This window comes from Pseudomonas sp. TE3786, assembly GCF_054057335.1.
Genome location: NZ_JBSRZF010000005.1, coordinates 115,344 through 170,840, shown reverse-complemented (window position 1 = coordinate 170,840; position 55,497 = coordinate 115,344). Strand labels below are relative to the sequence as shown.

General features: G+C 61.2%; 53 protein-coding genes, 1 other RNA gene and 1 pseudogene (2 of these 55 running past the window's edge). 9 read left to right on the top strand and 46 right to left on the bottom strand.

All coding sequences use genetic code 11. From position 1 onward, the window contains the following. The 35 genes from ACVW0Y_RS08250 to ACVW0Y_RS08080 form a co-directional block, all read right to left on the bottom strand. Positions 1-633: the 5' portion of a CheW domain-containing protein gene (locus tag ACVW0Y_RS08250; RefSeq protein ID WP_457437450.1), read on the bottom strand. 393 nt of this gene lie to the left of the window's left edge; only the first 633 of its 1,026 coding nucleotides appear in the window; the start codon lies at positions 631-633; its stop codon lies beyond the left edge, outside the window. An 88-nt stretch (positions 634-721) separates the two neighbouring features. After that, positions 722-1,510, bottom strand: a complete 789-nt coding sequence (locus ACVW0Y_RS08245) for a ParA family protein (RefSeq protein WP_457437448.1) — start codon at positions 1,508-1,510, stop codon at positions 722-724. Positions 1,511-1,560: 50 nt separating this feature from the next. Further along, positions 1,561-2,433 (bottom strand): flagellar motor protein MotD, encoded by an 873-nt coding sequence (gene motD, locus ACVW0Y_RS08240; RefSeq protein ID WP_457437447.1) that lies wholly within the window; start codon positions 2,431-2,433, stop codon positions 1,561-1,563. A 15-nt stretch (positions 2,434-2,448) separates the two neighbouring features. Next, positions 2,449-3,189, bottom strand: a complete 741-nt coding sequence (locus tag ACVW0Y_RS08235) for a flagellar motor protein (RefSeq protein ID WP_457437446.1) — start codon at positions 3,187-3,189, stop codon at positions 2,449-2,451. Next, the gene (locus ACVW0Y_RS08230) at positions 3,189-4,322 is read right to left on the bottom strand and encodes a protein-glutamate methylesterase/protein-glutamine glutaminase (RefSeq protein ID WP_457437445.1); all 1,134 of its coding nucleotides are present in this window, start codon (positions 4,320-4,322) and stop codon (positions 3,189-3,191) included. Before ACVW0Y_RS08230 ends, ACVW0Y_RS08235 begins: the two co-directional genes overlap by 1 nt. Positions 4,323-4,459: 137 nt before the next feature. Beyond that, positions 4,460-6,730 (bottom strand): chemotaxis protein CheA, encoded by a 2,271-nt coding sequence (locus tag ACVW0Y_RS08225; RefSeq protein ID WP_457437443.1) that lies wholly within the window; start codon positions 6,728-6,730, stop codon positions 4,460-4,462. An 11-nt stretch (positions 6,731-6,741) separates the two neighbouring features. Continuing rightward, the gene (locus tag ACVW0Y_RS08220) at positions 6,742-7,530 is read right to left on the bottom strand and encodes a protein phosphatase CheZ (protein WP_457437442.1); all 789 of its coding nucleotides are present in this window, start codon (positions 7,528-7,530) and stop codon (positions 6,742-6,744) included. Between the two features lie 19 nt (positions 7,531-7,549). Beyond that, positions 7,550-7,924, bottom strand: coding sequence for a chemotaxis response regulator CheY (locus tag ACVW0Y_RS08215; protein ID WP_172147048.1), 375 nt, complete (start codon positions 7,922-7,924; stop codon positions 7,550-7,552). A gap of 84 nt (positions 7,925-8,008) precedes the next feature. Further along, entirely contained in the window at positions 8,009-8,755 is a 747-nt protein-coding gene (gene fliA, locus ACVW0Y_RS08210) for an RNA polymerase sigma factor FliA (RefSeq protein WP_178086455.1), read from the bottom strand. After that, positions 8,752-9,591 (bottom strand): flagellar synthesis regulator FleN, encoded by an 840-nt coding sequence (gene fleN / locus ACVW0Y_RS08205; protein WP_178086456.1) that lies wholly within the window; start codon positions 9,589-9,591, stop codon positions 8,752-8,754. The genes fliA and fleN overlap by 4 nt, the downstream gene beginning before the upstream one ends. Positions 9,592-9,701: 110 nt before the next feature. Next, the gene (gene flhF / locus ACVW0Y_RS08200) at positions 9,702-11,039 is read right to left on the bottom strand and encodes a flagellar biosynthesis protein FlhF (RefSeq protein ID WP_457437441.1); all 1,338 of its coding nucleotides are present in this window, start codon (positions 11,037-11,039) and stop codon (positions 9,702-9,704) included. 15 nt (positions 11,040-11,054) lie between these two features. After that, entirely contained in the window at positions 11,055-13,178 is a 2,124-nt protein-coding gene (gene flhA / locus ACVW0Y_RS08195; protein WP_457437440.1) for a flagellar biosynthesis protein FlhA, read from the bottom strand. A gap of 228 nt (positions 13,179-13,406) precedes the next feature. Next, positions 13,407-14,543: a flagellar biosynthesis protein FlhB gene (gene flhB, locus ACVW0Y_RS08190; RefSeq protein ID WP_457437439.1), complete on the bottom strand. Its 1,137-nt coding sequence runs from the start codon at positions 14,541-14,543 to the stop codon at positions 13,407-13,409. Positions 14,544-14,546: 3 nt separating this feature from the next. Continuing rightward, positions 14,547-15,323: a flagellar biosynthetic protein FliR gene (fliR, locus tag ACVW0Y_RS08185; protein ID WP_457437438.1), complete on the bottom strand. Its 777-nt coding sequence runs from the start codon at positions 15,321-15,323 to the stop codon at positions 14,547-14,549. A gap of 3 nt (positions 15,324-15,326) precedes the next feature. Continuing rightward, positions 15,327-15,596, bottom strand: coding sequence for a flagellar biosynthesis protein FliQ (gene fliQ, locus ACVW0Y_RS08180; RefSeq protein ID WP_110618444.1), 270 nt, complete (start codon positions 15,594-15,596; stop codon positions 15,327-15,329). A 27-nt stretch (positions 15,597-15,623) separates the two neighbouring features. Continuing rightward, entirely contained in the window at positions 15,624-16,376 is a 753-nt protein-coding gene (fliP, locus tag ACVW0Y_RS08175) for a flagellar type III secretion system pore protein FliP (protein ID WP_457437437.1), read from the bottom strand. Beyond that, positions 16,376-16,825: a flagellar biosynthetic protein FliO gene (fliO, locus tag ACVW0Y_RS08170; RefSeq protein ID WP_457437436.1), complete on the bottom strand. Its 450-nt coding sequence runs from the start codon at positions 16,823-16,825 to the stop codon at positions 16,376-16,378. Before fliO ends, fliP begins: the two co-directional genes overlap by 1 nt. A gap of 3 nt (positions 16,826-16,828) precedes the next feature. Further along, entirely contained in the window at positions 16,829-17,290 is a 462-nt protein-coding gene (gene fliN / locus ACVW0Y_RS08165) for a flagellar motor switch protein FliN (protein ID WP_457437434.1), read from the bottom strand. 47 nt (positions 17,291-17,337) lie between these two features. After that, complete coding sequence (fliM, locus tag ACVW0Y_RS08160; RefSeq protein ID WP_108097037.1) at positions 17,338-18,303, bottom strand: flagellar motor switch protein FliM; 966 nt, start codon at positions 18,301-18,303, stop codon at positions 17,338-17,340. Between the two features lie 9 nt (positions 18,304-18,312). Continuing rightward, a complete protein-coding gene (gene fliL / locus ACVW0Y_RS08155; protein WP_457437432.1) occupies positions 18,313-18,867 on the bottom strand; it encodes a flagellar basal body-associated protein FliL in 555 nt (184 codons plus the stop codon). 337 nt (positions 18,868-19,204) lie between these two features. Further along, positions 19,205-20,512 (bottom strand): flagellar hook-length control protein FliK, encoded by a 1,308-nt coding sequence (locus tag ACVW0Y_RS08150; protein ID WP_457437430.1) that lies wholly within the window; start codon positions 20,510-20,512, stop codon positions 19,205-19,207. Positions 20,513-20,688: 176 nt separating this feature from the next. After that, positions 20,689-21,048, bottom strand: coding sequence for an Hpt domain-containing protein (locus ACVW0Y_RS08145; RefSeq protein WP_457437428.1), 360 nt, complete (start codon positions 21,046-21,048; stop codon positions 20,689-20,691). A 30-nt stretch (positions 21,049-21,078) separates the two neighbouring features. Then, on the bottom strand, positions 21,079-22,776 hold the full coding sequence (locus ACVW0Y_RS08140) for a SpoIIE family protein phosphatase (protein ID WP_457437426.1): 1,698 nt from the start codon (positions 22,774-22,776) through the stop codon (positions 21,079-21,081). 11 nt (positions 22,777-22,787) lie between these two features. Then, positions 22,788-23,093 (bottom strand): STAS domain-containing protein, encoded by a 306-nt coding sequence (locus tag ACVW0Y_RS08135; RefSeq protein WP_457437423.1) that lies wholly within the window; start codon positions 23,091-23,093, stop codon positions 22,788-22,790. Positions 23,094-23,192: 99 nt separating this feature from the next. Continuing rightward, on the bottom strand, positions 23,193-23,645 hold the full coding sequence (gene fliJ, locus ACVW0Y_RS08130) for a flagellar export protein FliJ (protein ID WP_457437421.1): 453 nt from the start codon (positions 23,643-23,645) through the stop codon (positions 23,193-23,195). Between the two features lie 25 nt (positions 23,646-23,670). Next, positions 23,671-25,029: a flagellar protein export ATPase FliI gene (gene fliI / locus ACVW0Y_RS08125; RefSeq protein ID WP_457437419.1), complete on the bottom strand. Its 1,359-nt coding sequence runs from the start codon at positions 25,027-25,029 to the stop codon at positions 23,671-23,673. Next, complete coding sequence (fliH, locus tag ACVW0Y_RS08120; RefSeq protein WP_457437417.1) at positions 25,019-25,819, bottom strand: flagellar assembly protein FliH; 801 nt, start codon at positions 25,817-25,819, stop codon at positions 25,019-25,021. Before fliH ends, fliI begins: the two co-directional genes overlap by 11 nt. Positions 25,820-25,827: 8 nt before the next feature. Then, positions 25,828-26,844, bottom strand: a complete 1,017-nt coding sequence (gene fliG / locus ACVW0Y_RS08115) for a flagellar motor switch protein FliG (protein WP_457437415.1) — start codon at positions 26,842-26,844, stop codon at positions 25,828-25,830. Continuing rightward, positions 26,837-28,630, bottom strand: coding sequence for a flagellar basal-body MS-ring/collar protein FliF (gene fliF / locus ACVW0Y_RS08110; protein ID WP_457437413.1), 1,794 nt, complete (start codon positions 28,628-28,630; stop codon positions 26,837-26,839). Before fliF ends, fliG begins: the two co-directional genes overlap by 8 nt. A 57-nt stretch (positions 28,631-28,687) precedes the next feature. Next, positions 28,688-29,017 (bottom strand): flagellar hook-basal body complex protein FliE, encoded by a 330-nt coding sequence (gene fliE / locus ACVW0Y_RS08105; protein WP_457437411.1) that lies wholly within the window; start codon positions 29,015-29,017, stop codon positions 28,688-28,690. Between the two features lie 234 nt (positions 29,018-29,251). Beyond that, positions 29,252-30,400, bottom strand: a complete 1,149-nt coding sequence (locus ACVW0Y_RS08100; protein ID WP_457437409.1) for an acyl-CoA dehydrogenase family protein — start codon at positions 30,398-30,400, stop codon at positions 29,252-29,254. Between the two features lie 146 nt (positions 30,401-30,546). Then, positions 30,547-31,146 carry a recombination mediator RecR gene (gene recR, locus ACVW0Y_RS08095; protein ID WP_457437407.1) on the bottom strand — a complete coding sequence of 200 codons (600 nt, stop codon included), beginning with the start codon at positions 31,144-31,146 and terminating at the stop codon, positions 30,547-30,549. A 124-nt stretch (positions 31,147-31,270) separates the two neighbouring features. Further along, the gene (locus ACVW0Y_RS08090; RefSeq protein ID WP_108097054.1) at positions 31,271-31,597 is read right to left on the bottom strand and encodes a YbaB/EbfC family nucleoid-associated protein; all 327 of its coding nucleotides are present in this window, start codon (positions 31,595-31,597) and stop codon (positions 31,271-31,273) included. A gap of 27 nt (positions 31,598-31,624) precedes the next feature. Continuing rightward, positions 31,625-33,739 carry a DNA polymerase III subunit gamma/tau gene (dnaX, locus tag ACVW0Y_RS08085; protein ID WP_457437404.1) on the bottom strand — a complete coding sequence of 705 codons (2,115 nt, stop codon included), beginning with the start codon at positions 33,737-33,739 and terminating at the stop codon, positions 31,625-31,627. A gap of 98 nt (positions 33,740-33,837) precedes the next feature. After that, positions 33,838-34,422, bottom strand: coding sequence for a WG repeat-containing protein (locus tag ACVW0Y_RS08080; RefSeq protein WP_457437402.1), 585 nt, complete (start codon positions 34,420-34,422; stop codon positions 33,838-33,840). A gap of 113 nt (positions 34,423-34,535) precedes the next feature. Between ACVW0Y_RS08080 and ACVW0Y_RS08075 the strand changes: the two genes are divergently transcribed. From ACVW0Y_RS08075 to chrA, 3 genes are all read left to right on the top strand, one after another. Next, a complete protein-coding gene (locus tag ACVW0Y_RS08075; protein WP_457437400.1) occupies positions 34,536-35,930 on the top strand; it encodes a DUF1254 domain-containing protein in 1,395 nt (464 codons plus the stop codon). Positions 35,931-36,051: 121 nt separating this feature from the next. After that, the gene (locus tag ACVW0Y_RS08070; RefSeq protein ID WP_457437398.1) at positions 36,052-37,335 is read left to right on the top strand and encodes an arsenic transporter; all 1,284 of its coding nucleotides are present in this window, start codon (positions 36,052-36,054) and stop codon (positions 37,333-37,335) included. A 19-nt stretch (positions 37,336-37,354) separates the two neighbouring features. Then, the gene (gene chrA / locus ACVW0Y_RS08065) at positions 37,355-38,695 is read left to right on the top strand and encodes a chromate efflux transporter (protein ID WP_457437396.1); all 1,341 of its coding nucleotides are present in this window, start codon (positions 37,355-37,357) and stop codon (positions 38,693-38,695) included. 6 nt (positions 38,696-38,701) lie between these two features. Here chrA and ACVW0Y_RS08060 read toward each other — a convergent pair whose 3' ends face one another. Further along, entirely contained in the window at positions 38,702-39,400 is a 699-nt protein-coding gene (locus ACVW0Y_RS08060; RefSeq protein WP_457437394.1) for an endonuclease, read from the bottom strand. Positions 39,401-39,648: 248 nt separating this feature from the next. On the opposite strand from ACVW0Y_RS08060, the gene ACVW0Y_RS08055 reads away from it, so the two are divergent. The 4 genes from ACVW0Y_RS08055 (at position 39,649) to ACVW0Y_RS08040 (ending at position 41,859) form a co-directional block, all read left to right on the top strand. Then, on the top strand, positions 39,649-39,960 hold the full coding sequence (locus ACVW0Y_RS08055) for a hypothetical protein (RefSeq protein ID WP_457437392.1): 312 nt from the start codon (positions 39,649-39,651) through the stop codon (positions 39,958-39,960). Then, entirely contained in the window at positions 39,953-40,705 is a 753-nt protein-coding gene (locus tag ACVW0Y_RS08050) for a hypothetical protein (RefSeq protein WP_457437390.1), read from the top strand. The genes ACVW0Y_RS08055 and ACVW0Y_RS08050 overlap by 8 nt, the downstream gene beginning before the upstream one ends. Before the next feature lie 147 nt (positions 40,706-40,852). Then, positions 40,853-41,044: a hypothetical protein gene (locus tag ACVW0Y_RS08045; protein ID WP_457437388.1), complete on the top strand. Its 192-nt coding sequence runs from the start codon at positions 40,853-40,855 to the stop codon at positions 41,042-41,044. A 539-nt stretch (positions 41,045-41,583) separates the two neighbouring features. Continuing rightward, entirely contained in the window at positions 41,584-41,859 is a 276-nt protein-coding gene (locus tag ACVW0Y_RS08040; RefSeq protein ID WP_457437386.1) for a DUF3077 domain-containing protein, read from the top strand. A gap of 54 nt (positions 41,860-41,913) precedes the next feature. On the opposite strand, the gene ACVW0Y_RS08035 is transcribed toward ACVW0Y_RS08040, so the two are convergent. Together ACVW0Y_RS08035 and ACVW0Y_RS08030 are read right to left on the bottom strand one after the other, a co-directional pair. Then, positions 41,914-42,567 (bottom strand): peroxiredoxin, encoded by a 654-nt coding sequence (locus tag ACVW0Y_RS08035; protein ID WP_457437384.1) that lies wholly within the window; start codon positions 42,565-42,567, stop codon positions 41,914-41,916. 216 nt (positions 42,568-42,783) lie between these two features. Next, a complete protein-coding gene (locus ACVW0Y_RS08030) occupies positions 42,784-42,984 on the bottom strand; it encodes a hypothetical protein (protein WP_457437382.1) in 201 nt (66 codons plus the stop codon). A 253-nt stretch (positions 42,985-43,237) separates the two neighbouring features. Here ACVW0Y_RS08030 and ACVW0Y_RS08025 point away from each other — a divergent pair, with 253 nt between their 5' ends. Then, complete coding sequence (locus tag ACVW0Y_RS08025) at positions 43,238-43,534, top strand: hypothetical protein (RefSeq protein ID WP_457437380.1); 297 nt, start codon at positions 43,238-43,240, stop codon at positions 43,532-43,534. 244 nt (positions 43,535-43,778) lie between these two features. Here ACVW0Y_RS08025 and ffs read toward each other — a convergent pair. From ffs to ACVW0Y_RS08005, 4 genes and pseudogenes are all read right to left on the bottom strand, one after another. Next, positions 43,779-43,875: signal recognition particle sRNA small type (ffs, locus tag ACVW0Y_RS08020), an RNA gene on the bottom strand. A 124-nt stretch (positions 43,876-43,999) separates the two neighbouring features. After that, entirely contained in the window at positions 44,000-45,424 is a 1,425-nt protein-coding gene (locus ACVW0Y_RS08015) for a PAN domain-containing protein (protein ID WP_457437378.1), read from the bottom strand. A 203-nt stretch (positions 45,425-45,627) separates the two neighbouring features. Beyond that, positions 45,628-46,332, bottom strand: a complete 705-nt coding sequence (locus ACVW0Y_RS08010; protein ID WP_457437586.1) for a methyl-accepting chemotaxis protein — start codon at positions 46,330-46,332, stop codon at positions 45,628-45,630. A 201-nt stretch (positions 46,333-46,533) separates the two neighbouring features. Continuing rightward, positions 46,534-47,262: pseudogene (locus ACVW0Y_RS08005) on the bottom strand (MCP four helix bundle domain-containing protein); the annotation flags it as partial. 246 nt (positions 47,263-47,508) lie between these two features. Between ACVW0Y_RS08005 and ACVW0Y_RS08000 the strand changes: the two are divergent. Further along, positions 47,509-47,787: an HU family DNA-binding protein gene (locus ACVW0Y_RS08000; protein ID WP_457437376.1), complete on the top strand. Its 279-nt coding sequence runs from the start codon at positions 47,509-47,511 to the stop codon at positions 47,785-47,787. Positions 47,788-47,906: 119 nt separating this feature from the next. On the opposite strand, the gene ligA is transcribed toward ACVW0Y_RS08000, so the two are convergent. The 4 genes from ligA to ACVW0Y_RS07980 form a co-directional block, all read right to left on the bottom strand. After that, positions 47,907-50,279, bottom strand: a complete 2,373-nt coding sequence (gene ligA, locus ACVW0Y_RS07995) for an NAD-dependent DNA ligase LigA (RefSeq protein ID WP_457437374.1) — start codon at positions 50,277-50,279, stop codon at positions 47,907-47,909. 102 nt (positions 50,280-50,381) lie between these two features. Beyond that, positions 50,382-51,209 carry a cell division protein ZipA gene (gene zipA / locus ACVW0Y_RS07990; protein WP_457437372.1) on the bottom strand — a complete coding sequence of 276 codons (828 nt, stop codon included), beginning with the start codon at positions 51,207-51,209 and terminating at the stop codon, positions 50,382-50,384. Between the two features lie 200 nt (positions 51,210-51,409). Further along, positions 51,410-54,907 carry a chromosome segregation protein SMC gene (gene smc / locus ACVW0Y_RS07985; protein ID WP_457437370.1) on the bottom strand — a complete coding sequence of 1,166 codons (3,498 nt, stop codon included), beginning with the start codon at positions 54,905-54,907 and terminating at the stop codon, positions 51,410-51,412. A 26-nt stretch (positions 54,908-54,933) separates the two neighbouring features. Next, positions 54,934-55,497: the 3' portion of a GntR family transcriptional regulator gene (locus ACVW0Y_RS07980; RefSeq protein WP_457437368.1), read on the bottom strand. 96 nt of this gene lie beyond the right edge of the window; only the last 564 of its 660 coding nucleotides appear in the window; its start codon lies beyond the right edge, outside the window; it ends in the stop codon at positions 54,934-54,936.

Sequence of the window (55,497 nt, the reverse complement as noted above, 5' to 3'; positions counted from 1 at the left end):
GCCCAGGCACACCAATGGCACGGCCAAGGTCAGACCGGCGACATCGAATAGCAAGCATTCGAACGGCTCTTCGCCCCAACTGGGCTGGCCATCGAGTTGCAAGGGAGGTGGCGTAGGTGCCATATCGGTATGGATTTGCTGCGCCACCAGCGACTCGACAACTGGCGGGGCGACCACAACCGGTTTTTCTGCCACCGGCTTCTCGGCCACCGGCGCTGGCGTCTCGACCAACAGTGTTGGCATCAACAGCGGCTTGGCCATTTCCAGGGTGGGCAGAACCAGGGTCGGGCGCTCGAGTTTTACCTCAGCCGGCCTGGCGGCAACGGGCGGCGCTTGCAGACGCGCATCGCGCACCTGCTCTTCGAGCACCGCAGCTTCAAATTCATCGAGGGAAATAGCATCGGATTCAACGCTCACCGGTGCCGGCTTGGCCACGGGTGCCGGGGCAACCTGCAACGGACGCACCAGCGCGGGGGCTGCCACAGGGGCAACAGGCGCGGCCACCACCGCCAGACTGACGGGCTCAGCCGGCAGCGTGTCGGCCAATTCGGCAGCCGCTTCCTGCAGCAGGCCGTCCAGATAGGACTGCAAAGCCAGCTGCGGGCGGGTAGCGGTTGCGGTAGGACGACTCATAGAGAAAATCCGAATGAATGAACTGATTCATATATCGGCAGCATCCGCTGCGGACTTGAGCCAGCCTTGATAGCAAAAATCGCCATGGCTATGCGACCTGCGCCGCCAGTTCGTTGCTGAGCAAATGCTTGAGCAGCGCCCGGTAAGCCAGTACGCCACGACTCTTGTCATCGAACTGCGAAGGCGTCTGCCCTGCCCGGCTGGCATCGCGCAGACGGGTGTCGACCGGAATATAAGCCGGCCACAGATGATCGGGATAAGCATTGCGCAGCGTGCGCAAGGTGCTCAGGGACGCCTGGGTGCGGCGATCGAACAGGGTCGGCACGATGGTGTAGGGCAGCGCCTGTTTGCGCGAACGGTTGATCATCGCCAGGGTGCTGACCATGCGTTCCAACCCCTTGACCGCGAGGAACTCGGTCTGCACTGGAATCGCCAACTGCTGGCTGGCGGCCAGGGCATTGACCATCAACACACCGAGCAAGGGCGGGCTGTCGATAATGGCGTGGTCGAAATCGTCCCACAGCTGCGCCAGGCTTTTTGCGATCACCAGGCCCAGGCCGCTCTGCCCTGGCGACTGGCGCTCGAGGGTAGCCAGCGCGGTGCTGGAAGGCATCAGAGAAATGGATGGATGGCTGGTGGGTAGCAGCAGTTGCCCGGGCAGACCTTGGGGCACATTGCCCTGGTGCTGGAACAAATCGAACGCGCTGTGTTCCAGGGAATCCGGGTCGTGCCCGAAATAGCTCGTCATGGAGCCATGTGGATCCAGATCGACCACCACCACACGCTTGCCGGCATCGGCCAACAGGCCCGCCAGTGCGATGCTTGTGGTGGTCTTGCCTACCCCACCTTTTTGATTGGCTACTGCCCAGACTCTCATGTTCGTTATCCTCCCGGCACCTCAAGGGCTTACCGAGAACAAGCGCCAACCTAAGGGGTTGGCGACGGGGAATTGACAGCACCGCCCGCAGGCGGCTGCACCGCGGGTGTTGGTGCAGGTTGTGTGCCAGCCCGCTCCAATGCGGCATCGGGCTGTGCATGGGCACTTCCTACACCACTAACACTGCGTCGCACATCCAGGTTGCGTGACACCACCAGTACTACCCGGCGATTGCGCGCTCTTCCCTCTGCCGTGGCGTTATTCGCGATCGGCTGAAACTCGCCATAACCCACCGCTGCCAGGCGCCCGGCGTTTACCCCATCCATGGCCATCATTCTTACAATGCTAGCTGCCCGCGCCGTAGACAGCTCCCAGTTCGTGGGAAACTGCGCGGTTTTGATCGGAAGATTATCTGTGAACCCTTCCACATGGATGGGATTCTCATAAGGTGCCAGAATTTTGGCAACCTTTTCGATAATGGTGAAGGCCATATCGTTGGGAATGGCATCGCCGCTGGGAAACAACAGGCTGGAGTTCAGCTCGATTTCGATCCACAGCTCGTTGCCGCGCACGGTCAACTGGTCACTCTTGATCAGGTCGCCAAAGGCCGACTTCACCGCCTCACTGATTTCCTGCAGGGCCTTGCTGGGATCTTCACCGGCCGGCGTGTCCTGATCCAGCGGGCGCTCCGGCTCGGTGGTCAGCGGGCGCTCCTCCCCCACGGGTATCGGTTTGATAGCCCTATCCGGCTGATTGAAGGCACCCACCAGGCTGTCGGAAAGAATCTTGTACTTGCCCTCGTTGATCGACGAGATCGAGTACATCACTACGAAAAAGGCAAACAGCAGAGTGATGAAGTCCGCGTAGGAAACCAGCCAACGTTCGTGATTTTCGTGTTCATCGTGATGCCGCCGACGGGCCATATTCAGCCAGAGCCTTTAGTCCATGAAGCCTTGCAACTTGAGCTCGATCGAACGCGGATTTTCCCCTTCGGCAATGGAGAGAATTCCTTCCAGGAGCATTTCCCGGTAGCGCGACTGGCGCAAGGCAATGGCTTTCAGCTTGTTGCCTACGGGCAACAGAAACAGGTTGGCGAACGCCACACCATAAATGGTGGCGACAAAAGCAACGGCAATACCGCTACCCAGCATGCTGGGGTCGGCGAGATTGCCCATCACATGAATCAGGCCCATCACCGCACCAATGATGCCGATGGTGGGCGAATAACCGCCCATGCTGTCGAACACCTTGGCGGCCTGGATATCGCGGCCCTCCTGGGTGTACAGATCGACTTCAAGAATGCTGCGGATGGCTTCAGGCTCGGCGCCATCCACCAGCAGCTGCAAACCTTTGCGCGCGTAGGGGTCGGCTTCGACATCCGCGACCGCTTCCAGGCCCAGCAGGCCTTCCTTGCGCGCGATCATGCTCCAGCCCACCACGCGGTTGATGCCGCCGGCCAAGTCGATGCGCGGCGGGAAAATGATCCAGCGCACGGTGGTCAGCGAGCGTTTGAACACTGTCATTGGCGTCTGCAGAAACGCCGCCCCAAGGGTGCCGCCGATCACAATCAGAAACGCCGGGCCATTGAGCAGCGCGCCTACGTGCCCGCCTTCCAGGTAGTTGCCACCGAGAATGGCAACGAACGCCAGGATCACCCCGATGAGGCTGAGTACATCCATCAGACACAGGCCTCCACCAGGTGTCGACCGATGTCATCAAGGCTGTAGACCGCGTCCGCCAGATTGGCTTTGACGATGGCCATGGGCATGCCGTAAATCACGCAGCTGGCTTCGTCCTGAGCCCACACCTGGCTGCCGCCCTGCTTGAGCAGACGCGCACCTTCACGGCCGTCGGCCCCCATGCCGGTGAGCACCACGGCCAACACTTTGTCGCCGTAGGCTTTGGAGGCGGAGCCGAAGGTGATGTCCACACAGGGGCGATAGTTCAGGCGTTCGTCACCCGGGAGGATTTTCACCGTGCCACGGCCGTCGACCATCATCTGCTTGCCACCCGGTGCCAGCAGGGCCAGACCAGGGCGCAACTGATCGCCGTCTTCGGCCTCCTTGACGCTGATGCGGCAGAGCTTGTCCAGACGCTCGGCAAAGGCCTTGGTAAAGGCCGCCGGCATATGCTGAATCAATACGATGGGCGCTGGAAAATTGGCCGGCAGCTGGGTCAGTACGCGCTGCAACGCCACCGGGCCGCCGGTGGAGGTGCCGATGGCCAACAGCTTGTATGCCTTGCGTTTCGGCGCGGCGCTGGAAGACGCCGCAGGTGCCGCAGCCGGTGCGGCGGTTGGCCGTGGCGCAGCCGGTGCGGGGCGTGCGGGCGTAGTGCTGGTGGTCGGCGCATGCGCCGGTGCAGGTGCCGCAGCAGGTGCTGTCGGGGCGCTGGAGAAACTGCTGTAGCGACGGTTACTGCGGGCGATGGTATGCACTTTCTCGCACAGCAGCTGTTTGACCTTCTCGGGATTGCGCGAGATGTCTTCGAAATTCTTCGGCAGGAAATCCACCGCACCGGCATCCAGCGCATCGAGCGTAACGCGCGCGCCTTCGTGGGTGAGCGAGGAGAACATCAGTACCGGAGTTGGGCAACGCTGCATGATATGACGCACGGCAGTGATGCCATCCATCATCGGCATTTCGTAGTCCATGGTGATCACGTCAGGCTTGAGGGCCAGGGCCTGATCGATCGCTTCACGACCATTGGTGGCAGTGCCGACGACCTGGATATTCGAGTCGGCGGAGAGAATCTCCGAGACACGCCGGCGGAAGAAGCCGGAATCGTCCACCACCAGAACCTTAACTGCCATAACCGCTCCTTTGAACCCGCCCGAGGCCCCACTGGGCCATCGCGCTTGGTGCTGCGCAGGCAGGCGAAGCGCTTATTTACTCCGAGTAAATGCCACGCTCCCTGCTGCCTTCACGCTTAGTCTCGAACACGCCGCAATCAGATACGGCGCGCGTAACGCTTGAGCATGCTCGGCACATCCAGGATCAGAGCGATACGCCCATCACCGGTGATGGTTGCCCCGGACATACCCGGCGTGCCCTGCAGCATTTTGCCCAGCGGCTTGATTACCACCTCTTCCTGGCCCACCAGTTGATCGACAACAAAGCCGATGCGCTGGGTGCCCACGGAAAGAATCACCACATGACCTTCGTGCTGCTCCTCGTACTTGGCACTGCTGACCAGCCAGCGCTTGAGGTAGAACAGCGGCAACGCCTTGTCCCGCACGATCACCACTTCCTGGCCGTCGACCACGTTGGTACGCGACAGATCGAGGTGGAAGATTTCGTTGACGTTGACCAGCGGGAAGGCGAACGCCTGATTGCCGAGCATCACCATCAGAGTTGGCATGATCGCCAGAGTCAGCGGCACCTTGATGACTATCTTGGTGCCCTGGCCCTTGGCCGAGTAGATATTGATGATGCCGTTGAGCTGGGAGATCTTGGTTTTCACCACGTCCATGCCGACACCGCGGCCGGACACATCGGATATCTCGGTTTTGGTCGAGAAGCCCGGGGCGAAAATCAGGTTGTAGCATTCCGCTTCGCTGAGGCGGTCGGCGGCGTCTTTGTCCAGCACGCCCTTCTCCACCGCTTTGGCGCGCAGCACGTCGGGATCCATGCCGTTGCCGTCGTCGGAGATCGACAACAGGATATGGTCACCCTCTTGCTGCGCCGACAACACGATTTTGCCGCCACGGCTCTTGCCGGCCGCTTCGCGTTTTTCCGGCGATTCGATGCCGTGGTCCACCGAGTTGCGCACCAAGTGCACCAACGGGTCGGCCAGCGCCTCCACCAGGTTCTTGTCGAGGTCGGTTTCTTCCCCAACCAGTTCCAGGTTGATCTCTTTCTTCAGGCTGCGCGCCAAGTCGCGAACCAAACGCGGGAAGCGGCCGAAGACTTTCTTGATCGGCTGCATGCGGGTTTTCATCACCGCAGTCTGCAGGTCGGCAGTCACCACATCGAGGTTGGAGACGGCCTTGGACATATTTTCGTCGCCGCTGTTGAGCCCCAGGCGCACCAGACGGTTACGCACCAGCACCAGTTCGCCGACCATGTTCATGATCTCGTCGAGGCGCGCGGTATCGACCCGAACAGTGGTCTCAGCTTCGGTGGCTGGCGAGGCTTTATCGGCAGCCGCAGCAGCCGGTGCCGGAGCAGCGGCGGCCGGTTTGGTCGCGGCCGGTTTTGCCGGCTCGGCTTTCGCGGCGGGCTTGGCAGCCGGTGCGGCAGGCTTGGCTGGTGCCGCAGCAGCCGGCACCGGTGCCTGGGCAGCCGGCTCGACGAACTTGCCTTGACCATGCAACTGGTCAAGCAAGGCTTCAAATTCGTCATCCGTGATGTTGTCGCCGCCGCCACTGGCAGCCGGCGTAGCGGCGGCTACCGGAGCTGGTGCAGCAGGCGCGGCAGCAGGCTCGACAAACTTGCCTTTGCCGTGCAACTGATCGAGCAGCGCTTCAAATTCGTCGTCGGTGATTTCGTCGCCACCACCGCCAGCCGCCGGTGCGGCGCTGGCAGGGGCCGGGGCCGGGCTAGCCGGTGTAGCCGGTGCGGCAGGCGCACTGGCGGCAGCGAACTGGCCTTTGCCATGCAACTGGTCGAGCAGCGATTCAAATTCGTCGTCGGTGATTTCATCACTGCTGGCCGCAGCGGCAGGCGCTTTGGGCTCGTCGTGCAGGGCATCGAGCAGTTGCTCGAATTCGCTGTCAGTGATGTCACCAGAAGCCGCCGCAGGGGCTGGCGCTTCGACTGCTTCGGGTTCAGGTTCAGGCTCGGCAGCGGCCGCCGATTCAGGCGCGACACCAGCAAGCTCTTCGGCGCTTTGCGGTTCGGCCAGGCGCGACAGCGCGGCCAACAGCTCCGGCGATGCCGGGGTTGGTGTCGCGCGTTCACGCACTTCGGAGAACATGCCGTTAACGGCATCCAGTGCTTCGAGCACAACGTCCATCAGCTCCGAGTCAACGCGCCGCTCACCCTTGCGCAGGATGTCGAACACGTTTTCGGCGATGTGGCAGCACTCCACCAGCTCATTGAGCTGGAGGAACCCGGCACCACCCTTGACGGTATGGAAACCGCGGAAAATCGCGTTGAGCAGGTTGGAGTCATCCGGGCGGCTTTCCAGCTCGACCAGTTGCTCCGATAGCTGCTCAAGAATTTCGCCGGCCTCTACCAGGAAGTCCTGGAGGATTTCTTCATCGGCGCCGAAGCTCATCTGTGTGCTCCCTAAAACCCAAGGCTGGATAGCAGATCGTCTACATCGTCTTGATTGGAGGCGACGTCTTCACGCTTATCGGCATGAATCTGCGGACCTTCACCATGAGAAGGCTCTTTTTCTTTTTCTTGTTCAGCACGTAGTACCGCATGGTCGTGCTCAATACCGGCAAAACGATCGACTTGACTGGCCATCAGCACCAGTTTCAGCAGGTTGCCTTCCACTTCGGTAACCAACTGGGTAACCCGCTTGATTACCTGACCGGTGAGGTCCTGGTAATCCTGCGCCAGCAGAATGTCGTTGAGGTGGCCGGACAACTTGGCGCTATCACGCTCGCTGTTAGCCAAGAACAACTCGATACGTTTTGCCAACTCGCGGAATGCCTCAGCGCCCAACTCGCGGCGCATAAAACGGCTCCAATCAGCGCTCAACGTGCCAGCTTCGGAATGCAGGTCATTCACCAGCGGCGCGCTCTGCTCCACCAGATCCATGGTGCGATTAGCCGCTTTCTCGGTCATGGTCACAACATAGTTCAGGCGTTCGGTGGCATCGGTGATCTGCGACACTTCCTTGGCATGAGGTACACGGGGGTCGAGCTGAAAGTTGACGATGGCGTTGTGCAGCTCACGCGTCAGTTTTCCCACCTCGTGATAAAGCCCGCGATCACGAACTTTATTGAGCTCGTGGATAAGCTGCACCGCGTCGCCAAAATTACCTTTTTCAAGGCTCTCAACGAGCTCGCGGGCATTGGATTTTAAGGACGACTCAAGGTCGCCCATGGGTAGATCGTCGTGCGCCATAATGCCCCCACGGCTGGTATCAGCCGTTAACACGCTCGAAGATTTTTTCGATCTTCTCTTTCAGGACCTGGGCTGTGAACGGCTTGACTACATAGCCATTCACCCCGGCTTGCGCCGCTTCAATAATCTGGTCGCGCTTGGCTTCGGCGGTAACCATCAGCACCGGCAGGTGCTTGAGACGATCATCGGCACGCACCGCGCGGAGCAGGTCGATACCGGTCATACCCGGCATGTTCCAGTCAGTCACGAGAAAGTCGAAGCTGCCGCTATGCAGCATGGGTAGAGCAGTAGTCCCGTCATCTGCCTCAGCGGTGTTGGTGAATCCCAAGTCGCGCAAGAGGTTCTTGATGATCCGTCGCATCGTTGAGAAGTCGTCAACGATGAGGATTTTCATGTTTTTGTCCAAGTCGACCTCCGTACAGTCCTAAACGCACCCAGCACCTGGATGCGCGTTGAATCGAGAAACTGGCAGTACCGCTCAGCTAGCGCGCCACTCGCTCAAGCGTGCACGCAAACGAGCGGCACACTGGCTATGCAACTGGCTGACCCGCGATTCGCTGACCCCCAGCACTTCACCAATTTCCTTGAGATTCAGTTCTTCGTCGTAATACAGCGACAACACCAACTGTTCGCGCTCCGGCAGTCCGGAAATGGCCGCTGCCAATGCCGATTGGAAACGTTCATCTTCCAGATCGCGCGAAGGCTCGAAGTGGGTAACGCCAGCGTCTTCGCGCAGACCTGTGTGTTCGCCGTCCTGAAGAAGGTCGTCGAAACTGAACAGGCGACTGCCCAAAGTGTCGCCAAGAATGCCGTAGTAATCCTCGAGACTCAATTGGAGTTCGGCCGCAACTTCTTGATCTTTAGCGTCTCTGCCAGTTCTGGCTTCAATTTTTCGGATCGCGTCGCTGACCATGCGACTGTTGCGGTGCACCGAACGAGGTGCCCAGTCGCCTTTGCGCACTTCATCCAGCATAGATCCGCGGATGCGAATGCCGGCGAAAGTTTCGAAACTGGCACCTTTGGTGGAGTCGTATTTTTTCGACGCTTCGAGCAGGCCGATCATGCCGGCCTGGATAAGATCTTCCACCTGCACACTGGCTGGCAGACGTGCCAGCAAGTGGTAGGCGATGCGTTTGACCAGTGGGGCGTAACGCTCGATCAACTGGTGCTGGGAGTCCTGCGCCTGTGCCTTGCTATACATACGGAGCCCATTGCCTGATGTCATACGGCCGTGTCAGCAAGCGGTTGCTGGACCAGACGCTCCACGAAGAATTCCAGATGTCCGCGCGGATTGGCTGGTAACGGCCAGGTGTCGACCTTCTGCGCGATAGCCTTGAAGGCCAGAGCGCACTTGGAACGAGGGAAGGCCTCATAAACTGCGCGTTGCTTCTGCACCGCCTTGCGTACCGATTCGTCGTAAGGCACTGCGCCGACGTACTGCAAAGCGACATCAAGGAAACGATCAGTCACTTTGGTCAGCTTAGCAAACAGGTTGCGACCTTCTTGCGGGCTGTGGGCCATGTTGGCCAGCACGCGGAAACGGCTCATGCCGTGGTCGCGATTGAGCAGTTTGATCAACGCGTAGGCGTCGGTGATGGAGGTGGGTTCATCGCACACCACCACAATCACTTCCTGGGCCGCACGGACAAAGCTCACCACCGCATCGCCGATACCGGCGGCGGTGTCGATCACCAATACATCGAGGTTGTCACTGATATCGCTGAACGCCTGGATCAGGCCAGCGTGTTGCATGGGCGTGAGTTGCACCATGCTCTGGGTGCCGGACGCCGCCGGCACGATACGGATACCGCCCGGACCTTGCAGCAGCACATCACGCAATTCGCACTCACCACTGATGACGTCCGCCAGCGTGCGCTTGGCCGACAGCCCCAGCAGCACGTCGACGTTGGCCAGGCCCAGGTCGGCGTCCATCAGCATCACTCGCCGACCCAGATCAGCCAGGGCCAGGGATAGATTGACCGAGACATTGGTCTTGCCGACGCCACCCTTGCCGCCGGTCACCGCGATCACCTGTACGGGATGCATACCCATGTTATCCACACACCTTGTCTAGCTTCGACTGGGGCCACTTGGCTGGTTACGTTCAGGTTGCCCTTAGAGGGCGACCGAAACGCCTGAAAACTTTATTGCTCGAACGCTGACCTGGCTGTTCAGCCTGCTCGGCGCGCCGGATTCTGATACAGCCCGGCGAACATATCGGCCATCGCATCCTCGCTGGGATCCTGTGGCGCCTGCAGGCTCACTGCCCGGCTCACCAACTGGTGGCTGCGTGGTACATGCAAATCATCCGGAATCCGTGGACCGTCTGCCAGATAGGCTACCGGTAGATGCTGGCTTATAGCCAGACTTAATACTTCACCCAGGCTGGTCGCTTCATCGGCCTTGGTAAGGATACAGCCACTCAGGCCGCAGCGCTTATAGCTATGGTAGGCGGCCTTGAGCACTTGGCTCTGGCTAGTAGCGGCCAAAACCAGATAATTTTTCGATTTGACCCCGCGACCGGCCAAGGTTTCCAACTGCATGTGCAGGGCCGGATCGCTACCTGGCAAGCCGGCGGTATCGATCAGCACCACACGTTTGCGCGCCAGCGGCTCCAGCGCCTGGGTCAGAGACTGCCCCGGATCTACCTGAGTCACCGACACATTGAGAATCCGCCCCAGGGTTTTCAGTTGTTCCTGGGCACCGATACGGTAGCTGTCCATGCTCACCAACGCGACATGCTGCGCGCCGTACTTGAGCACATAACGGGCGGCCATTTTTGCCAGTGTAGTGGTTTTACCCATCCCAGCCGGGCCCACCAGGGCAATCACGCCCCCCTCCTCCAGTGGCTCGACCTTCGGTGTTTTAATCGCATGGGCCAGGTGGGCGAGGATCATGCGCCAGGCTTGACGTTGCTCCGCCACCTTGCTGACGCGCTCCAGCAGCACCCGCGACAGCTCGGCCGGCAGGCCCATGCGCTGCAGACGACGCCATAGGGCCGCCTGTTGCGGACGACGGCTTTGCATCTGCCCCCAGGCCATCGAGCCCAGTTGCACTTCAATCAGCTCCCGCAGGCCATTCAATTCAAAGCGCATGGCATCCAGGCTGCGCTGGTCGGTTGCCACCGCCCGTACCGGTTCTGCAGCCGGAGCCACCGCCGCGGCAGGTTTTGGCCGCTCCGGGCGGACAAAGGATGCCGGCAGCTCAGGCGCAACGATGGACTCGTTGGCGAACAGCTGGCCGTCTTTCATTTTTTCACCAGACACGCGGCTAGCCAGATCGGCATGGGCCGACACCAGCATCGACTGAGTGCGACGCAGCTCGACTTCCAGCTCAGGGTTGGGCTGACGGGCAGGAATCATCGGCGCCTGGTAGTCCAGGGCGGCAGTCAGTTCCACGCCACCAGCAACCCGGCGCGTGCCGATGATGGACGCATCCGCGCCCAGCTCATCGCGAACCAACTTCATGACTTGACGCATATCGGCGGCGAAAAAGCGTTTAACTTGCATGACCTAAGCCTCAGTTCAGTTCTGACCCACCGTGGCAACGATGGTGACCTGCTTGTTGTCTGGAATTTCCTGGTAGGCCAACACGTGCATGGTTGGTACTGCCAACCGTGCGAACCGCGAGAGCATCGCCCGGACCGGACCGGCTACCAGCAGGATGGCTGGTTTGCCGAGCATTTCCTGGCGCTGCGCGGCATCCACCAGGGAACGCTGCAGCTTCTCGGCCATGCTCGGCTCCAGGAGAATGCCATCCTCGGAGCCTTGACCGGCCTTCTGTAGGCTATTGAGCAATATCTGTTCCAACCTTGGCTCAAGGGTGATCACAGGCAGCTCCGGCTCTAGTCCCACAATGCTTTGCACGATTGAGCGGGACAACGCGACGCGGACCGCAGCCACCATCGCGGCGGGATCTTGACTCTTAACATTGCTGATAGCTTCGGCGATGGAACGGATATCCCGTACCGGCACCTGCTCTTGCAGCAACGACTGCAGCACTTTGAGCAAGGTCGACAGCGACACCACACCCGGCACCAACTCTTCAGCCAGCTTCGGCGAGCCCTTGGCGAGCAGTTGCAGCAGCTGCTGCACTTCCTCATGCCCCAATAGCTCATGGGCATGCTTGTGCAGCACCTGGTTGAGGTGGGTGGCGACCACGGTACTCGCGTCCACCACCGTGTAGCCCAGGGACTGCGCCTGATCGCGCTGGAATTGGTCGATCCACACGGCGTCCAGACCGAACGCCGGATCTTTGGCGGCCACCCCGTTGAGTGGACCGAACACCTGCCCGGGGTTGATCGCCAGCTCGCGGTCTGGGTAGATCTCGGCCTCGGCCAGGCTGACGCCCATCAGGGTCAGGCGATAGGCGTTGGGCTGCAGATCGAGGTTGTCGCGGATATGCACCGAGGGCATCAGAAAGCCCATTTCCTGGGACAGCTTCTTGCGTACCCCTTTGATCCGCGCCAGCAGTTGCCCCCCCTGGTTGCGGTCCACCAGTGGAATCAGGCGATAGCCCACTTCCAGGCCGACCATATCCACCGGGGTCACATCATCCCAACCCAGTTCTTTGACTTCCTGCGCGCGCTGGGCCGGCAGCAACTCCTGCTGGCGTTGTACTTCGGCGACTTCTGCGACCGTGATCTTGCGCTGTTTGTTGGCAATCCAATAGGCACCACCGGCAGCCACCAGGCCCAAGCTGAGGAACGAGAAATGCGGCATGCCGGGCACCAGGCCCATGGCGATGATCAGTGCGGCAGCCACGGCCAGCGCGCGCGGCGAGGCGAACATCTGCCGGGTAACTTGGGCACCCATGTCTTCCGAGGTGGAAACCCGGGTGACCATGATCGCGGCAGCGGTGGACAGCAGCAGCGACGGGATCTGCGCCACCAGACCGTCACCGATGGTCAACAGGGTGTAGATGCGGCCGGCATCGCCGAAGCTCAGGCTGTGCTGGAAGATACCGATGGCTATACCACCGATCAGGTTGATAAACAGAATCAGCAGGCCGGCGACGGCGTCACCCCGAACGAATTTGCTGGCACCGTCCATGGAGCCGTAGAAGTCGGCTTCCTGCGCCACTTCGCTGCGGCGCTTCTTGGCTTCGATCTGGTCGATCAGCCCGGCGTTGAGATCGGCGTCGATGGCCATCTGCTTACCGGGCATGGCGTCGAGGGTGAAGCGCGCGCTCACCTCGGAAATCCGCCCGGCACCCTTGGTGACCACCACGAAGTTGATGATCATCAAGATCGCGAACACCACGATACCGACCACATAGTTGCCGCCGATCACCACCTCACCGAAGGCCTGGATCACCTTACCGGCAGCGTCGTGACCTTCCTGGCCGTGTAGCAACACCACCCGCGTGGAGGCCACGTTGAGGCCCAGGCGCAGCAAGGTGGCAGCCAGCAGAATGGTCGGGAATACGGCGAAATCCAGCGGGCGCAGGGCGTAGATCGCCACCAGCAGGACGACGATGGCCAAGGCCAGGCTGAAGGTGAACAGCACGTCGAGCAGGAACGGCGGCACCGGCAGCATGACCATGCCGAGCATCACCAGCAACAGCAACGGAATACCCAGATTGCCGTTACGCAACCCGGACAGGTTGGTGCGTACGTTGCCTATCAGTTGTGTGCGATCTACTGCCACAGCCCTACCTCGTCGGTTCAATCTTTTGACGCAAATGCGTCGCTAACGGGGCTTTTGCAAGAAGTCGTCCAACTTCTTGCATGCGGGAAAGGTTTAGTGGAGCGGCGCAGGTTGGGTTGCGCCGAAGGCGAAGCCCAACACGGGCCGGCGCAACAGGGAGACCATCGAGCTCCGCGTGCAGATCTGCTGCGCTCACCGAATGCGGACCGCCCCAACCTTCGTCGAAGACTATTCGTCGCGACGTAGATCTGGCGGAATCGGCAGGTCTTTCAGCTGCTCGGGTCGCTTGCCTTTGCCGGAGCGGAACTGGCGCAGCTGGTAGACGTAGGCCAGTACCTGGGCCACCGCCAGATACAGGCCGGCGGGGATTTCCCGGTCGAGGTCGGTGGAGTGAAAAATCGCCCGCGCCAGACCCGGCGATTCCAGCACCATCACCTTGTGCTCATTGGCAATCTCGCGGATTTTCAGGGCGACGAAGTCACCGCCCTTGGCCAGCAGAATCGGTGCCCCACCCGTTTGCGGATCGTATTTGAGCGCCACGGCAAAGTGGGTCGGGTTGGTGATCACTACGTCGGCCTGCGGCACCGCAGCCATCATCCGGCGCTCGGCCATCTCGCGCTGCATCTGGCGGATGCGCTGTTTGACCTCGGGTTTGCCTTCGCTGTCTTTGTATTCGTCGCGCACTTCCTGCTTGGTCATCAGCATCTTTTGCCGGTTGTCCCACAGCTGGAACGGCACATCCACCGCCGCGATCAGGATCAGCCCCCAGGCCATCCACATGGCGCTGCGCCCGACCACCTGGATGCTGTGCATGATCGCCGACTCCAGCGGCTCATTGGCCAGTGCCAGCAGGTCATGGGTATCGGCCTTGAGCACCACCAGGGCCACCATCAGCACCAGTACGAACTTGGCCAAGGCCTTGAGCAGCTCCAGGCCGGCCTTGGCGGAAAACATGCGCTTGATCCCCGGCAAAGGGTTCAGACGGCCGAAGTTGGGTGCCATCGACTGCGCGGAAAACAGCCAGCCCCCCAGGGCGATCGGGCCGACTATCGAGGCCACCAGCAGCACGATAAACAACGGAAACAAAGCCAGCAAAGCCACGTAGATAGAGCTTTCAAACTGCAGGGCCATGCTGCCGTCGTTCATCAGCAGTTCGCGGCTGAGGGTGAAGTTGTCCTTCATGATGCGGATCATCGCGTCGCCAATGGCGCCGCCATAGCTCATCAGGCCACCGACACCAGCCACCAGCACGGCAAAGGTATTCAACTCGCGCGAACGTGCGATCTGGCCCTTTTCTCGCGACTCCTTGCGTCGCTTGTCCGTGGGCTCTTCACTTTTCTCCGCGCCATTCTCGTTCTCGGCCATGCGTTATTTCGCCTGTACCAATTCGCGTAACAACTGAAGGCAATCGCTCACCAACTGTTGATAGTGAGAAAGAAAGTCCGACAGGCTGATCCAAATGATCACAAAGCCCATCACCAGGGTCAGCGGAAAGCCGATGGAGAAAATGTTCAACTGCGGTGCCGCCCGGGTCATCACACCAAAGGCGATGTTCACCACCAGCAGCGCGGTGATCGCCGGCAGCACCAGCAATAACCCGGCAGCCAATACCCAGCCTAGACCGGTGGCGACACTCCAGTAGTGGTTAGTGCTCAGGCCGGTGCCCACCGGCAGGGTGACAAAGCTTTCGGCCATGATCTCGAACACCACCAGGTGCCCGTTCATGGCCAGAAACAGCAAGGTCACCAGCATGGTGTAGAACTGTCCGATCACCGCCACCGACACGCCGTTGGTGGGGTCGACCATCGAGGCGAAACCAAAGCCCATCTGCGTAGCGAGAATCTGCCCGCCAATCACGAAGGCATGGAAAAACAGCTGGAGAACAAAGCCGAGCATCACCCCGACCAGAATCTCTTTGGCGATCATCAGCACCGCGGCCAGATTCAGCGCATCGAGCTGCGGCGCTGGAGGCAGGCTGGGGAAGATCACCAGGGTAAAACCCAGCGCCAGGTAGATGCGCACGCGCATCGGCACCAGTTGGGTACCGATGATCGGCATGGTCATCAGCAACCCGGCGATACGGAAGAACGGCAGCATGAAACTGCCCACCCAGGTGCCGATCTGCTCACTGCTCAGCTCGAACATGGCCTAGCCGATCAGGAACGGAATGTTGGTGTAAAGGTTGGTGATGTATTCCATAAACGAGCGGATCAGCCAGGGGCCCGCCCAGATTAGGGTTACCAGCATCACCAGCAGGCGCGGCAGAAAGCTCAGGGTCTGTTCGTTGATCTGCGTCGCCGCCTGGAACATGGCCACGATCAGGCCCACCACCAGGCTCGGCACCACCAGGATCGCCACCATCACGGCGGTGAGCCACAGGGCTTCGCGAAACAGGTCTACCGCTACTTCTGGGGTCATGTGCGTTCTCCTGGCCCGGTTCGGCGCTTAAGTGCCGCCGAAGCTGCTGGCCAAGGTGCCGATGATTAGGGCCCAACCGTCGATCAGCACAAAGAGCATGATCTTGAACGGCAAGGAAATGATCAGCGGCGACAGCATCATCATGCCCATCGCCATCAGGATACTGGCGACCACCAGGTCGATGATCAGGAACGGGATAAAGATCATGAAACCGATCTGGAACGCGGTTTTCAGCTCCGAGGTCACAAACGCCGGCACCAGGATGGTCAGCGGTGCCTGATCGGCCGAAGGAATGTCAGTGCGCTTGGACAGCCGGATAAACAGCTCCAGGTCCGAAGAACGGGTTTGCGCCAGCATGAAATTCTTCACCGGCACCTCGGCCTTGGCGATGGCATCCGGGGCGGTCATCTGCTCATTCAGGTAGGGCTGCAAGGCGTCGCGATTCACCTGATCGAATACCGGTGCCATGATGAACATGGTCAGAAACAGCGCCATCCCGGTGAGAATCTGGTTCGACGGAGTCTGCTGCAGGCCCAGAGCCTGACGCAGAATGGAAAACACGATGATGATGCGGGTGAAGCTGGTCATCAGCATGACGAACGCTGGGATAAACGTCAGCGCCGTCATGATCAGCAGAATCTGCAGGCTGACCGAATACTCCTGCTGCCCTGCCGGGTTGGTGGTCATGGTAATGGCCGGCATGCTCAGCGGGTCGGCGGCCACCACCAGGGGTGCCACCAGACTCAAGCCCACCACCAACAGAAGGCGCAACACACTCATCAAGGCTTGTCCTTCTGATCCTTGCCCAACAGCTCCATCAGGCGCTGGGCAAACTCTGGCGTGGCGACTTCGACGTCTGGCAGATGCACCGGCTCCTTCAGCGTATGCAGGGGGGTAATGCGCCCGGCACTGAGGCCGAGCAGAATCTGCTCATTGCCCACTTGCACCAGCACCAGCCGATCCCGCGGACCCAGCGCCTGAGTGGCCACCAGCTTGATCACCTGACCGCCACGCGGGCCGATCTGCTGCACCCGACGCAGCAACCAGGCCAGCACGAAAATCATGCCGATCACCAGTAACAGGCCCAACAGCACCTGCACCAGCTGGCCACCCATACCGCCCTCGGCCATCGGCGAGGCAACGGCTTTGCCAGGCTCAGCGGCCTGGCTCAGGAGGGGCAGCCCCGCCAGCATCAACGCCGTCAGCGGACGGCAAAACAGATTGGTCATGGCTTAGCGCAGCTTCTTGATACGTTCGCTAGGGCTGATCACGTCGGTCAGGCGAATGCCGAACTTCTCGTTGACCACTACCACCTCGCCATGGGCGATCAGGGTGCCGTTGACCAGCACGTCCAATGGCTCTCCGGCCAGGCGGTCGAGTTCGATCACCGAACCCTGGTTGAGCTGCAGCAGGTTGCGAATGGTGATTTCGGTGTTGCCCACCTCCATGGAAATGGACACTGGAATATCCAGAATCACATCCAGGTTCGGCCCTTCCATACTCACCGGCAGGTTGTTTTTCGGCGAGCTGCCGAACTCTTCCATCGGTGCACGCGGCGGAGCATTTTCGCTGGCGCTCTGGTTGAGCATCGCATCGATATCGTCCTGGCTCGCATCGCCAGCCTCGGAGAGTGCCGCAGCCCATTCGTCGGCCAGTGCCTGCTCTTCGGGGGAGGTTTCTTCTTCGTCTGCCATGTGTTCCTCGCCTTGCGGGGGTCATGCTAATTAATGGATTGCTGGTATCAGCGTTCAATCGGTTCCAGCACCTGGAACGCCAGGTTGCCTTTATGTGCGCCGAGCTTGACCTTGAAGGCCGGTACACCACTGGCACGCATGATCATCTCTTCAGGCATGTCCACCGGGATCACATCGCCGGGCTGCATATGCAGGATGTCGCGCAGCTTCAGTTGACGCCGGGCGATAGTGGCTCCCAGGGGCACGCTGACGTCCAGAATGTCTTCGCGCAGGGCCTTGACCCAGCGTTCGTCCTGATCGTCGACATCGGACTGGAAGCCGGCGTCGAGCATGTCGCGGATCGGCTCGATCATCGAATAAGGCATGGTCACATGCAGGTCGCCGCCACCACCGTCCAGCTCGATATGGAAAGTCGAGACCACCACCACTTCGCTGGGGCTGACGATGTTGGCCAGGGCCGGGTTCACTTCCGAGTTCATATACTCGAAGTTCACATCCAGCACCGCATGCCAGGCTTCCTTGAGGTCGACAAAGGCCTGATCCAGCACCATGCGCACCACGCGCAGTTCAGTGGGGGTGAACTCCCGGCCTTCGATCTTGGCGTGACGGCCGTCGCCGCCGAAGAAGTTATCCACCAGCTTGAACACCAGCTTGGCGTCCAGAATGAACAGACCGGTGCCACGCAACGGCTTCATTTTCACCAGGTTGAGGCTGGTGGGTACGTACAGCGAGTGCACGTATTCGCCGAACTTCATCACCTGCACGCCGCCCACCGCTACGTCGGCAGAGCGACGCAACAGGTTGAACATGCTGATGCGGGTGTAGCGGGCGAAGCGCTCGTTGATCATTTCCAGGGTGGGCATACGCCCGCGCACAATGCGGTCCTGGCTGGACAGGTCGTAACTCTTGACGCTGCCGGGGATGGCGGCGTCTTCGGTTTCCACCGCGCCGTCGTCGACGCCATGCAACAGGGCATCGATTTCATCCTGGGACAACAGGTCTTGGACGGCCATCTGCGTTTCCTACTGAAGGACGATATTGGTAAACAGCACTTGCTCGACGGTGGTATCGCCGACTTCTTTCTTGGCCAACTCCTGCACGCTGGCGGTGGCCAGCTGACGCAGCATTTCCTTGCCTACCGGGGTGGCCAGGTTGTCGAAACTCTGCCCAGAGAACAACAACACCAGGTTGTTGCGCAGCACCGGCATATGGGCCTTGAGGGCATCCAGCTTGTCTTTGTCGCGAGCCATCAGGGCAACGCTGACCTGCATATAGCGCTGACGGCCGTTGACGTTGAAGTTGACGATAAAGGCCGGTGCCAGCACTTCGTAAATCGCTTCTTTCTTCAGCGGTTTGCCGTCCGGGCCTTTGCCCTCTTCGGCTGCGCCGTGTTCGCCTTCTTTGCCAGCTTCGGCCGTCGGCGCGCTTTTGTGCAGGAAGAACCAGGTGGCACCCACCGAGCCGCCTACGGCGATCAACAGCCCGACCACGAGCAGAATGATCAGCTTCAGCTTGCCCTTGCCGGGTGCCGGAGCGGAGCCGTCAGCCGGTGGTGCCGCTTTTTCTTTCTTCGCCATGCCAATAATCCGTCACTGATCGGAATTCTATCCGTGTTCAAAGGGTTAGGAGCAAGTGTTATGCCAGCTTGCCAGGCACGAGTGCTAACAAGCTGTTTGCATGACAATTGATCGCTGATGGATACCGCCAACATTGCCGGGGAATATACCAGCAACTTTGCCCTGCGCCGGTTTTCCGTCCCGCCTTTTTTGCAGCTTATCTGCCCGTAGGTTTCTGCGCAGAGGGTTCTGGCGCAGCCTGTTGCGGCGGCGCAGAAACGCCAACGCCCGCTTACCAGAACAGTAAGCGGGCGTTGTCAGTCTAGATCACCAGTGCCTGGCAATCAGGCGAGGCGGTTCAAGCGTAATAATCCACCAGGCCGCGGCCACCGGCCATAGAACCGCTGCTGCGGATCTCGCTGGTGCTCACGCTGATTTCTTCATCGCCACCCAGCAGGCTGTTGCCGCCACTGGAACCACCACGGCTCTGCTGACCGTCGTTACCGTTCTGCCCGGCCCAACCGCGGTTCAGCGACTGATCGGAAACGTTGACGTCCATGCTCATGCCCTGCTGGGTGAACATCTCCCGTAGGCGGTGCATGGATTCGGTTACCGCATCGCGCACACCCACGTGGGGGCTGGCGAAGGTCACCTGGGTAGCCGCGTCCTGGCTCATATTGATACGGACCTCAAGGCGTCCGAGGTCTGGCGGATCAAGCTGGATATCGGCCGACTTGAGGTTCTGGCTGGACATCCACATCACCTTGTCCACCACCTCGTCGGTCCACACGCCCTGCTGCATGGACACCGGCGCCCCCGGGACTACTGGCGTGCGCTGGGCCTGGGTGACCTGCTGGTTGACCGCCTGATTCAGCGCACTGAGCTTGTTGGCGAAAGCATCGCCGTGCAGATCAGCGTTGCTGTCCTTCAGCGCTTCGATACCGTCCTTGCCCTTGTCGAGCAGCGCCAGCTCATCGGTCACCTGACTCTCGCCCCCCTCAGGTTTGGCCGTCAGTTGCGCCATGGCGGCGGCGAAGTCCTGGCCACCGGTCTGCCCGGCCTGGGCGGCCGATGGGTTGCTGCCACCCTTCTGGGTCGCCGCTTGCGCCTTGGCGGCCAGATCCAGCATCAGGTCGACACCTGGCAGTTCGCTCATGGCGTCGACTTGCGGATCATGCCCGTCATCTTCGGTCTGGGTGATCTGCGCAGTGGTGAGACCGGTGAGCGACAGCGGGATCTCCAGGCCGGAGCCACCCTCGCCGGTGGTCGGCGAAGTAGCGTCTTGCGGGGTGGTCGGCTGCTGCAACTGTTGGCCGGCCATGGCCAACAGAATCATCGGATCGATGACCGGGTCGGCGTCGGCCGGATCGGTCGGCAAGGGATTGCCGCTATCGGCAACCGCCGGCTCATCCTTGCTTGCCGCTGCCGGGGTTTCCTCGGCCGCTTGCTTATCGTCAGCCTTGTCATTGGACTTGGCCTGCTTGGATTTTGCCGCCGCTTCGTTGCGGTCGACAGCCTTGTCCTGGCGCTCCTTGGCATACACCTTGGCAAAGCTGGAAGCATCGTCGTTGCTGGGCTCAGCCGATTTTTGCTGAGACTTGGCAGGCGCTGATTGCGGCTTCGCCACAGGGGCGGAATTCAGGAGTGGATCTGAGGCAACGGACATTGAGCACTCTCCGTGCGGGTGGGTCGTGCAGGAGAGATAGCAAAGGCTGGGCCAACTTTGTATCAAGGCTGAAATAGCTGAAGAATAAGAGCATCGCGGCTGATGCCGCTCCTACGGAACGTGCGATCTAGCAGGAGCGGCTGGGCGGTATTCCGATTAGCCGCGATGCAGGTTGGTCAAAGCGAGGAAAAACGCTGGCGTTCGGACTTGAGCAGGATGCGCACGATGGCGAACTCACGTTCGATCTGCTCCAGCACCCGGGGGGCGTCATCAAGGACGGTGTCGCTGCGCGAGTCGTCTTCCAGTTGCTTGCACAGCTCGGCCAACAGGGGCGCGCCCATATTGCTGCAGCTGCCTTTGAAACTGTGGGCGGCCAGACGCAACTCATGGCCATCGCCATTGCGCAAGGCCTCATGCAGCAAGCGCAGGCGCTCTTCGGAGTCGGCCACGAAGGTATCCAGCAGCAACGGATACTCGTCTTCCATGATGTCCTGCAGACCAGCCAGCACAGTACTGTCGAGATGAATATCAGCCACCGGAATTCTCCCTGAGCAAACCGCCAGCGATTATGCCTGATCGTTCCATGAGAACTCCACGCTCACCCCTCGCCCATCGTCTGCCCAGGTAGAGCGCTCTGTCAGCCGTTGAATCAGACTCAAGCCACGGCCCGACAAGCTCTGCGCCGTGCGCTGACGCTCCAGCACGGCCTGCACATCGAAGCCAGCGCCGCTGTCTTCAACCTTGACCACCAAGCGCCCGCCGCCTTCTTCGGGCAGCAGTTGCAGATGAAAACGTACATAGCCCTGGTCCAGCTCGGCCAGCAGCTGGCTACGCTCGCGGTAGTACTGCGCAAAGCCCGACGCATCGCATTTGAGCTGCGAGTCGAGACCCAACACCCCGTGCTCCAAGGCATTGGAATAAAGTTCGGCCAGCACGCTGTACAGCGCTCCGCCCTGCAGACGCAGGCCCTGCACTTCCAGCAACAGTTGCAGGAGGAACGGCAGCGGGTTGAAACGTTTCAGGGTTTGCGCGCGGAATTCGAAGCTGGCCGCCCAGTCCAGCGGGCTGCTTTGCCCACTGTCGGCAAACGCCAGCGGTGGCCGTGGCAGCGAGTCGGCCTCGACCAGGCACACCTCGACCATGCTCACATCGTCCTGCGCCTCGCCGCGAAAGGCGTTGAGGGCCAACTGAATTTCATCGAACAGCAGGTCGGGCTGGCGATTGGCAGCAAATACGTTGAGCAGGCGCGACTCGCCAAACAACTGATCAGACGGATTGCAGGTTTCCAGCACGCCATCGGAAAGCAGGAACAGGCGATCGCCCAGCTCCATCGGATAGATTTCCAGGGCGTCCTTGAAGTCAGCCGGCTCCAGCACCCCCAGGGGCAGATGGCGCGACACCAGCGGCACCCGTTCGCCGCTGGCAATACGGTGCAGATAGCCATCCGGCAAACCGCCATTCCACACCTCGACCACCCGCCGCTGAAAACTCAGGTTGAGCAAGGTGGCACAGCAAAACACCCCGACCGGCAGGATGCGCTTGAGCTTGGCGTTTACCTCGCGAAGGATTTCCGACAGCGAATAACCCTTGGCGGTCATGCCGTAAAACACTTCGGCCAGGGGCATGGCACCGATGGCCGCGGGCAAGCCATGGCCGGTGAAGTCACCGAGCAGTACATGCATACCGCCGGAGGGCTTGAAGGCAGCCAGCAGCAGATCACCGTTGAACACCGCAAATGGCGATTGCAGATAACGGATATTGGGCGCGTTCAGGCAGCCCGAATGGGCCACTTTGTCGAACACTGCCTTGGCTACCCGCTGCTCGGTGAGCAGGTGTTCGTTGTGCCCGGCGATCAGGTCGCGCTGCTCCAGCACCGTGGCCTGCAAACGGCGCAAACGGTCCATGGCCTTGATCTTGGCTTCGAGAATCACCCGGTTATAGGGCTTGGCGAGGAAGTCGTCACCGCCCGCTTCCAGGCAGCGCACCAACGCTTCGCCTTCAGTCAGGGAGGTGAGGAAGATGATCGGCACCAAGGCTTCGCCGGCCTTGAGCTTGATCCGCCGGGCGGCCTCGAAGCCATCCATCACCGGCATCAGGGCGTCCATCAGCACCAGGTCGGGCTGTTCCTGCTCGAACATCGCCACCGCCTCCAGACCATTGGCAGCGGTAAGCACGCGATGGCCCTGACGACTGATGATGCTCGACAGCAGCATACGATCGGCGGCGTTGTCCTCAGCGATCAAGACGGACAAGCGCGCGTCCATCTGCGGCAACCTTAGATAATTTTGAACAGTTGTTCGAAGTTGGAGATTGCGAGGATCTTGCGCACATCGGCGTTGCAGTTCACCAGGCTGATTTGCGCATGGTCACCGCCGGCGTGGTCACGCAACAGCAGCAACATGCCCAGGGCCGAACTGTCGAGGTAGGTGGTGTGATCGAGGTCGACCACATAACGCTTGGGCGTAACATTCACGCGCTCGTACGAGTCGCGGAAGGCCTGGTGAGCGCCGAAATCAAAACGTCCCTGAATACGGATGGTCAGCTCTTGCCCGTCGCTGGACGGCAATGAAGTGATCGCCATGAAAAGCTCCCCTACCCCAAATGAATCTGATTTTTTAGTTAACGCAAAAAAGCCTGGCAGCACAAACGCTTGTAGCTTCAACCACTCTAGCAGCTGAAATCAATCACGCCCGCGTTGCAACAGGCGCTGGGACAGTTCGTCGAGCAACTTCTGCTCGCGCTTGTCGGCCGCCACCCGCGCCTCGTCCATGTACTTCTGCACCAGCTTGCGCAAGCCTTCCAGCCGCGCGTACTTCTGCTGCCAGATTTCCCGCGCCTGATTGAGATTGTTGCGGTTCCACTCGACGCTCTGGTTCTGTTGCTTGATCGCCGTTTCCAACTGCGACAGAAAGCGCTGGTAGTTCATCATCCACTGCCCGGACACACCGTTGCGGCCCTCGGTAATCCACTGCTGCTGGTAGTCACCCAGGTAGCGGTGCAGGTCCTGGAGCTTGCCTTCGGCCTGGTTCATCAGGGTCTGGCACTGGCCGAGGCTGCGCGCCGCATCGCGCTCTTCGCGCTCGGCCATGTCCACCACCGGGGCCAGGCGCGAGGCTCGACTTTGTATCGCCATTTACTGCGACGTCCCTAGCTGCCCATCAGCGCGGCGGCGCGGGCGCAAATACTGCGGCGAGTAGGTCTTTGCTTTGCTGCAAGCCTTCATTGTCATTGAGCCCCTGGCGCAGGTATTGAACCATTGCGCTATGACGGGAAATCGCCAAGTCGGTTTCCGGATCGCCGCCGGGCACATAGGCACCGACGCTGATCAGATCGCGGCTTTGTTGGTAGCGCGACCAGAGTTGTTTGAAGCGTTGCGCGTTGCGCATATGTTCAGCGTCCACCACCGCCGGCATCACCCGGCTGATGGAGGCTTCGATATCGATGGCTGGGTAATGCCCTTCTTCCGCCAGACGGCGCGACAACACAAAGTGGCCATCGAGCACCCCACGGGCGGAGTCGGCAATCGGGTCCTGCTGGTCATCACCCTCCGACAATACAGTGTAGAAGGCCGTGATCGACCCACCACCGGCTTCGGCATTACCGGCGCGTTCCACCAGCTTGGGCAGCTTGGCAAATACCGACGGCGGATAACCTTTGGTCGCCGGCGGCTCGCCAATGGCCAAGGCGATTTCCCGCTGGGCCTGGGCGAAACGGGTCAGCGAATCCATCAGTAGCAGAACGTTCTTGCCCTTGTCGCGAAAGTATTCGGCAATACGCGTGCAGTACATGGCCGCGCGCATCCGCATCAGCGGCGCATCGTCGGCCGGCGATGCCACTACCACCGACCGCTTCATGCCCTCCTCGCCGAGGATATGCTCGATAAACTCCTTCACCTCACGGCCCCGTTCGCCGATCAGGCCGACGACGATGATGTCGGCCTTGGTGAAGCGGGTCATCATGCCCAGCAATACGCTCTTGCCCACGCCGGTACCGGCAAACAGGCCCAGGCGCTGGCCGCGGCCGACGGTGAGCAGGCCATTGATGCTGCGGATACCAACGTCCAGGGGTTCATCAATCGGGTGGCGGTTGAGCGGGTTGATGGTGGGGCCATCCAGCGGCACCCAGTCTTCGGCTTTCATGCCGCCCTTGCCGTCCAGCGCACGCCCGGTGCCATCCAGCACGCGGCCGAGCATGGTCATGCCCATCGGCAGGCGGCCGCTATCCGGCAACGGCACCACCCTGGCACCGGGTGCGATCCCGGCCAGGCTGCCCACCGGCATCAGGTAGATCTTGCCGTCGGCAAAGCCCATCACCTCGGCTTCCACCTGCACCGGGTGGTAGCTGCCGTTGTTGATTACCAGGCAACGGCTGCCCAGGGCGGCGCGCAGGCCTTCGGCTTCCAGAGTGAGGCCGACCATGCGCAGCAGGCGTCCTTCGACAATGGGTTGCGTCGGCAACTGGATGGCTTCGCTGTAGCCGGCCATGCGTTTGGCGAAGCTCAGGCGCTCAAGTCGCATGGCTAGCCTCGGGGTTGGCATCCAGGTCGATCTGGATATCCGCCTCGGCTGGCGAAGTGGCCTGCTCGCGCTGCTGCTCGAACAGTTGCTTGAGCATCTGCGCCATGCGCGTTTCGATGGTGGCGTCGATCTGCGATTGCTCGGACTCCACACGGCAACCGCCCGGCTGCAGGGTTTCGTCTTCGAGAATGCGCCAGGTTTCTTCGTGGCGATCGCGCAGGGCCTTGATCAGATCGAAGTCCTGCGGATGGATATGGATACGCACATTGGCCGCGCCCATGGGCAGCAGCTTGAGGGCTTCACGCAGCACTTGGCGGATCTGCGTGGAATCGGTGGTCAGCTCACGCTGCACCACCTGCCGGGTCATCTGGCTGACCAGTTGCACCAACGCCACTTCCAGTTTCTGATCCTGCTCGGCAATCGGCTCCAGCAGTTGCGACATCAGCAATTCAAGACTGGCAACCTTACCCGCCAACGCGCTCTCGGCTTCCTGCTTGGCCTTTACCTGGCCGGCATGAAAGCCGTCCTTCTCGCCGGTGGAAAAACCTTCGTTGTAGGCCTCCTGGCGGATCACTTCCAACTCGTCGAGCGTCAAGGGTTTGACATCTTCCAGCTGGACCTCTTCGCCCTGCTGGTTGATCTCCGGCTCCGCTACCGGCTCGGCAGATGCCAAGGCAAGCTCCTCGGCCGGCTGCTCGCCTTCGGGATCGAAGCTGGGCAGCGCCCAACGGTCGAAGCCGCTGACATCCTTGGCGCGAATCAGCTCGCTGGGACCTTCCTTGTTGCTCATGCTGTGCCTTAAACCATTTCTTCGCCGCCTTTACCACCGAGGACGATTTCCCCGGCTTCGGCCATGCGGCGGGCGATGGTGAGAATTTCTTTTTGCGCCGTTTCAACATCGCTGACGCGCACCGGACCCCGCGCTTCGAGGTCGTCGCGCAGCAGCTCGGCGGCACGTTTGGACATGTTCTTGAACACCTTCTCCTTGATCGCCTCGTCGGCACCCTTGAGCGCCAGCACCAGCACATCGGAAGACACTTCGCGCAGCAGCGCCTGGATACCACGGTCGTCGACATCCGCCAGGTTGTCGAACACGAACATCAGGTCTTCGATTTGCGAGGACAGGTCTTCGTCGACTTCGCGTATCGAGTCCATCAACTGGCCCTCTACCGAGCTGTCGAGGAAGTTCATGATGTCTGCCGCACGCTTCACGCCGCCCATGGTGGCGCGCGAAGTGTTGGAACTGCCGGAGAACTGCTTCTCGAGAATCAGGTTGAGCTCTTTCAGCGCCGCCGGTTGCACGGTATTCAACGACGACACGCGCAAGACGATATCCAGACGCACCTTGTGGTCGAAGTGGCCGAGCACTTCACCGGCCTGGTCGGGGTCGAGGTAGGCCACCACGATGGCTTGAATCTGTGGGTGTTCGTAGCGGATCACATCGGCAACGGCGCGTGGCTCCATCCATTTCAGGCTGTCCAGGCCGCTGGTGCTGCCACCGAGCAGAATACGGTCGATCAGGCTGCCGGCTTTGTCTTCGCCGAGGGCCTGGGTGAGCATCTTGCGGATATAGCTGTCGGCACCGACGCCAACGCTGGTCTGGTCGCCGACGGTTTCGACGAACTCGCCCATCACCTGCTCGACCTGCTCGCGCTGCACATTGCGCATATGGGCCATGGCCACGCCGACCTTTTGCACTTCCTTTGGTCCCAGATGCCGCAGCACCTGCGCCGCATCGGTTTCACCCAGGGAGAGCAGCAGAATCGCGGCCTTGTCGACCTTGGTCAGTTTCGCGGGAGCGCGGTTCTCACTCATCAGCGTTAATCCACTCTTTAACCACTTGTGCTACACGACCCGGGTCTTCAGCTACCAGACCCTTGATCGCATTCAGTTGCGCATCATACCCCTCGGACGGGCTCGGCAGCATGATGCTGGCTGGCCCGCCAAGGCTCACACGATCAGCGGACAGCTCGCCATCCAGGCCGCCCATGGCACCCAGCTCGACATCGCCGCCATCGTGACCCAGAGCGTCGTTGCCTTTGCCGCCGCCGGTGATGTTGTTCAGCACCGGACGCAGCACGCCAAACACCAGCACCAGAATAAACAGCACGCCCAGTACCTGCTTCACCACATCCCAGAACCAGGGCTGGGTGTAGAACGGGATCGACTCGATTTCTTCGCCCTGGGTGGCGGTGAACGCCGAGTTGATCACGCTGACGCTGTCGCCACGGGCCGCGTCGAAACCGACCGAGTCCTGCACCAGGCGGGTAAAGCGCGCCAAATCGGCGGCGCTCCACGGCACATGGGTGACTTCGCCGGTCTGCGCGTTGATCTTGGCCTGGTCATCCACCACCACCGCGACCGACAGACGACGCAGACGGCCCTGCTGTTGCTTGGTGTGGCTGATGGAGCGGTCCAGCTCATAGTTACGGGTGGCCTGTTCGCGCTTGTCGGCCGGATACGGTGCCAGTTTAGGCTGGCCAGTGGCCGGATCGATGATCTGCGTGCCATTGGCATCCAGCAGCGGCTGACCGGCGGCAATCGGCCCGGCCGGCGCAGGTGCGCCAGCAGCAGCCGTTTGCGGCGCACTGGAGGGGCCAGGTGGCTGGTTACTGACCGCGCCGGGAATACCTTGCGAGCCCAGGGCGCTGGAGCGCTCCTCGTTAACTTTCTGCTCGCTGCGCAGGGCCGGCTGGTCGGGGTTGAACATCTCCGAGGTCGACTCGACCGCGCTGAAATCCACGTCGGCCGACACTTCAGCCTTGTAGCGACCATTGCCCAGCACCGGTGCCAGAATACTGTCCACACGCTGGCTGAACATGCTTTCCATACGGCGGCTGTAGTCGAACTGCTTGCCGGCCATGGTCAGCTCGGAAAGCTCTTGCTGGTCGGAAAGCAGATTGCCTTTCTGATCGACCACCGTAATTTGCGATTTGCTCAACTCCGGCACGCTGGTAGCGATCAGATTGACGATCGCCATTACCTGGCTTGGCTCCAGAGAGCGGCCCGGATACAGCTCGACCAGCACCGAGGCGCTGGGCTTGCGGTCATCACGGACGAACACCGAGCTTTTCGGAATCGCCAGGTGCACCCGGGCGCCCTTGACGTTATTGAGGCTGGACACCGTGCGCGCCAGCTCGCCTTCCAGGCCGCGGCGATAGCGGGTGGCTTCCATGAATTGACTGGTACCCAGGCCTTGCTCGCCATCGAGAATCTCGAAACCGACGTTGGCATCGCGTGGCGACACACCGGCCTGGGCCAGTTGCAGACGGGCACGGGAAACGTCGCTGGCCTTGACCAGCAGCGCGCCGGAGTTGGGCTCCATGGTGTACGGAATATTGGCGGCGGTCAGCGTCTCCGTCACTTGTTTGGCGTCCATTCCTTCCAGGCTGCCATACAGCGGGCGGTAATCCGGTTGCTGCGACCACAGCACCACGGCAAAGCCGATGGCCACGCTGGCCGCCAGACCGACCAACAGGCCGATCTGCCGGAGCATGGTCATCTGCGACAGGTTTTCCAGAAAAGCCAAGCCGAACAGCGGCTTCTTCGGCTCGGTGGCATCTGCCTTGGCGGGTACGTTACTGATCGCTGCTTCTGCCATTTCTCAACTCACTCTCACTATTCCGGGTCCAAACCTTGCTTAGGGGTCCGGTCGAAACTAAACGGGCATCTGCATGATGTCTTGGTAGGCCTGAACCAGCTTGTTACGCACTTGGGTAACGGCCTGGAAGGACACGCTGGCCTTCTGCGAAGCGATCATCACGTCGGTAATATCGACGCCGCTTTTGCCGATTTCAAAGGCTTCGGCGAGCTGGTTAGAGGCTTGCTGGGTCTCGTTGACCTTGTTGACGGCCTGCCCAAGCATGTCGGAAAAGCTCGGCGCACCGACCTCTGCCGGCGCTGCCGCGACTTTCGGACGGGCCATGGCCTCCATTTGCATGGAGCGCATTTCCAACATTAGGCGATTGAACTCGACACCCTGACTCATGACCCATCTCCAGTGACCGCAGTTTTTTTGACGCTGTGCGGTAGGTAATGAGGGGATTGCAACAAGGGTGCCAATAAGAGAAATGTCCTACACCTACATGAGCTACGCCCGCCATTTCGTCGGTTGGGTTGAGCAAAGCGAAGCCCAACGGGGTGCCCCCCGCAGCTCCAGGGTGGAGGCACATGGCAGCGTATCGTTGGGCTTCGCCTAGGGCTCAACCCAACCTACGCGGTCTCACAACCCCATCTGCTTACTGATGATCTCGTTCATCACTTCACGGGTACCGCCGCCAATGGAGAGAATGCGGTTGTCGCGGTACAGGCGCTCCACCAGGCTTTCGCGCATATAGCCCATGCCGCCCGCCACCTGCACGGCGTCGTAGACGATGCGATCAGCGATATCGGTGGCGAAGTTCTTGGCCATGGAGATCTCTTTGATCACCGACTTGCCCGCCGCCATCTTTGCCGCCTGGCGGTAGGTGAATTCGCGGGACACCTCCAACTGCGTGGCCATCTCGGCCAGGCGGTGTTTGAGCACCTGGAACTTGCCGATGGGCTTGCCAAAGGCTTCGCGCTGGCGGGCCCAGCTCAGGGACTCTTGCAGCGCCAGCTCGGCAGTCATATTGGCCATGATCGCCAGGGCCAGGCGCTCGGACTGAAAGTTGGCCATGATCCCGGCAAAGCCCATGTTTTCCACACCGATCAGGTTGCCCACCGGCACCTTGCAGTCATCGAAAAACAGCTCGGCGGTATCGGACGCCCACCAGCCCATCTTTTTCAGCTGACGGCCGACGGTAAACCCCGGGGTGCCCTTCTCGATCAGCAGCAGGCTGACGCCAGCGAAGCCGTCGCCGCCAGTGCGCACCGCCACCGTGTAGTAGTCGGCGCGTACGCCGCTGGTGATAAAGGTTTTGCTGCCGGTCACGCGATAAAAGTCGCCATCGCGTACCGCGCGGGTTTTCAGGCTGGCGACGTCGGAGCCGCCGGAGGGCTCGGTCACCGCCAGGGCGCAGATCTTCTCGCCACTCAACACCTGCGGCACCACCCGATCACGCACCGCCGGCTGCGCCCATTTCATAATCGGCGGCAGGCCGATATCCAGCGACCCCAGCCCCGCCACCAGGCCACCGGAACCGCAGCGCATCAGCTCTTCACTGGCGGCCACCTTGGCAAACAGATCGCCCTCATGGCTGCCGCCAAAGCGTTCCGGATAACCAATGCCGAGAATCCCGGCAGCGCCCGCTTTCAAGTACAGCTCACGGGGAAAGCTCTCGGCCTCTTCCCAGTCGGCGACATGCGGCAGGATCTCGCGCTCGACAAAGCGCCGCACCGAGTCACGGACCAACTGATGCGATTCGTCGAAGTATTCCTGAAAAGCAGACATGACAGGCTCCCACTGAGGTTTGGCCGACCATACCGAGCGCTTGCTTGGTTATCAACCTACTTTCGGTGGGACTTCGGCCAATTGCCGGACAACAAAAAGCCGCCGAACCACAAGGTTGGCGGCTTCGCAGAACCGGCGGCGGAAGCCTACAGATTGATCGGCCGCCGCCCCGCCAGGGCATGGGCCAAGGTGCCGCCGTCGACCAGCTCCAGTTCGCCACCCAGCGGCATGCCATGGGCGATGCGCGAAGCGATCAGGCCTTTGTTGCTAAGCAACTGGGCGATGTAATGGGCGGTGGCTTCACCTTCCACCGTGGGGTTGGTGGCCAGAATCACCTCGGTGAAATTGCCGGCTTCGATACGCGCCAGCAGCTCCGGCACGCCAATCGCCTCCGGGCCCAAGCCATCGAGCGGCGACAAATGCCCCTTGAGCACAAAATAGCGGCCACGGAACCCGGTCTGCTCCACCGCGTTGACGTCCATGGGCCCTTCCACCACACACAACAGGCTGTCGTCGCGGCGTGGGTCCTGGCAGGTCTGGCACACCGCATCCTCACTGAGCGTGCGGCATTGCTGGCAATGACCGACGCCCTCCATCGCCTGAGTCAACGCCTGGGCCAGACGCAGCGCGCCACTGCGATCACGCTCGAGCATCTGCATCGCCATGCGCTGGGCAGTCTTCTGCCCTACCCCCGGCAAAATGCGCAGGGAGTCGATCAATTGGCGAATCAGCGGGCTGAAGCTCATAGCGGGGAATCCGGGAGGGTGAAGAAAAACGGAGTGGCTCTCGTAGGAGCGGCTTCAGCCGCGATGCTTTTTAAGATCAAAAACATCGCGGCTGAAGCCGCTCCGACGGGGTTCGTGTTATGCCTTAAAAAGGCATTTTGAAGCCTGGAGGGAGCTGCATACCGGCAGTCATGCCACCCATTTTTTCCTGGCTGCTCGCCTCAACCTTGCGCACTGCATCGTTAACGGCAGCGGCGATCAGGTCTTCCAGTACTTCTTTGTCTTCCTGCATCAGGCTGTCATCCAGGGTGATGCGCTTGACGTCGTGACGCCCGGTCATCACCACGCTGACCAGCCCGGCACCGGATTGGCCGGTCACTTCGGCATTGGCCAGTTCTTCCTGCATCTTGGCCATTTTTTCCTGCATCTGCTGCGCCTGCTTCATCAGGCCGGCCATGCCACCTTTCATCATGGGAATCACCTCAAGTTAGTAAATGGGTCAAGACGCTACGGGGGCGTCGACTGGCTCAATGGTGCCGTCGCGAATGATCGCGGCGAACTGCTGAATCATTTCTTTCACCAGCGGGTCGTCATGGATCGACGCCTCGGCCGAGCGCTGACGGTTGGCCCGTTTGCGCGCGGCGGCCTGGGCAGGGGTTTCCTGCTCCGGGGTGCGCAGCTCGATTTCCAGTTTGATCGGGCGTTGGTGGTAAGCATCCAGAGCCTCGTTCAGGCGGCGCTGCTGGGTAGCGTTAAAGAGCGCGCTCTGGCCGGGGTCCAGGTGCAGGGTCCAGGTGTCACCCTCCACCGCCACCAGGCTGCAGTTGGCGGCGATGCTGCCGGTCAGGCCGGTAATGCCCAGGCGCGGGAACAGCTCCAGCCATTCGGCGGCTAGGCCTGTGGCCGGCTTGGCGGCTGGCAAAGGCGCGACTTCAACCGTGGCCGGCGCGTCAATGCCCATGGCGTCGAGGGCGTCGAGGTAAGCGTCGGTTTCGCCTTCGGCCACGTAGTAATCGTCATCGCCGAGTGGCGGCTCGTCGTCATCGTCGTCACGGACGTCGGCCGGGGTGTTGATGACCACGGCAGCTTCGGTCTGCACCGCCACAGGCGCGGGAGCCGGGACTAGCGGTGCCGGCGCAATTTCGGCTGGCACGTTGATCAGCTCGGCAACCGGCACCGGTGCAACGACGGCCGGCCTGGATTCTTCCCAAGGCAAATCGATGGGCGCGGCAGCCACGGGCTCGGGCTCGACTAGCGGGGCAACGGGTGCTGGCACAGGTGCAGCCACCACCGGTTCAGGCACAACAACCGCCGCGGCTACCACCGCAGCAGGTGCAGGCTCGGGCGCGGCGGCCACAGGCGCAGGCGCAACCGGTTCAACAACAGGCGCAGGAGCGGCAACAGGCGCAGCTGCAATAGCGGCAACCGGCGCAGCCATAACCGCGCCGGCCACTGGGTTGGGTCGGGGATCAGCAGTGGCCTGGCTAATCCCGAGCGGCTTTAACGCCACCCTCGGTGCATCGCCCGTATCCGCCGGGCGGAACGCCAGCATCCGCAGCAGCACCATCTCGAAACCGCCACGCGGGTCCGGTGCCAGCGGCAAGTCGCGGCGGCCGATCAGGCCCATCTGGTAATAGAACTGCACGTCTTCGGCCGGCAAGGCTTGCGCCAGTGCCAGCACGCGGTCGCGGTCGCCCTGACCGTTGTCCACCGCTTCCGGCAGCGCCTGGGCGATGGCCACGCGGTGCAACACATTAAGAATTTCGGCCAGCACGCCAGCCCAGTCCGGGCCCTGCTCGGCGAGGTGGCGCACTGCTTCGATCAAGCCGCGCGCATCGCCCTCCAGCAACGCGTGCAGCACGCCATACACCTGGCCGTGGTCGAGGGTACCGAGCATGGCACGCACATCGGCGGCCAGCACCTTGCCCTCACCAAAGGCGATGGCCTGATCGGTCAGGCTCATGGCATCGCGCATCGAACCATCGGCGGCGCGGCCCAACAGCCACAGCGCGTCGTCCTCGAATGGCACCTGTTCCACACCCAGCACATGGGTAAGGTGCTCGACCACCCGCTCCGGCGGCATATTCTTCAGCGAGAACTGCAGGCAACGGGAAAGGATGGTGACCGGCAGCTTCTGCGGGTCGGTGGTGGCCAGCAGAAACTTGACGTGGGGTGGCGGCTCTTCGAGGGTTTTCAGCAAGGCGTTGAACGAGTGCGACGACAGCATGTGCACTTCGTCGATCAGGTAAACCTTGAAGCGCCCGCGGCTCGGGGCGTACTGCACGTTATCCAGCAGTTCGCGGGTGTCTTCCACCTTGGTGCGGCTGGCGGCGTCGACTTCGATCAGATCGACAAAGCGGCCTTCATCGATCTCCCGGCACACCGAACAGGTGCCACAGGGGGTAGAGCTGATCCCGGTTTCGCAGTTCAGGCACTTGGCAATGATCCGCGCGATGGTGGTCTTACCCACCCCACGGGTGCCGGTGAACAGGTAGGCATGGTGCAGGCGCTGGCTGTCGAGGGCGTTGATCAGAGCCTTGAGCACATGGGTCTGGCCGACCATTTCGCGGAACGAGCGCGGACGCCATTTACGTGCAAGAACCTGATAACTCATCGAAAACCGTCGCAACTGGGGGGCAAGAAGTGGGGCTAATCCTAGCGGAGCACGGGGCAAAATGCATCCGGCGTGTCGGTGGATTGCCGGGCGGCCCCTCAGGGCTTGGGCGCGACCCCGGGAACAGCGCCAGTGTCGCCGCCCTGCAACGGCTCAACCAGCTTGCCGCTACGATCAATCACCCCCCACTTACCGCCACCCATCGCCCAATGCCCATCCCCATCGGATGGGCCGCGGCTGCAGCCTTGGCACACCTCGGCGCGCCCATCCGCGAACGGCGTGCCCCAGTCGTAGATCGGCGCAATCACCTGGTTGAAGTCTTTGTCGTAGTAACCGACCTTGCCGTGGACCCAGGCGCGCGTCAGGCCTTCTTCGAAGTAGTCCGCGCCGTTGTCGAACGTCAGCACCTTGAGGGTCGCGCCGCTGGGCTTGATATAGAACATGGCACCGTCGATGGCGGCACTGGCCAGGCCGTTGGCGTCGAAGCTCAGGCGCTGCAGGTGGTCGGGGGCCAGGCGATAGGTGTCGCCGTCAAGGCGCGCGCAGTGCGGATGCTCGGCCAGCCCCTCATCCCGGTCGGCAGCGCTGTAGAAACAGGACAAGGCAAAGTCTTCAGCCTGTGCGCTGTTTATCAGCCCCAACAGCAAAGCCAGGCGCAGGACGGCGGTGGGAATGCTAGACATATACACGGAACCCCAGTTGCCCAATGCCGTTCTTTATCCCTGATGCCAGGGAGATCGACAATGGTAGCGCGGCCAACCTGTGAAACCGCCCTCACCCCCAACAGGCGCTCTGCATGAAATCACTCGCCCGCCCCGCTCTTTACCTTGCGCTGTTGTTCGCCGTTAGTGCCCACGCCGAGGTCAAGGTCGAGCCGCTGGAGGCCGAGGCCATCGCCAAGGAGGCCTATATCTATGGCTATCCGATGCTGGAGCTGTACAAAACCCTCTATATCCAGGCGGTGGATACCGAGAGCACTGCCTACCAGGCACCGTTCAACCGCATCGCCCATAACAACGACGTCTATACCAGCAAGACCACCGCGGTGCAGTCGCCGATTCCCGACACCCGTTATTCCTTCGCCTGGCTCGACCTGCGCGCCGAGCCGATCATCCTCAGCCTGCCGGCGGTGGACAGCGAGCGCTATTACTCGGTGCAGCTCACCGACCTGTTCACCCACAATTTTGCCTACCTCGGCAGCCGCACCACCGGTCACAAGGGTGGCCGCTATCTGCTCGCCGGGCCCGACTGGGATGGCCCAACGCCGGAGAACATCGACCAGGTGCTGCGCAGTGAAACCAGCCTGGTCTATGCGCTGTTTCGCACCCAGCTGTTCGAAGCCCGCGACATGGCCAAAATGCGCCAGGTGCAGCAGGGATACGCCCTGCAAACCCTGAGCAGCTACCTGAAGCTGGAAGCGCGGCCCACGGCGGCCAGGCTCGACTGGCCGGTGCCCAGCCCCGACGCCAAGCCGACGCCGGATGTGTTCCGGCTGATGGATTTCCTTCTGCAATTCGCCCCGCCGCACCCCACTGAAGTGGCCTTGCGCCGGCGCCTGGCGCGCATCGGCATCGACAGCGATCAGAAGTTTTACCCCGACCGCCTGACCCCGAGCCAATACAACGCGCTGCAAACCGGTATCGATGAAGCCCGCGACGAATTCGCCACCTTTAAAAGCGCCGAAGTGGACAGTGGGCAGATACCGACCAACGAGTTGTTCGGCGACCGTCAGCACCTGGCCAACAATTACCTGGCGCGTTATGCCGGCGCGGCCCTGGGGCTGTTCGCGGCCTCGGCGGAAGAAGCCGATTTCATCGGCTATTTCAACGACGAATACCAACGCCCGCTCAATGGCCTGCGCACCCGCTACAGCCTGCACTTTGCCAAGGACCAGTTGCCGCCAGCGAATGCCTTCTGGTCACTGACCTTGTACGACGCTACCAGCAAATTGCTGATCGACAACCGCCTGAACCGCTACCTGGTCAACTCACGCATGCTCGACCGCCTGCAACGCGACCCCGATGGCGGCCTGACCCTGCATCTGCAACGGGTCAGCCCCGGCATCGCCATGGAAAGCAACTGGCTGCCGGTGCCGCCGGGGCCGTTTTATGGCGTGCTGCGGCTATACGACCCGAAACCGGAAGCGGCCACTGGGCAATGGAAGCCGCCTGCGATTACAGTGCTGCCCTGACTGTGCAGCCCGTTGGTTTTGGCGTTTGCAGGAATCGCGGCTAAAGCCGCTCCTACGAGAATTCATAATCGGTGGGAGGCTTCAGCCTTGATGTTTTTGATCTTCTTACTTGAGTAACCCCATGCTGGTCGCCTTCGCCATCTTCGCCTTCACCATGCTCCTCGTTATCTGGCAACCCAAAAACCTCGGCGTCGGCTGGTCGGCCAGCATTGGTGCCCTGCTGGCCCTGGCATTCGGGGTGGTGGGCCCGCACGACATCCCCACCGTGTGGGCAATCGTGTGGAATGCCACGGCGACCTTTATTGCCCTGATCATCATCAGCCTGATTCTCGACGAGGCCGGCTTTTTCGAATGGGCCGCGCTGCATGTGGCCCGTTGGGCGCGGGGCAATGGCCGGCGGCTGTTTGCCTTTACCGTGCTGCTGGGGGCGGCGGTGTCCGGGCTGTTTGCCAACGACGGCGCGGCGCTGATTCTGACCCCCATCGTGATTTCCCTGCTGCTGGCGCTGCGCTTCTCCCCCGCCGCCACCCTGGCCTTTGTCATGGCCGCCGGCTTTATCGCCGATACCGCCAGCCTGCCGCTGGTGGTTTCGAACCTGGTGAACATCGTTTCGGCCGACTACTTCAAGCTGAGCTTTAACGACTACGCCGCGGTGATGGTGCCGGTGAATCTGGTCAGCGTGGTCGCCACCCTGGCCGTGCTGTATCTGTTCTTTCGCCGGGATATTCCCCTGGCCTACGCCACCGCAGACCTCAAGCTGCCCAGTGCCGCCATTCGCGACCGGCCGACCTTTATGGTCGGCGTAGCGGTGCTGGTGGTGTTGCTGGTCGGCCTGTTCGCCCTGGAGCCGCTGGGCATTCCGGTGTGCGTGATTGCCGGCGTCTGTGCCGCGGCCCTGTATGCCGTGGCCGCCCATGGCCATGTGATTTCCACCCGCCGCGTATTGCGCGATGCGCCATGGCAGATCGTGGTGTTTTCCTTGGGCATGTACCTGGTGGTGTACGGCCTGAAAAACGCCGGCCTCACCGCCTACCTCACGCACCTGCTGAACCTGTTCGCCGAGCAGGGCCTGTGGGCCGCCGCCCTCGGCACCGGGCTGACCACCGCCCTGTTGTCATCGGTGATGAATAACCTGCCCAGCGTGCTGATCGGTGCCCTGTCGATTCAAGACTCCGCCGCCACCGGCCTGGTGCGCGAGGCGATGATCTACGCCAACGTGATCGGCTGCGACCTGGGCCCGAAAATCACCCCCATCGGCAGCCTGGCCACCCTGCTGTGGCTGCATGTGCTGGCGCGCAAAGGCATTCGCATCACCTGGGGCTATTACTTCAAGGTCGGCATTGTGCTCACCTTGCCGGTGCTGCTGATCACCCTGGCGGCCCTGGCCCTGCGTTTGAGTTGGTAACCGCACAAGGAATGGATGCATGAGCGAAGCCGCGCAGTCGCAAGCCCCTCAACCGGTCAGCATCGGCCAGGCCTTCTGGTTCTGGCTGAAATTGGGCTTCGTCAGCTTTGGCGGCCCGGCCGGGCAAATCGCCCTGCTGCATCAGGAACTGGTGGAGCGGCGGCGCTGGCTGTCCGAGCGGCGTTTTCTCCATGCGCTGAACTACTGCATGCTGCTGCCCGGCCCGGAAGCCCAGCAGCTGGCCACCTATATCGGCTGGCTGATGCACCGCACCTGGGGTGGCGTGATTGCCGGCGGGCTGTTTGTGCTGCCCTCGCTGGTGCTATTGATCGGCCTGTCGTGGGCCTATGTGAGCTTTGGCGAAACCCCGGCGCTGGCCGGTTTGCTCTACGGCATCAAGCCGGCGGTCACCGCGATTGTGGTGCACGCCGCCCACCGCATCGGCTCGCGCACCCTGAAAAATCCCTGGCTACTGGGCATCGCCGGCGCAGCCTTTGTGGCGATCTTCGCCCTGCACGCGCCCTTTCCGTTGATTGTGCTCGGTGCCGGCGTGCTGGGCTGGCTGGGCGGCAAGTGGCGGCCGCAGAGCTTCAACCTCGGCGGCCATGCCAAAGGCGCGCAGCAGTCTTACGGCGTGGCGCTGATCGACGACGACACGCCCACCCCCGCCCACGCACGCTTTCGCTGGCCGCGCCTGGTGCTACTGCTGGCGCTGGGCGGCGTGCTGTGGAGCCTGCCCATGGCGGCGCTCACCGCACTGTTCGGCTGGCAGGGCACCCTGACGCAAATGGGCTGGTTCTTTACCAAGGCCGCGCTGCTGACCTTTGGCGGCGCCTACGCGGTGCTGCCGTATATCTACCAGGGCGCGGTCAACCACTATGGCTGGCTGACGCCCGGGCAGATGATCGACGGCCTGGCCTTGGGCGAATCCACCCCTGGGCCGCTGATTATGGTGGTGGCCTTTGTCGCCTTCGTCGGCGGCTTTGCCAAGCAGGTATTCGGCCCGGACCAACTGTTTCTCGCCGGTGCCGTGGCCGCCTGCCTGGTTACCTGGTTTACCTTTCTGCCGTCGTTTCTCTTTATTCTGATCGGCGGCCCGCTGGTGGAATCCACCCATGGCCAACTGAGCTTTACCGCGCCATTGACCGCCATCAGCTCCGCCGTGGTAGGAGTGATCGTCAACCTGGCGCTGTTCTTCGCCTACCACGTGTTCTGGCCCCAGGGCTTTGCCGGGCAGCTGGACTGGCCGTCACTGCTGATCGCCCTGTGGGCATTTCTGGCCCTGTTCCGCCTCAAGCGCGGGGTGATCGAAGTGCTGGCCAGCTGCGCCGCCCTCGGCCTGGCCGTACACCTGTGGTAACCAGGCTCAGCGGCAGGCCTTGAGATCCACCTTGCCGACATAGGGATTGCCGCGCCCCATCACGCACGCCACTTTCTGATTGCGCGCCAGCTCCCAGGGCTTCACCGGGTACTGCTTGTTCCATGCCGCGTACATCTGCTGGTCCTGCTTGGACAAACGCAGGCCATAACGCTCACTCATATAGAAATAGGTACGCGCCACCATGCCGCGCACCTGCGGGCGCGGCATGGCTTTTTTCGCCTTGAAATCCACCACCATCGGGCAGGCGCCGTACTGCGTGGGTTTTTGCGGCAACCAGCCATAGCCGAAGTTACTGCGGTCGCCATTGACCTCGCCCACGCTGGGTACCAGGTTGTGCAAATCGGCTTCGGCCAGGCGATAGGCCTGATCGGAGCGGGCGCAATTGGAGCGCCCACCCTTCTGCCAACACTGCCGCTGATGGCCAATCACCCAGGCCGGCACAATGTGCTCCCACTCGATACGCGACGCACGCTGGGCATTTTTGCGCGGCACATAACCGCAGCTTTGCAAATCCACCTTGTTACCGGTGAAACGGCAGCCGCAATAAAACTCCACCGGGTTGGCGGCATACAGCTTCCAACCGGCCTTCTTGGCTTCGGCAAAGGTGCGGGGGGCGGCGGCGTGGGCAGTGGTGGTGAAGGTGGTGGCGAACAACAGGCACAGCAGAAACAAACAACGCGACATCGGGGCGTGTCCTTGGCAGCGAGAAAGACCACAAAACCTGTATGTGCATACAGGCATTTCGTAATCTTCCTACAAACCTGTAGGACTATTCAATGGTGGCGAATTAGCTACCAGCGGCAGCTCACCGGTGCCGCCTGTGCACACCCCGCATCAGCCCGATTCCCACACTTTCGCCCAACGCATCTTGCAGCCAAGGCTTCATTAGCGCCGTAGCGTTCTCGGCACAGCCCATTTTGGAGGCTGCCCAAATGACCAAACTGGCTCACGCCGGAGAGCACCGCATGGATAGCAAGACACAGAAACTCCTAAAAGAGTTTGGCAGCGACGTGAGGGAGCAGATTGCTCGGCTTTATACGATCAGCATCATCCAAACCAGCGCCTTACTTGACTTGGCCACGGCTGTAAAAAATGAGAAAAACGTCTCCCGGGATACCCAGGTAGCGGCAGAAAAGGCTCTGAAAACCATCGATGAATTGATCAGCAGCTTTGACCAGGCTGTGGCTGAAATCGACAACATTGCCTTCGATCCCACGAACCACTTAGGAGGCGCTGATGAGTAACGTAAGCACCAGGGTCCAAGTGGCTTTAACCAAACTCAGGTACCAGCAAGAAAAAAATCATGACGATGACAGCAACGTTGACGGCCACCATACTGGCCGGAGCAATGAACCAGCTGGGGATACGGACGTGGAAGCGCGTACAGCAAAACTCGAATCCCATTTCGAATATATCCGCCGCGATCTCGATAGCGTCGTCACAGACGTAAGAGAAAGCAGAAAGGAAATGCGCGACGAATTCAAAGCGGTCAGGAATGACATGCAGGGCGAATTCAAAGCGGTCAGAACCGAAATGCATGAGGGGTTCAAAGCCGTCAGAACCGAGATGCACGAGGAGTTCAAAGCCGTCAGAACCGAAATGCACGAGGGGCTCGAATCGGTCAGAACCGAGATGCACGGCGAGTTCAAAGCCGTCAGAGCCGAGATGCGCGGCGGCTTCGAAACGGCAAAAACCGAAGTACAAAGCGAGTTCAAAGCCGTCAGAACCGAGATGCGCGACGGCTTCGAAGCGGCCAAAACCGAAGTGCAAAGCGAGTTCAAAGCCGTCAGAACCGAGATGCGCGACGGCTTCGAAGCGGCCAAAACCGAAGTGCACGGCGAGTTCAAAGCCGTCAGAAGTGAAATCCAAAGTGAGGCAAAATCCGTCAGAACCGAAATGCGCGAAGATTTCCGCATTCTGTTCGGGGCCCTTATAGCGGTTGCACTGGGTATGGCCGGGCTGATGGCCAAAGGCTTTGGCTGGCTGTAAGCCCTCCTCGCCCGCAGCGGCGGCAAGTAGGTCGCGCGCCCTTTTCGAACACCCCCCCACCAAACAATGCAATCTATGCAGCAGCGGCTTCAGCCGCGCTGCTTTTTAGCGATACTGGCGAGCACTAAACCCTGTGGAGGTAACGGCGTGGAACCGCCCGAAAAAAAACTCGAAACTCAATTCGAAAACATCCGCCGCAATCTCGATGAAATCGCCAATGATGTCAGCGAAATCAACCAGCAAAACCGCCGCATTGCCCGCATCCTGACTGGCGCACTACTGGTGGTCGTGGCGCTGGTGTTTGTGGGTTTGATAGCCAATGGCCTGGGGTGGCTGTAAGTCCAAATTGCCGCATTACCGACGTTGAAAACCCAAAAAATCGGGGCTGAAGGCTATTCCACACGGGCATGCGTGGTCGTGCTGGGAAAGGCTTTGGCCTCGATTGTTTTCACCACCGATCACTTTGCCGAACCATAGCCACCCGGCTAGGATGCTTGTGCCGTAGGAAACGTCGCAACGCTTGCGTTGCGGGTTGTGGGCCTGTCGAGCGCGCTTCTATAGTCCAGCCGTCGCTGAATAACTCAGCGATACGGGTTTAGCAGCTCGGGTTAAGTAGTACGCTCGCAAGTCCTCCAATCGAATCAACAAACATGCTTTGTGTTTGTTGTCTCCTCTTATGGCGGTCGTGCGTGGGGCACCTTCGGGTGCGCCGGGTGACTACTAACCGGTCTGCTAACCCGCGTACGGCTGCCACCCTCTTCGTTAGCAGCGACTGGTGACAGCTCCCAAACCTAGTAGTGGAGTTACACCTATGAAATACGTACACCCCGTATTAATCCCCTCCCCACCCTTCCCCCACCTGCCTGTGGAGGTGCGCCATGGTTAAAACCGTCCGCGTTCCCTACCACCTGTGCGGCGATGCGCGCCAATCGCTGTTTGCGGTACAGCCCGGCATTCCCGTGGCCGATGCCCTGGACAGCGCCCATAGCCTGCTGGATGTTGCCGAATCCCTGAGCCTGGAAAAAGACGGCAGCAAAGGCCCGCGCCAAGCGCAGCTCAACCACGCCTGCCACTTTCTGATCAGCGCCGCCAAGGCCACCTTGCAAGCGTGCGTCGAAGCCGAAAGCGAAAGCGCCGAAGAGCACGCCGCGTAAACGCAACGAGGCCGCTCTTAGCGCCTAAGAGCGGCCTCAGCATTAACAACAAACCTACTGTGGCGCTTTAGCCGTGCGCAGATACGGCAACTTGATATCCAACGCCCCATACTTCTCGCGCGCCTGCTCATCATTAAGCGCCAGGGCGACAATCACATCCTGCCCCACCGCCCAGTTCGCCGGCGTCGCCAACGGCACGTTATAGGTCAACTGCAAGGCATCCAGCGCCCGCAACACTTCTGCAAAATTGCGCCCCACCGACATCGGGTAGGTCATCGACAGCTTGAGCTTTTTGTCCGGCCCGATGATGAACACCGAACGCACCGTAGCCGTATCGGCCGGGGTGCGGCCATCCGGCAGATAGGCCTCGGCCGGCAGCATATCGAAGGTCTTGGACACCACCAGGCCTTCATCGGCAATGATCGGGAACGATGCCTGCGCGCCACACACCTTCTCGATATCGCCCTTCCACTTCTGATGCGACTCGGCGCCGTCCACGGAAACGCCAATCACCTTGGTGCCCCGCTTGGCCCACTCCGCCGCCAACTGCGCGACCGCACCGAACTCGGTGGTGCACACCGGGGTGAAGTCTTTGGGATGGGAAAACAGAATGGTCCAGCTGGAACCGATAAAGTCATGAAAGGTGATCGGGCCCTGGTCGGTGTCGGCACTGAAGTCCGGGACCAGGTCGTTGATGCGTAAGGCCATGGGGAAGTCCTCCGTGATGGGTGAGCAGAACGAACAAGCGTAGCCGGGATTGGCCCACCACCTGGCGTGCCGACCAGCGCAGAAATTTATCGGCGTGTTGCCGGTCCGTCACAGTCGAGCATTTACCACATCATTGAAAAAGGCATGTTCAGGGTGCCGGCGGTAGCGGCGAACGCCATGGCAGAGGCGATTGCCCGCTGGGCGCGGAGGGAAAACTCAGTAACTGCCGAAAGGTAACAACAGACGCCGAAACACCCGGGCCACACGGTTAGGTGCTTTCGGTGCCGTGACCTTGCGATAAACCTTCAGCACTTCGTCAGCGGCGCGCTGCGTGTCTTGCAGGCTGCGCTTGGACTTGGTCATTTCCCGAATGACCGCCAGGGCAACTTGCTTTTCGTTTTCAGGGAGATCGTTCATTCGACGGTACCTTGCCCTGTCGGGTAGCAGTTCAAAAGCGGGAGCGGTCAGCATCACTGCTTGCGCAAGAGTAGATGGCACGACGGGCAAAGACAGCTTGCGCGGGTTGTTTTTTGCAGTCACTGAAATGCGTCAGCGCGCAGCAGTTAGCGTAACTAACTTCAATCTGCCCGTTTTCTCGCACCCTCGATGGAATACGGCGGTGGTCTATGCTGCTGAATGCCCACATTCACGTGATTAAAGGACTAACACAATGAAAGACAGCATTATCAAACTCAACGACACCCTGGCTCGTTTGGCTGTAATCCTACTAGTACTTTTTGGCCTTGCAGGTGGTGCAAGCCAGGGAACCGGTTGGATGGTCGTTGGCGGTTTAATCGGTTTCGTTATTGGTGCCCTTATGTCTGGTGTGTGGTTCGTTCTCAGCGGAATCTACGAACAAACAGCTGAGACAAACCGACACCTCAAAGAACTCCTAAGCAGTACCAACAACGTTCACGCTGAGCTTGAAACAATCAAAAAACTGACCGCCAGACCATCGTCTGATTAGTCCTCCCGCGTGCAACTTCCCCCTCGCAAGAAGATCGCTCAACCCCAACTGGCTTGACCCCAGTGAAAGTGCTCGCCTGAAAAAACGCACATAAGCGTAACTCGGGCACTAAAAGGCGTTTCGGCACTGGCTCAGAAAGGGGTGGGGTAGATTTTTCTCGACTCGAGAAACGCAGGCTACTGCCTAGTACAAGCCTAGTGGCCGGAAACGGATTCGAAAAATGGGGACTCTAGAAGGAGGCAACCCCCACCAGCCACACCCCGGCACACAATGTTCCCGCTGTGGCTGCTTCCTTCCGGACCTGACCAGGTTAACGGGTAATCGTTGCGGGGGGACCGATGGGGGTCACCATAACGCGCGCCTTCAAGGCTGAAGGCCGCGCCATTGTACCGGCTTGTCGATAACTTACAACCGCCTCGTGCGGTTTAAAAAAGCATCCGCTACAAGCACTTATGTTGCACGCCCTTACAACCCGCAGCCTGGGTATTTGTGCCCGGCGGTGGCGTTTGGCAGGCCGAGGAAGTCGAGGATATGCGGGGTGGCACCGTCGATTTGCAGCAGCGGCGTGGCGCTCAGGTCGCCGACGCAGTAGGCGACTTTGCCGGGGTTCTGGTAGCTGTTGTTGAGGATCAGGATGGTGTCGCGCTCCGCTGCACTCTGCCCGCCGTGGCTGCTGTTGAGGCCGCCGTGGTCGGAGGCGACGACGATCAGCCATTCTTCGTTGGCGTAGCCAGGGCGGGCGGCCAGGGTGTCGAGCACTTGCTGGATCTGTGCGTCTTCGCCGCGAATCTTGCTTTGGTAGTTGGCGTTCAGGGGCGCGTAGCTGGCGGCGTGGATATCGACGTTGTGCAGGTAGTAGAAGATCGCGGTGGGCGGGTTCTTCCAGCCGAGCCAGCCTTTGACGGTGTCGGTGGCCTGTTGTGAGTTTTTCGCGCTGTTGGCGACGACGAAGTCGGCACCCACGGGTTTGAGGTTGTGGGTGATGTTGAACCAGTCGCCGACTACGCCCACGGTGGCGGTGGGGTAGCTCTGTTTGAGCAGGTCGAAGACGTGCGGTTTGAGCATCGGCAGGTTTTCGGCGTTGCTGGTCACGCCGTGGGCGTCGGCCCAGAAGCCGGTGAAGTTGGTGGCCCAGCCGGGACCGCTCACGGTGTCTTGCGGGCCGCCGGCCAGCACGTTGCGGTGAAACGCGCCGCCGTTGGCCAGGGCGCTCAGGGCCGGGGTGACGGCGCAGCCTTCGCAGAACAGGGCATCGCCGCGCAGGCCGTCGATGCCAATAAACAGCACGTGTTTATTGCCAGGCACGGGGCTGGCGACCCCTTCGCCATCGACTACGAAATAGTGGTCGTAGGGGTTGCCGCTGTAGTTGGTTTTCAGCCCGCCGACGTCGCTGGCGCGCTTGTCGCTGAGATCGCAGGCGCTGCTGGTTTTGTTGTAGTCGAAGGATTTGCACCAGGTGCTGCGGCTGGCGTCTGTGCAGGCGCTGGCGCAGTCCTTGGGGGTGACGTTTTTCAGGTTTTCCACGTTGTAGCCGGAGATGGCGGCGTTCGGTACGCGGGCGAAGGCTTTCAGTGGGTCGGGCTTGAGCGAGTAGTGGTCGTAGGGGTTGCCGCTGTAGTCGGTTTTCAGCCCGCCGACGTCTTCGGCGCGTTTGTCGCTGAGGTCGCAGGCGCTGGTGGTTTTATTGAAGTCGAAGGACACGCACCAGCCCGAGCGGTCGCTGCCTTGGCAGGCCTCGGCGCATTGCGCGGGGGTGACGGCGGTGAGGTTCTCGCGGTTGTAGCCGGAGATGGCGGCGTTGGGGGTCTGGGTGAAGTCGGCAAGGCCGCTGGCTTGGGCAAACAGGGGGAAGCAGGCGACTAATGAGAGGCTCAGGAAGATCGGTTTCATGGCAATTCCAAGGCGATGAAGGAGCTCGCACGGTAGAAAAGCCAGATGACCGCGGGGCTATCAAATCAATATGGAAATTGCGGGGTAAGTATTGAAGGCGGCTATGGGCGCGGGGTATTGGCGTTTTCAGGCCCTGCCAATCGCGGCTGAAGCCGCTCCTACGGATCGCACAATTTGTAGGAGCGGCTTTAGCCGCGATGCTGTTAAACGCGGAAGCTGCCCACCAGCTTGGCCAACCCGGAAGACAGTTCGGAAAGCCGCTGACTGGCCTCGGTGCTTTTCTCTGAGGTGGCCGCCGCTTCGTTGGAGAGGTCGCGGATATCGCTGATGTTGCGGGCGATCTCTTCGGTGACGCTGCTTTGTTCTTCGCAGGCGGTGGCGATCTGTGCGGCCATGTCGTTGATGCGGCCAACCGAGTTGCTCGATTCGGACAGAATCTGGTCCACGCCAGCGGCGCGGTCGACGCTGTCGCGGGCTTTGACGCTGCCCGAATCCATGGCTTTTACCGCGTTCTGCACGCCCACTTGCAGGCGCTCGATCATGTTCTGGATATCTTTGGTGGAGTCCTGGGTACGAGCGGCCAGGGCGCGTACTTCGTCGGCCACCACGGCAAAACCGCGGCCCTGCTCCCCTGCCCGCGCGGCCTCGATGGCGGCGTTAAGGGCCAGCAAGTTGGTCTGTTCGGCAATGCCTTTGATCACCGCCAGCACGGCACCGATATTGGCGGTTTCCTGTTCCAGGGTCTGAATGGTGCCGGAGGCGCTTTCCACTTCATGGGCCAGTTGGCGCATGGCGGTGATGGTGGCACCGACCACCTGGGCACCTTCGCGCGATTGCACCTCGGCGCTGCGGGCCGCATCGGCGGCGTTCTGCGCGTTGCGCGCCACTTCGTTGACTGCGGCGCTCATTTCCGTGGCGGCGGTGCTCACTTGGTCAACGGCGGCATGTTCGCTGCTGATCAGACGGTCGTTGGCGGCAGCCATGCCAGCCAGGTTCTGCGCCGAGGCGGCGACTTCGCCGGTCACCCGGCCGACTTCTTTGATCAGCGGTTGCAGCTTGTCGAGGAAACGGTTGAAGGCGGCGCTGAGCTTGCCCAGTTCATCGCGCGACAGTACATCCAGGCGTACCCGCAAATCGCCGTCGCCATCGGCGATCTGTTCGATGCGGTGCAGCAGGTTTTCCAGGGGGCGGGTCACCAGAATCGGGAAGCCAACCACCAGAATCAGGCAGACCAGCAGGCCGAAGGCGACGATAGCGCCCTGTTGCCAGCTGAGTTCTGCGCCTTGGGCGATGGCGGACTTGCCTTCGTCGTGGGCGGCGTTGTCTTCCAGCTCACCGAGTTTGTCGATGGCATCGCGCATGCTCTCGAACTGCTTTTCGCTGTCGCCGAAACTCAGCACGCTGGCGGCGTCGGGGTCGCTGCTGGTGAGTTGTACCACCTTGAGCGTGGTGGCTTTCCAGATGGCGTAGCCTTGGTCGAACTGGGTCACCAGGGCTTTGGCTTCGGTGCCGGGGTCCATGGCGGCGTATTTGTGCACGCGGTCGTAGGCTTGCTGCAGGTTCTCGGTGTGCGAGCTTTTCAGGCCGTCCATATGCGAGCTGGCACCTTCGTCCAGCATGCTGCGTTCGGCAACGAATGCCTGGTACAGGTCGCGGTCGGCGTTCAGCAGCAGGCTGATGGCGGGCAGGTAGCGGTTGGTCAGTTTGCTACTGGAGTCGGCCACCTGGGTGATGCCACGCACCCCCAGTACCCCCATCAGTACTAACAACACCGCCAGGACCAGAATTGGCAAGGCGATTTTCCAGCGAAAACCCAAGTCGGCGAACAGACGCAGCATGATGACTCTCCCAACGACAGGACAACTAGATGCAAGCGTAGCCGCTTGCTGCGGTTTTATCGGGCGCGGTGCAGGCAAAGTGAGATCAGTGCTGCGCGCCCCGCTTGTCTGTCTATCGGCCGCTGCTGGTCGGTGCTTGAAGGGGGGAGGAAAATTGCCCGCCAAGCCTGATTGGCCATGGCTTTTGTGCTAGCGTGCCGGCTTTCGCGCAACACCCTTCAAGAATCCGTTTAAGGAAGCACCCGCATGGCCATGAGCAAAGACCAACTGATCAGCGATATCGCCGAAGCCACCGACGCGTCGAAAGCGACCGTGAAAGCGGTACTGGAACAGCTGAGCGAGATCGTCAGCGATGCGCTGGAGAACTACGACGAAATCACCCTGCCGGGCATCGGCAAACTGAAAGTGGCCGACCGCCCGGCCCGCACCGGCCGTAATCCGCAGACTGGCAAGGCGATCGAGATTGCGGCGAAGAAAGTGGTCAAGTACGTGCCGGCCAAGGCGTTGAGCGACGCGATTAATTGATTCAACGCGACGCCGTTTAAAGATCCAAAGCATCGCGGCTAAAGCCCCTCCCACAGACGACCGAGCTCTTCTGTGGGAGGGGCTTCAGCCGCGATCCCTGCAAACCTCGGTTGGCAGAGTTATACCTCGATCCCGTACCCGCCCAACGCCTGCAAAAACTCGGCCTCGTCGAGCACCTTCACCCCCAGCTCACCAGCCTTGGCCAATTTCGAGCCCGCCCCCGGCCCGGCCACCACGCAGGTGGTTTTCGCCGAAACAGAACCCGCCACTTTCGCGCCCAGGCTTTCGAGTTTTTCCTTGGCGATATCGCGACTCATGATTTCCAGGCTGCCGGTCAGTACCCAGGTTTGGCCTGCCAGCGGTAAACCTTCCACCACGCGTTTTTCGCTTTCCCAGTGCATGCCGAAGTCGCGCAGTTGCGCTTCGATTTTCAGGGCGCGCTCACGGTTCTCGGGCACGGCGAAAAAGTCGCGCACGGCATTGGCGGGTTTCTCGCTGAGGGTTTGGCGCAGGTCCAGCCAGTCGGCGGCCAGCACTTTTTCCAGCGACTCATCGAACTTGGCCGCCAGGGTTTTCGCTCCGGTTGGGCCAACGGATGAGATATGCAGTTTGTCGAGCAAACCGGCCAGGGTGGTGCTGGCGGCGTACTCGGCCCCCAGTTCGCCCTGGCCCTGGATATCCAGCACCTGCTCAAGCTGTTCGATCACACTCTGGTTATGGCTGTCGCTAAAGAACTCGTGAATTTCATACGCCACTTCCAGGCCCACGTCCGGCAGGTAGGTGAGCACTTCCGGCAGCGCCTGTTTGATCCGCTGCAAGGAGGCCAGCGAACGCGCCAGCACCTTGGCCGTTTCTTCGCCGACGTCGGGAATGCCCAGGGCGTAGATAAAGCGCGCCAACTCGGGTTTACGGCTGTTGTCGATGGCTGCCAGCAGGTTCTTGCTCGACAGTTCGGCAAAGCCTTCCAGTTCGACGATCTGCTCGAAGGTCAGTTTGTACAGGTCGGCCGGCGAGCGGATCAGGCCTTCGTCCACCAATTGTTCGACGCTCTTGTCGCCCAGCCCTTCGATATCCATGGCGCGCCGCGAGACGAAGTGAATGATCGCCTGCTTGAGCTGCGCGCCACAGGCCAGGCGGCCGACGCAGCGGTATACCGCACCTTCGCTGACGGTTTCACGGCCCTTGCTGCGTTTCACCAGTTGCGTACGCTCCACGTGCGAACCGCACACCGGGCAGTTTTCCGGTACATGCACGGGCTGGGCGTCGGCGGGACGGCGCTCGAGCACCACTTGCACCACCTGCGGAATCACATCGCCGGCGCGGCGGATGATCACGGTATCGCCGACCATCAGGCCCAGGCGCGTCACTTCGTCCATGTTGTGCAGGGTGGCGTTGGCCACCATCACGCCGGCCACTTTCACCGGGCGCAAGCGCGCCACCGGGGTCACGGCACCGGTACGACCCACTTGAAACTCCACCGCTAGCAGCTCGGTGAGTTCTTCGCTGGCGGGGAATTTATGGGCGATGGCCCAGCGTGGTTCGCGGGCACGGAAGCCCAGTTCACGCTGCCAGGCCAGGTTATTGACCTTGAACACCACGCCATCGATTTCGTAGGGCAGCGCATCGCGGCGCGCGCCGATATCGCGGTAGTAGTCCAGGCACTCCTCAGCGCCCTTGGCCAGTTTCAGCTCGCGGCTGATGGGCATGCCCCAGGCCTTGAGGGCGTTGAGGATGCCGATCTGGCTATCCGGTAGTTCGCCCTGCACCTGGCCGATGCCGTAGCAGCAGAACTCCAGTGGGCGTTTGGCGGTGATGCTCGAGTCGAGCTGGCGCAGGCTGCCGGCGGCGGCGTTGCGCGGGTTGGCGAAGGTCTTGCCGCCCTGCTCCAGTTGGCTGGCGTTCAGGCGTTCGAAACCGGCGCGGGACATAAACACTTCGCCGCGCACTTCCAGCACTGCCGGCCAGCCGCTGCCCTGCAGTTTCAGGGGGATATTGCGCACGGTGCGCACGTTGACGCTGATGTCTTCACCGGTGCTGCCATCACCGCGGGTGGCACCGCGCACCAGTTGCCCGTCGCGGTACAGCAGGCTGACGGCCAGGCCATCGAGCTTGGGTTCGCAGCTGTATTCGACGTTGGCGCCGCCGCCGAACAGATCGCCGGCCGGCAACTCATCGGCCAGGCCTTCGCGTACGCGGCGGTCGAAGTCGCGCAGATCGTCTTCGGCGAAGGCGTTACCCAGGCTGAGCATCGGCACTTCATGTTTCACCTCGCCAAAGGCCGACAGCGCCAGGCTGCCGACGCGCTGGGTGGGGGAATCAGGGGTGACCAGTTGCGGGTGCTCGGCTTCCAGCGCCTTGAGCTCATGGAACAGGCGGTCATACTCGGCGTCCGGAATGCTTGGCTCGTCCAGCACGTGGTAGCGGTAGTTGTGCTGGTCCAGCTCACTGCGCAATTGGCTGATTCGGGTGGCGGCGGTTTGGGCGTCGGTCATACGGGCGGCTCTCATTTAGCAGGCGACGAGTCCCCTGCCGGCAAAACGAAAAAGAGCAGCCGAAGCTGCTCGATTAAAACGGATTTGTAGCGCGCTGAAGGATCAGCGCTTGTTGGTCAGCGCCTTGCGTTCGAATTCGACGATGCGCTGGCGGTAGTGTTCGATGGTTTGCGCGGTCATTACGCTGCGCTGGTCATCTTTCAGCTCACCGCTCAATTCGTGGGCCAGTTTGCGCGCGGCAGCCACCATCACGTCGAAGGCTTGTTTCGGGTGACGCGGGCCAGGCAAGCCGAGGAAGAAGCTCACGGCACGGGTGCTGAAGTGGTCGATGTCGTCCAGGTCGAAAGTGCCGGGTTTAACCCCGTTGGCCATGGAGAACAATACTTCGCCATTGCCGGCCATGCTTTCGTGGCGGTGGAAAATATCCATTTCGCCAAAGCGCAGGCCGCTTTCCAGAATGTTCTGCAACAGCGCCGGGCCATTGAAGCCTTCGCCCTCTTTGGCCACCACGTTGATCACCAGCACTTCTTCCACCGGGGGCAGATCGCGGCTGTCTTGCGGTACGGCGGGATTGCGTTTTTTCGGTTCATCGTCAACCGGGTTGAGCAGGGTTGGCACCGGCTCGTCGAGGCCCAGGTTGAGGTCGCCCTGGCTCGGTTCCACCACTTTGCCGCGACGACGATTGAGTTCGCGCGGGCTCATCGCCGGCAGGTCTTCTTCTTCGATCTTGGGTTCGGCGTGACGCTCAAGCACACGCGGCGGGCCCAGCAGTTCCGGGGCACCGTCGTCGGGAAGGTTGGAGAAACTCCGATCCAGTTTGAACTTCAACTTGCCTTTACCACCGCGCATCCGCCGCCAGCCATCGAAAAGAATGCCAGCGATAACAATGATGCCGATGACGATCAGCCACTCACGCAGACCGATTTCCATGTAATTCTGTAGCCCCTGAAAAAATAATAATAAAGAAGGGCATCCGCCCTGTGACTCAACGCTACTACCCAACAAAAATGTTCGTCAGCAACTTTCTACGGCGTGTATCAACTCCATGTTCTGACTGACATTTCCCGAATACAAAAAAGAGTGGGCAATAAGCTAGCACGACGAAAGGCAACTTTACACCGCTGCACGCGTTATGCCTCCACCAAAGCCAAGGCTTCTTCAACATCTACTGCGACAAGCCGTGAGCAGCCAGGTTCATGCATTGTTACGCCCATCAACTGATCGGCCATTTCCATGGCGATCTTGTTGTGGGTGATATAGATGAACTGCACGGTCTGCGACATCTCTTTGACCAGGCGCGCGTAACGGCCGACGTTGGCGTCGTCCAGTGGCGCATCCACCTCGTCGAGCATGCAGAACGGTGCCGGATTGAGTTTGAAAATGGCAAATACAAGGGCCAGTGCCGTCAGGGCCTTTTCACCGCCGGAGAGCAGGTGAATGGTGCTGTTCTTCTTGCCTGGCGGGCGCGCCATGATGGTTACGCCGGTATCCAGCAGGTCTTCTCCGGTCAGTTCCAGGTAGGCGTTGCCGCCGCCGAAGACTTTCGGGAATAGCGCCTGCAGGCCACCGTTGATTTGATCGAAGGTCTCCTTGAAGCGGTTGCGGGTTTCCTTGTCGATCTTGCGGATCACGTTTTCCAGGGTGTCGAGGGCTTCCACCAGGTCGGCGTCCTGGGCATCCAGATAACGTTTGCGTTCGCCCTGCTGTTGGTACTCGTCGATGGCCGCCAGGTTGATCGGCCCCAGGCGCTGGATACGCGCCGCCAGGCGCTCCAGCTCTTCTTCCCAGGACTTTTCGTTGGCTTCGCTGGGCAAGGTGCCGAGCACGCCGTGCAGGTCGTAGTTATCTTCCATCAGTTGGTCGTGAATGGCTTTGCGCCGCACATTGAGCGACTGCCACTCCATGCGCTGCTGTTCGAGTTGGGTACGCAGCAGCTGTGATTGCTGCTCGGCCGAGCTGCGGCGCTTTTCCGCGTCGCGCAGTTGTCGGTCGGCATCTTCCAGGGCCAGACGCGCCAGTTTGAGTTCGTCTTCCACGCCCATGCGTTTGTCGAGCAGCTCTTCCAGCTTCATGCGCAGCTCTTCCAGCGGCGCCGCCCCTTCGTCGAGGTTGAGGTTCAGTTGCTCGCGTTTCTCGTGCAGACGTTCGGCTTGCAGTTCCAGCCGCTCCAGGGCCTGGCGCGTGGAGTCGTGCTGAGCCTTGAGCGAACCCAGACGCACCGCCAGTTGGTGGGCGTGATCTTTGTGCTGGCGGGCTTCCTGACGCACCCGGTCGAGGCGTTCGCGCAGGGCATCGCGCTGGGCCATCAGCAGTTCGCGCTGCTCGGTGTCGATGGCCATGCTGTCGAGGGCGTCTTGCAGTTGCAGGCGCGCTTCGCCCAGTTGTTCGCTTTCGATGGCGCGCTGTTCGCCCAGCTCGCTGAGTTCTTCATCGAGACGGCGGCGACGCAGGGTCAGTTGTTCGACCTTGGCCTGGCCAGCGGAGAGTTGCGCCTTCAGCTCGCCCTGGCGGCGCGCTTCGCCTTGCAGACGGCGGCGCTGCTGCTCGCGGGCTTCTTCCTGTTGCTGCTGGGTTTCGCGCAGCGCTTGCAGGCGCTCGTCGAGGCTGGCCAGGCTGGCTTCGCGCTCGTCACGTTCGAGGCCCAGGCGTTCGATTTCCTGGCCGCGGGCCAGCACGCCGCTTTCGGCTTCGCTGGCGCGGCGCACCCGCAGAAAGTGCCGACCCACCCAGTAGCCGTCGCGGCTGATCAGGCTTTCGCCGTCGCCCAGCTGGCCGCGCAGGGCCAAGGCGTCGTCGAGACTTGCTACCGGTTTGACCTTGGCCAGCCAGGGTGCCAGGTCGACGCTGGCTTCGACTTTGTCCAGCAGGCTGCCAGCCACCCGCGCGCCGCCTTTGGCCGGGCTGAGCAGGCGCAGGTCGCCTTGCTCGAAACCGGCCAGATCGAGGCTGGACAGCTGCTGCGGGTCATCCAGCAGCACCGCTTGCAGGTCGGCACCCAGTACGGTTTCTACCGCCAGTTCCCAGCCCGCTTCCACCCGCAGGCCTTCGGCCAGGCGTGGGCGTTGATTCAGGTGTTGCTCGCGCAGCCAGTCGGCGGTGCCTTTGCCCGGGTCCAGCGCGGCTTGTTGCAGCGCCTCCAGGGAGGCCAGGCGGCCATTCAAGCGCTGCAGCTCACCTTGCGCCTGCTGCTGGGCCTGGCCGGCTTGCAGCAGTTCGCCGCGCAGTTGTTCCAGGCGTTCCACCAGCGCTTGCTCGGCGCTATGCAGTTCTTCCAGGGTCAGCTCGCTGCTGGCCACCTGCTCGCTGAGTTCGAGAATGGCGGCGTCTTCCGGGTCGGCAGACAGCAGCACCAGCTCGTCATTCAGGCGGCGTTGACGCTCGGCCAGACGTTCCAGGCTCTGTTCCAGCTGCTGGATGCGTGACTGCTGCACTTCGGCCTGGCGGCGCGGTTCGGCGGAACGCTGGTTGAAGTCGTCCCACTGGCCCTGCCAGCCCTGCATGGCGCTGTCGGATTCCTCCAACGCCGCGGCGGCTTCTTCGGCGGCAGCGTTGGTGACCTCCTGTTCGGGTTCGAGCGCCGCCAACTCCTCACCCAGGGTGGCGAGCAAGGTGCGGTCGTGGCCCAGGTGCGATTCGGTTTCCAGACGCGCGCGTTCGGCTTCGTTGAGGTCGTCCTGCAGCTGGCGCAAGCGTTGCTGGCCATGCTGGATGCTCTGCTCGACGCGGGCGATATCGCCGCCCACCGAGTAGAAGCGGCCTTGCACCTGGTTGAAGCGCTCGGACAGTTCGTGGTGTCCGTCGCGAAAGCGCTCGATGCTGGCGTCGGCGTTGCGCTGCTCGGCCACCAGGGCTTCGAAGCCGATTTCCTGGTTGCCGATAATGGCTTCGCGCTGGCCCACCTGTTCGTTCAGCGCCTGCCATTTGAGGGCCGACAACTGCGCCTTGAGCTGGCGCTCTTCGGCTTTGTATTCCTGGTACTTCTCGGCGGACTGCGCCTGGCGGTGCAGGCGGTCGAGCTGGCGTTCCAGCTCTTCACGCAGGTCGGTCAGGCGCGCGAGGTTTTCGTGGGTGCGGCGAATGCGGTTTTCGGTTTCGCGGCGGCGTTCCTTGTACTTGGAAATACCCGCAGCTTCTTCGATGAAATTGCGCAGATCCTCTGGCTTGGCTTCGATCAGCTTGCTGATCATGCCCTGCTCGATAATCGAGTAGCTGCGCGGTCCCAGGCCCGTACCAAGGAAAATATCGGTGATATCGCGGCGACGGCATTTGGTGCCGTTGAGGAAGTAAGTGTTCTGGCTGTCGCGAGTCACCCGGCGGCGAATGGAGATCTCTGCGTAGCCGGCGTATTCGCCGACCAGGGTGCTGTCGCTGTTGTCGAAGATCAGTTCGATACTGGCCTGGGTCACCGGCTTGCGGGTGTTGGAGCCGTTGAAGATGACGTCGGTCATCGACTCGCCACGCAGGTTCTTCGCCGAGCTTTCGCCCATCACCCAGCGCACGGCATCGATGATGTTGGATTTGCCGCAGCCGTTGGGCCCGACCACCGCCGCCATATTGCTGGGGAAGTTCACGGTGGTGGGGTCGACGAAGGACTTGAACCCCGCCAGCTTGATGCACTTCAGCCGCATAGAACGCCTTCCTTAGCCACGGTGGGTTAGCGCTCGGCCATGGCGGCAAGCACCATCTGGCAATTGTGTTTGCTGTAGGCGCTGAGGGTTTCGCGCACTTGCGCCGGGTCGCGGGCAATCACTGCCTGCAACAGACCAGCGAAGGCGTTGAGAAACTGGCTCATCTCGGTTTTGCGTTTTTCCAGGGCCAGGTGATAGGTGCGGCTCATCGCCGGCAACAGGTTTTCCAGGGTTTCCTGCAAATACGGGTTGTTGGCGAACGGGAACGCGGCCCGCATCACATCGAAGCTGCTCTGCACAAAGCTGTCGATATCGCCCTGGGCGGCGTTGTCGCTGAGGCGCTGCTGAATCAACACGAAGGGCTGCAGGTCGTCGCTGGTTTTCCAGCGTTCGGCCACGGCGTAGCCGAGCAGGATGTACAGCTCGATTACCAGGGCATACAGGCTTTTGACGTTGTGCGGCGTGAGCTCGGAAACATGAGCGCCACGGCGCGGTAGGATGGTGATCAGGTGGCGACGCTCGAGAATCAACAAAGCTTCGCGCACCGAACCCCGGCTGACATTCAGCGCCAGGGTGACTTTCTGTTCTTG

What these genes read in the sequence shown, in the direction of transcription:
- ACVW0Y_RS08245 (WP_457437448.1), bottom strand. Translation starts at nt 1,510, where the DNA reads ATGAGAGTCTGGGCAGTAGCCAATCAAAAAGGTGGGGTAGGCAAGACC.
- motD (WP_457437447.1), bottom strand. Translation starts at nt 2,433, where the DNA reads ATGGCCCGTCGGCGGCATCACGATGAACACGAAAATCACGAACGTTGG.
- ACVW0Y_RS08235 (WP_457437446.1), bottom strand. Translation starts at nt 3,189, where the DNA reads ATGGATGTACTCAGCCTCATCGGGGTGATCCTGGCGTTCGTTGCCATT.
- ACVW0Y_RS08230 (WP_457437445.1), bottom strand. Translation starts at nt 4,322, where the DNA reads ATGGCAGTTAAGGTTCTGGTGGTGGACGATTCCGGCTTCTTCCGCCGG.
- ACVW0Y_RS08225 (WP_457437443.1), bottom strand. Translation starts at nt 6,730, where the DNA reads ATGAGCTTCGGCGCCGATGAAGAAATCCTCCAGGACTTCCTGGTAGAG.
- ACVW0Y_RS08220 (WP_457437442.1), bottom strand. Translation starts at nt 7,530, where the DNA reads ATGGCGCACGACGATCTACCCATGGGCGACCTTGAGTCGTCCTTAAAA.
- ACVW0Y_RS08215 (WP_172147048.1), bottom strand. Translation starts at nt 7,924, where the DNA reads ATGAAAATCCTCATCGTTGACGACTTCTCAACGATGCGACGGATCATC.
- fliA (WP_178086455.1), bottom strand. Translation starts at nt 8,755, where the DNA reads ATGACATCAGGCAATGGGCTCCGTATGTATAGCAAGGCACAGGCGCAG.
- flhF (WP_457437441.1), bottom strand. Translation starts at nt 11,039, where the DNA reads ATGCAAGTTAAACGCTTTTTCGCCGCCGATATGCGTCAAGTCATGAAG.
- flhB (WP_457437439.1), bottom strand. Translation starts at nt 14,543, where the DNA reads ATGGCCGAGAACGAGAATGGCGCGGAGAAAAGTGAAGAGCCCACGGAC.
- fliR (WP_457437438.1), bottom strand. Translation starts at nt 15,323, where the DNA reads ATGTTCGAGCTGAGCAGTGAGCAGATCGGCACCTGGGTGGGCAGTTTC.
- fliQ (WP_110618444.1), bottom strand. Translation starts at nt 15,596, where the DNA reads ATGACCCCAGAAGTAGCGGTAGACCTGTTTCGCGAAGCCCTGTGGCTC.
- fliP (WP_457437437.1), bottom strand. Translation starts at nt 16,376, where the DNA reads ATGAGTGTGTTGCGCCTTCTGTTGGTGGTGGGCTTGAGTCTGGTGGCA.
- fliO (WP_457437436.1), bottom strand. Translation starts at nt 16,825, where the DNA reads ATGACCAATCTGTTTTGCCGTCCGCTGACGGCGTTGATGCTGGCGGGG.
- fliN (WP_457437434.1), bottom strand. Translation starts at nt 17,290, where the DNA reads ATGGCAGACGAAGAAGAAACCTCCCCCGAAGAGCAGGCACTGGCCGAC.
- fliM (WP_108097037.1), bottom strand. Translation starts at nt 18,303, where the DNA reads ATGGCCGTCCAAGACCTGTTGTCCCAGGATGAAATCGATGCCCTGTTG.
- fliL (WP_457437432.1), bottom strand. Translation starts at nt 18,867, where the DNA reads ATGGCGAAGAAAGAAAAAGCGGCACCACCGGCTGACGGCTCCGCTCCG.
- ACVW0Y_RS08150 (WP_457437430.1), bottom strand. Translation starts at nt 20,512, where the DNA reads ATGTCCGTTGCCTCAGATCCACTCCTGAATTCCGCCCCTGTGGCGAAG.
- ACVW0Y_RS08140 (WP_457437426.1), bottom strand. Translation starts at nt 22,776, where the DNA reads ATGGACGCGCGCTTGTCCGTCTTGATCGCTGAGGACAACGCCGCCGAT.
- ACVW0Y_RS08135 (WP_457437423.1), bottom strand. Translation starts at nt 23,093, where the DNA reads ATGGCGATCACTTCATTGCCGTCCAGCGACGGGCAAGAGCTGACCATC.
- fliJ (WP_457437421.1), bottom strand. Translation starts at nt 23,645, where the DNA reads ATGGCGATACAAAGTCGAGCCTCGCGCCTGGCCCCGGTGGTGGACATG.
- fliI (WP_457437419.1), bottom strand. Translation starts at nt 25,029, where the DNA reads ATGCGACTTGAGCGCCTGAGCTTCGCCAAACGCATGGCCGGCTACAGC.
- fliH (WP_457437417.1), bottom strand. Translation starts at nt 25,819, where the DNA reads ATGAGCAACAAGGAAGGTCCCAGCGAGCTGATTCGCGCCAAGGATGTC.
- fliG (WP_457437415.1), bottom strand. Translation starts at nt 26,844, where the DNA reads ATGAGTGAGAACCGCGCTCCCGCGAAACTGACCAAGGTCGACAAGGCC.
- fliF (WP_457437413.1), bottom strand. Translation starts at nt 28,630, where the DNA reads ATGGCAGAAGCAGCGATCAGTAACGTACCCGCCAAGGCAGATGCCACC.
- fliE (WP_457437411.1), bottom strand. Translation starts at nt 29,017, where the DNA reads ATGAGTCAGGGTGTCGAGTTCAATCGCCTAATGTTGGAAATGCGCTCC.
- ACVW0Y_RS08100 (WP_457437409.1), bottom strand. Translation starts at nt 30,400, where the DNA reads ATGTCTGCTTTTCAGGAATACTTCGACGAATCGCATCAGTTGGTCCGT.
- recR (WP_457437407.1), bottom strand. Translation starts at nt 31,146, where the DNA reads ATGAGCTTCAGCCCGCTGATTCGCCAATTGATCGACTCCCTGCGCATT.
- ACVW0Y_RS08090 (WP_108097054.1), bottom strand. Translation starts at nt 31,597, where the DNA reads ATGATGAAAGGTGGCATGGCCGGCCTGATGAAGCAGGCGCAGCAGATG.
- dnaX (WP_457437404.1), bottom strand. Translation starts at nt 33,739, where the DNA reads ATGAGTTATCAGGTTCTTGCACGTAAATGGCGTCCGCGCTCGTTCCGC.
- ACVW0Y_RS08080 (WP_457437402.1), bottom strand. Translation starts at nt 34,422, where the DNA reads ATGTCTAGCATTCCCACCGCCGTCCTGCGCCTGGCTTTGCTGTTGGGG.
- ACVW0Y_RS08075 (WP_457437400.1), top strand. Translation starts at nt 34,536, where the DNA reads ATGAAATCACTCGCCCGCCCCGCTCTTTACCTTGCGCTGTTGTTCGCC.
- ACVW0Y_RS08070 (WP_457437398.1), top strand. Translation starts at nt 36,052, where the DNA reads ATGCTGGTCGCCTTCGCCATCTTCGCCTTCACCATGCTCCTCGTTATC.
- chrA (WP_457437396.1), top strand. Translation starts at nt 37,355, where the DNA reads ATGAGCGAAGCCGCGCAGTCGCAAGCCCCTCAACCGGTCAGCATCGGC.
- ACVW0Y_RS08060 (WP_457437394.1), bottom strand. Translation starts at nt 39,400, where the DNA reads ATGTCGCGTTGTTTGTTTCTGCTGTGCCTGTTGTTCGCCACCACCTTC.
- ACVW0Y_RS08055 (WP_457437392.1), top strand. Translation starts at nt 39,649, where the DNA reads ATGACCAAACTGGCTCACGCCGGAGAGCACCGCATGGATAGCAAGACA.
- ACVW0Y_RS08050 (WP_457437390.1), top strand. Translation starts at nt 39,953, where the DNA reads ATGAGTAACGTAAGCACCAGGGTCCAAGTGGCTTTAACCAAACTCAGG.
- ACVW0Y_RS08040 (WP_457437386.1), top strand. Translation starts at nt 41,584, where the DNA reads ATGGTTAAAACCGTCCGCGTTCCCTACCACCTGTGCGGCGATGCGCGC.
- ACVW0Y_RS08035 (WP_457437384.1), bottom strand. Translation starts at nt 42,567, where the DNA reads ATGGCCTTACGCATCAACGACCTGGTCCCGGACTTCAGTGCCGACACC.
- ACVW0Y_RS08030 (WP_457437382.1), bottom strand. Translation starts at nt 42,984, where the DNA reads ATGAACGATCTCCCTGAAAACGAAAAGCAAGTTGCCCTGGCGGTCATT.
- ACVW0Y_RS08025 (WP_457437380.1), top strand. Translation starts at nt 43,238, where the DNA reads ATGAAAGACAGCATTATCAAACTCAACGACACCCTGGCTCGTTTGGCT.
- ACVW0Y_RS08015 (WP_457437378.1), bottom strand. Translation starts at nt 45,424, where the DNA reads ATGAAACCGATCTTCCTGAGCCTCTCATTAGTCGCCTGCTTCCCCCTG.
- ACVW0Y_RS08010 (WP_457437586.1), bottom strand. Translation starts at nt 46,332, where the DNA reads ATGAGCGCCGCAGTCAACGAAGTGGCGCGCAACGCGCAGAACGCCGCC.
- ACVW0Y_RS08000 (WP_457437376.1), top strand. Translation starts at nt 47,509, where the DNA reads ATGGCCATGAGCAAAGACCAACTGATCAGCGATATCGCCGAAGCCACC.
- ligA (WP_457437374.1), bottom strand. Translation starts at nt 50,279, where the DNA reads ATGACCGACGCCCAAACCGCCGCCACCCGAATCAGCCAATTGCGCAGT.
- zipA (WP_457437372.1), bottom strand. Translation starts at nt 51,209, where the DNA reads ATGGAAATCGGTCTGCGTGAGTGGCTGATCGTCATCGGCATCATTGTT.
- smc (WP_457437370.1), bottom strand. Translation starts at nt 54,907, where the DNA reads ATGCGGCTGAAGTGCATCAAGCTGGCGGGGTTCAAGTCCTTCGTCGAC.